The sequence below is a fragment of the Mesorhizobium sp. M0678 genome, from assembly GCF_040320505.1.
Lineage (GTDB): Bacteria > Pseudomonadota > Alphaproteobacteria > Rhizobiales > Rhizobiaceae > Mesorhizobium.
In genome coordinates, this window is record NZ_JAMYPT010000005.1 from 167,792 (window position 1) to 223,698 (window position 55,907).

The 55,907-nt window shown below is 62.5% G+C and carries 56 protein-coding genes and 1 pseudogene (2 of these 57 running past the window's edge); 24 read left to right on the forward strand and 33 right to left on the reverse strand.

Annotated features, from left to right (window positions below):
• The 3 genes from hppD to NKI29_RS11940 form a co-directional block, all read left to right on the forward strand.
• A protein-coding gene (gene hppD, locus NKI29_RS11930) for a 4-hydroxyphenylpyruvate dioxygenase (RefSeq protein WP_352699062.1) crosses the window boundary here: on the forward strand, positions 1-14 show its 3' end. The gene continues 1,102 nt to the left of window position 1, outside the view; the window shows 14 of its 1,116 coding nt (coding positions 1,103-1,116); its start codon lies off the left edge, out of view; its stop codon occupies positions 12-14.
• A 69-nt stretch (positions 15-83) separates the two neighbouring features.
• Entirely contained in the window at positions 84-311 is a 228-nt protein-coding gene (locus NKI29_RS11935) for a type II toxin-antitoxin system Phd/YefM family antitoxin (protein WP_352624210.1), read from the forward strand.
• On the forward strand, positions 308-682 hold the full coding sequence (locus tag NKI29_RS11940) for a type II toxin-antitoxin system VapC family toxin (RefSeq protein WP_023674406.1): 375 nt from the start codon (positions 308-310) through the stop codon (positions 680-682). The genes NKI29_RS11935 and NKI29_RS11940 overlap by 4 nt, the downstream gene beginning before the upstream one ends.
• On the opposite strand, the gene NKI29_RS11945 is transcribed toward NKI29_RS11940, so the two are convergent.
• The 5 genes from NKI29_RS11945 to hmgA are packed head-to-tail and all read right to left on the reverse strand — an operon-like array spanning position 661 to position 4,809.
• Positions 661-1,221 (reverse strand): DinB family protein, encoded by a 561-nt coding sequence (locus NKI29_RS11945; protein ID WP_352796308.1) that lies wholly within the window; start codon positions 1,219-1,221, stop codon positions 661-663. The two genes, NKI29_RS11940 and NKI29_RS11945, sit on opposite strands and share 22 nt — an antisense overlap.
• Before the next feature lie 4 nt (positions 1,222-1,225).
• A complete protein-coding gene (locus tag NKI29_RS11950; protein ID WP_352569810.1) occupies positions 1,226-1,519 on the reverse strand; it encodes a hypothetical protein in 294 nt (97 codons plus the stop codon).
• A 4-nt stretch (positions 1,520-1,523) separates the two neighbouring features.
• Positions 1,524-2,537: a fumarylacetoacetate hydrolase family protein gene (locus tag NKI29_RS11955; protein ID WP_352569809.1), complete on the reverse strand. Its 1,014-nt coding sequence runs from the start codon at positions 2,535-2,537 to the stop codon at positions 1,524-1,526.
• Between the two features lie 48 nt (positions 2,538-2,585).
• Positions 2,586-3,485 (reverse strand): MBL fold metallo-hydrolase, encoded by a 900-nt coding sequence (locus tag NKI29_RS11960; protein WP_352796311.1) that lies wholly within the window; start codon positions 3,483-3,485, stop codon positions 2,586-2,588.
• Between the two features lie 10 nt (positions 3,486-3,495).
• The gene (gene hmgA / locus NKI29_RS11965) at positions 3,496-4,809 is read right to left on the reverse strand and encodes a homogentisate 1,2-dioxygenase (RefSeq protein WP_352473635.1); all 1,314 of its coding nucleotides are present in this window, start codon (positions 4,807-4,809) and stop codon (positions 3,496-3,498) included.
• Positions 4,810-4,963: 154 nt separating this feature from the next.
• Here hmgA and NKI29_RS11970 point away from each other — a divergent pair, with 154 nt between their 5' ends.
• Positions 4,964-5,401, forward strand: coding sequence for a MarR family winged helix-turn-helix transcriptional regulator (locus NKI29_RS11970; protein ID WP_352457154.1), 438 nt, complete (start codon positions 4,964-4,966; stop codon positions 5,399-5,401).
• Positions 5,402-5,610: 209 nt separating this feature from the next.
• Here the strand turns inward: NKI29_RS11970 and tdh are convergent, their stop codons facing one another.
• Positions 5,611-6,645: an L-threonine 3-dehydrogenase gene (tdh, locus tag NKI29_RS11975; protein WP_352457125.1), complete on the reverse strand. Its 1,035-nt coding sequence runs from the start codon at positions 6,643-6,645 to the stop codon at positions 5,611-5,613.
• Between the two features lie 78 nt (positions 6,646-6,723).
• The gene (locus NKI29_RS11980) at positions 6,724-7,911 is read right to left on the reverse strand and encodes a glycine C-acetyltransferase (protein WP_352569808.1); all 1,188 of its coding nucleotides are present in this window, start codon (positions 7,909-7,911) and stop codon (positions 6,724-6,726) included.
• Positions 7,912-8,176: 265 nt separating this feature from the next.
• Here NKI29_RS11980 and NKI29_RS11985 point away from each other — a divergent pair, with 265 nt between their 5' ends.
• Complete coding sequence (locus tag NKI29_RS11985) at positions 8,177-8,416, forward strand: hypothetical protein (protein ID WP_352796315.1); 240 nt, start codon at positions 8,177-8,179, stop codon at positions 8,414-8,416.
• A 36-nt stretch (positions 8,417-8,452) separates the two neighbouring features.
• On the forward strand, positions 8,453-10,249 hold the full coding sequence (locus tag NKI29_RS11990) for a putative bifunctional diguanylate cyclase/phosphodiesterase (protein ID WP_352796317.1): 1,797 nt from the start codon (positions 8,453-8,455) through the stop codon (positions 10,247-10,249).
• 5 nt (positions 10,250-10,254) lie between these two features.
• Here NKI29_RS11990 and NKI29_RS11995 read toward each other — a convergent pair whose 3' ends face one another.
• Together NKI29_RS11995 and NKI29_RS12000 are read right to left on the reverse strand one after the other, a co-directional pair.
• On the reverse strand, positions 10,255-10,497 hold the full coding sequence (locus NKI29_RS11995) for a type II toxin-antitoxin system Phd/YefM family antitoxin (RefSeq protein WP_352593119.1): 243 nt from the start codon (positions 10,495-10,497) through the stop codon (positions 10,255-10,257).
• 20 nt (positions 10,498-10,517) lie between these two features.
• On the reverse strand, positions 10,518-10,946 hold the full coding sequence (locus tag NKI29_RS12000; protein WP_023674397.1) for a MarR family winged helix-turn-helix transcriptional regulator: 429 nt from the start codon (positions 10,944-10,946) through the stop codon (positions 10,518-10,520).
• Between the two features lie 117 nt (positions 10,947-11,063).
• Here NKI29_RS12000 and NKI29_RS12005 point away from each other — a divergent pair, with 117 nt between their 5' ends.
• Complete coding sequence (locus tag NKI29_RS12005) at positions 11,064-11,471, forward strand: hypothetical protein (protein WP_352624197.1); 408 nt, start codon at positions 11,064-11,066, stop codon at positions 11,469-11,471.
• A 132-nt stretch (positions 11,472-11,603) separates the two neighbouring features.
• On the opposite strand, the gene NKI29_RS12010 is transcribed toward NKI29_RS12005, so the two are convergent.
• Entirely contained in the window at positions 11,604-13,649 is a 2,046-nt protein-coding gene (locus NKI29_RS12010) for an oxidoreductase (RefSeq protein WP_352645897.1), read from the reverse strand.
• 113 nt (positions 13,650-13,762) lie between these two features.
• Here NKI29_RS12010 and queF point away from each other — a divergent pair, with 113 nt between their 5' ends.
• The gene (queF, locus tag NKI29_RS12015; protein WP_023674394.1) at positions 13,763-14,224 is read left to right on the forward strand and encodes a preQ(1) synthase; all 462 of its coding nucleotides are present in this window, start codon (positions 13,763-13,765) and stop codon (positions 14,222-14,224) included.
• A 14-nt stretch (positions 14,225-14,238) separates the two neighbouring features.
• On the opposite strand, the gene NKI29_RS12020 is transcribed toward queF, so the two are convergent.
• The 6 genes from NKI29_RS12020 to NKI29_RS12045 form a co-directional block, all read right to left on the reverse strand.
• Positions 14,239-15,135: an alpha/beta hydrolase gene (locus tag NKI29_RS12020; protein ID WP_352645899.1), complete on the reverse strand. Its 897-nt coding sequence runs from the start codon at positions 15,133-15,135 to the stop codon at positions 14,239-14,241.
• A complete protein-coding gene (locus NKI29_RS12025; RefSeq protein WP_023674392.1) occupies positions 15,135-16,319 on the reverse strand; it encodes a mandelate racemase/muconate lactonizing enzyme family protein in 1,185 nt (394 codons plus the stop codon). Before NKI29_RS12025 ends, NKI29_RS12020 begins: the two co-directional genes overlap by 1 nt.
• 11 nt (positions 16,320-16,330) lie before the next feature.
• Positions 16,331-16,888, reverse strand: a complete 558-nt coding sequence (locus NKI29_RS12030; RefSeq protein ID WP_352796320.1) for a hypothetical protein — start codon at positions 16,886-16,888, stop codon at positions 16,331-16,333.
• A 4-nt stretch (positions 16,889-16,892) separates the two neighbouring features.
• Entirely contained in the window at positions 16,893-17,372 is a 480-nt protein-coding gene (locus NKI29_RS12035; protein WP_352796321.1) for a DUF3828 domain-containing protein, read from the reverse strand.
• Between the two features lie 105 nt (positions 17,373-17,477).
• Entirely contained in the window at positions 17,478-19,127 is a 1,650-nt protein-coding gene (locus NKI29_RS12040; protein WP_352796324.1) for an ABC transporter substrate-binding protein, read from the reverse strand.
• Between the two features lie 41 nt (positions 19,128-19,168).
• Positions 19,169-20,719: a trimethylamine methyltransferase family protein gene (locus NKI29_RS12045; RefSeq protein WP_352542341.1), complete on the reverse strand. Its 1,551-nt coding sequence runs from the start codon at positions 20,717-20,719 to the stop codon at positions 19,169-19,171.
• A 91-nt stretch (positions 20,720-20,810) separates the two neighbouring features.
• Here NKI29_RS12045 and NKI29_RS12050 point away from each other — a divergent pair, with 91 nt between their 5' ends.
• Positions 20,811-21,713, forward strand: coding sequence for a LysR substrate-binding domain-containing protein (locus NKI29_RS12050; RefSeq protein WP_352569797.1), 903 nt, complete (start codon positions 20,811-20,813; stop codon positions 21,711-21,713).
• Between the two features lie 17 nt (positions 21,714-21,730).
• Here the strand turns inward: NKI29_RS12050 and NKI29_RS12055 are convergent, their stop codons facing one another.
• Positions 21,731-22,720 (reverse strand): zinc-dependent alcohol dehydrogenase family protein, encoded by a 990-nt coding sequence (locus tag NKI29_RS12055; RefSeq protein ID WP_352542339.1) that lies wholly within the window; start codon positions 22,718-22,720, stop codon positions 21,731-21,733.
• Positions 22,721-22,823: 103 nt separating this feature from the next.
• On the opposite strand from NKI29_RS12055, the gene NKI29_RS12060 reads away from it, so the two are divergent.
• Together NKI29_RS12060 and mutL are read left to right on the forward strand one after the other, a co-directional pair.
• Complete coding sequence (locus tag NKI29_RS12060) at positions 22,824-23,726, forward strand: LysR family transcriptional regulator (protein WP_352569795.1); 903 nt, start codon at positions 22,824-22,826, stop codon at positions 23,724-23,726.
• Between the two features lie 88 nt (positions 23,727-23,814).
• On the forward strand, positions 23,815-25,665 hold the full coding sequence (gene mutL, locus NKI29_RS12065; RefSeq protein ID WP_352569794.1) for a DNA mismatch repair endonuclease MutL: 1,851 nt from the start codon (positions 23,815-23,817) through the stop codon (positions 25,663-25,665).
• 207 nt (positions 25,666-25,872) lie between these two features.
• On the opposite strand, the gene NKI29_RS12070 is transcribed toward mutL, so the two are convergent.
• The gene (locus NKI29_RS12070; RefSeq protein ID WP_352474383.1) at positions 25,873-26,766 is read right to left on the reverse strand and encodes a DMT family transporter; all 894 of its coding nucleotides are present in this window, start codon (positions 26,764-26,766) and stop codon (positions 25,873-25,875) included.
• 90 nt (positions 26,767-26,856) lie between these two features.
• Here NKI29_RS12070 and NKI29_RS12075 point away from each other — a divergent pair, with 90 nt between their 5' ends.
• Positions 26,857-27,783: a LysR substrate-binding domain-containing protein gene (locus NKI29_RS12075; protein ID WP_352796327.1), complete on the forward strand. Its 927-nt coding sequence runs from the start codon at positions 26,857-26,859 to the stop codon at positions 27,781-27,783.
• A gap of 223 nt (positions 27,784-28,006) precedes the next feature.
• A complete protein-coding gene (locus NKI29_RS12080) occupies positions 28,007-28,240 on the forward strand; it encodes a DUF2093 domain-containing protein (RefSeq protein ID WP_031211156.1) in 234 nt (77 codons plus the stop codon).
• Between the two features lie 248 nt (positions 28,241-28,488).
• Here NKI29_RS12080 and lpxK read toward each other — a convergent pair whose 3' ends face one another.
• From lpxK to epmA, 7 genes are all read right to left on the reverse strand, one after another.
• Positions 28,489-29,517, reverse strand: coding sequence for a tetraacyldisaccharide 4'-kinase (gene lpxK, locus NKI29_RS12085; protein ID WP_352474385.1), 1,029 nt, complete (start codon positions 29,515-29,517; stop codon positions 28,489-28,491).
• Between the two features lies 1 nt (position 29,518).
• Positions 29,519-30,835, reverse strand: coding sequence for a lipid IV(A) 3-deoxy-D-manno-octulosonic acid transferase (gene waaA, locus NKI29_RS12090; RefSeq protein ID WP_352474386.1), 1,317 nt, complete (start codon positions 30,833-30,835; stop codon positions 29,519-29,521).
• Positions 30,832-31,611, reverse strand: coding sequence for a lysophospholipid acyltransferase family protein (locus NKI29_RS12095; RefSeq protein WP_023717166.1), 780 nt, complete (start codon positions 31,609-31,611; stop codon positions 30,832-30,834). Before NKI29_RS12095 ends, waaA begins: the two co-directional genes overlap by 4 nt.
• A 5-nt stretch (positions 31,612-31,616) precedes the next feature.
• Entirely contained in the window at positions 31,617-31,862 is a 246-nt protein-coding gene (locus tag NKI29_RS12100) for a DUF4170 domain-containing protein (RefSeq protein WP_023674378.1), read from the reverse strand.
• A 74-nt stretch (positions 31,863-31,936) separates the two neighbouring features.
• The gene (locus tag NKI29_RS12105; protein ID WP_352569792.1) at positions 31,937-32,743 is read right to left on the reverse strand and encodes a 3'(2'),5'-bisphosphate nucleotidase CysQ; all 807 of its coding nucleotides are present in this window, start codon (positions 32,741-32,743) and stop codon (positions 31,937-31,939) included.
• The gene (locus NKI29_RS12110) at positions 32,730-34,073 is read right to left on the reverse strand and encodes a TldD/PmbA family protein (protein WP_352457105.1); all 1,344 of its coding nucleotides are present in this window, start codon (positions 34,071-34,073) and stop codon (positions 32,730-32,732) included. Before NKI29_RS12110 ends, NKI29_RS12105 begins: the two co-directional genes overlap by 14 nt.
• 167 nt (positions 34,074-34,240) lie before the next feature.
• Positions 34,241-35,287, reverse strand: coding sequence for an EF-P lysine aminoacylase EpmA (epmA, locus tag NKI29_RS12115; RefSeq protein ID WP_023674375.1), 1,047 nt, complete (start codon positions 35,285-35,287; stop codon positions 34,241-34,243).
• A 114-nt stretch (positions 35,288-35,401) separates the two neighbouring features.
• Here epmA and efp point away from each other — a divergent pair, with 114 nt between their 5' ends.
• The gene (gene efp, locus NKI29_RS12120) at positions 35,402-35,968 is read left to right on the forward strand and encodes an elongation factor P (protein WP_352569791.1); all 567 of its coding nucleotides are present in this window, start codon (positions 35,402-35,404) and stop codon (positions 35,966-35,968) included.
• A gap of 131 nt (positions 35,969-36,099) precedes the next feature.
• Here the strand turns inward: efp and NKI29_RS12125 are convergent, their stop codons facing one another.
• Complete coding sequence (locus NKI29_RS12125; protein WP_023674373.1) at positions 36,100-37,107, reverse strand: AraC family transcriptional regulator; 1,008 nt, start codon at positions 37,105-37,107, stop codon at positions 36,100-36,102.
• A 224-nt stretch (positions 37,108-37,331) separates the two neighbouring features.
• On the opposite strand from NKI29_RS12125, the gene NKI29_RS12130 reads away from it, so the two are divergent.
• From NKI29_RS12130 to NKI29_RS12150, 5 genes and pseudogenes are all read left to right on the forward strand, one after another.
• Complete coding sequence (locus tag NKI29_RS12130) at positions 37,332-38,714, forward strand: FAD-binding oxidoreductase (RefSeq protein WP_352796330.1); 1,383 nt, start codon at positions 37,332-37,334, stop codon at positions 38,712-38,714.
• A gap of 649 nt (positions 38,715-39,363) precedes the next feature.
• A complete protein-coding gene (locus NKI29_RS12135; RefSeq protein ID WP_352578310.1) occupies positions 39,364-39,516 on the forward strand; it encodes a hypothetical protein in 153 nt (50 codons plus the stop codon).
• 142 nt (positions 39,517-39,658) lie between these two features.
• Complete coding sequence (locus tag NKI29_RS12140) at positions 39,659-40,639, forward strand: hypothetical protein (protein ID WP_023674370.1); 981 nt, start codon at positions 39,659-39,661, stop codon at positions 40,637-40,639.
• Positions 40,639-41,673, forward strand: coding sequence for a hypothetical protein (locus tag NKI29_RS12145; protein WP_352593077.1), 1,035 nt, complete (start codon positions 40,639-40,641; stop codon positions 41,671-41,673). The genes NKI29_RS12140 and NKI29_RS12145 overlap by 1 nt, the downstream gene beginning before the upstream one ends.
• Before the next feature lie 113 nt (positions 41,674-41,786).
• Positions 41,787-42,526 (forward strand): annotated as a pseudogene (locus NKI29_RS12150) (gamma-glutamylcyclotransferase).
• On the opposite strand, the gene NKI29_RS12155 reads toward NKI29_RS12150, so the two are convergent.
• The 5 genes from NKI29_RS12155 to NKI29_RS12175 all read right to left on the reverse strand — a co-directional run bounded on the left by NKI29_RS12155 (position 42,513) and on the right by NKI29_RS12175 (position 48,974).
• Positions 42,513-44,495, reverse strand: coding sequence for a glycoside hydrolase family 127 protein (locus NKI29_RS12155; RefSeq protein ID WP_352755963.1), 1,983 nt, complete (start codon positions 44,493-44,495; stop codon positions 42,513-42,515). The pseudogene NKI29_RS12150 and the gene NKI29_RS12155 sit on opposite strands and share 14 nt — an antisense overlap.
• 27 nt (positions 44,496-44,522) lie before the next feature.
• Positions 44,523-45,380 carry a carbohydrate ABC transporter permease gene (locus NKI29_RS12160; RefSeq protein ID WP_254817449.1) on the reverse strand — a complete coding sequence of 286 codons (858 nt, stop codon included), beginning with the start codon at positions 45,378-45,380 and terminating at the stop codon, positions 44,523-44,525.
• Positions 45,380-46,309, reverse strand: coding sequence for a carbohydrate ABC transporter permease (locus NKI29_RS12165; protein ID WP_352796332.1), 930 nt, complete (start codon positions 46,307-46,309; stop codon positions 45,380-45,382). The genes NKI29_RS12160 and NKI29_RS12165 overlap by 1 nt, the downstream gene beginning before the upstream one ends.
• 285 nt (positions 46,310-46,594) lie before the next feature.
• The gene (locus tag NKI29_RS12170) at positions 46,595-47,848 is read right to left on the reverse strand and encodes an ABC transporter substrate-binding protein (RefSeq protein WP_352796335.1); all 1,254 of its coding nucleotides are present in this window, start codon (positions 47,846-47,848) and stop codon (positions 46,595-46,597) included.
• Positions 47,849-47,918: 70 nt separating this feature from the next.
• Positions 47,919-48,974, reverse strand: coding sequence for a LacI family DNA-binding transcriptional regulator (locus tag NKI29_RS12175; protein ID WP_352796337.1), 1,056 nt, complete (start codon positions 48,972-48,974; stop codon positions 47,919-47,921).
• Positions 48,975-49,459: 485 nt separating this feature from the next.
• Between NKI29_RS12175 and NKI29_RS12180 the strand changes: the two genes are divergently transcribed.
• The 3 genes from NKI29_RS12180 (at position 49,460) to NKI29_RS12190 (ending at position 52,937) form a co-directional block, all read left to right on the forward strand.
• Positions 49,460-51,622, forward strand: a complete 2,163-nt coding sequence (locus NKI29_RS12180) for a GNAT family N-acetyltransferase (protein ID WP_352796340.1) — start codon at positions 49,460-49,462, stop codon at positions 51,620-51,622.
• Positions 51,606-52,040, forward strand: coding sequence for an ASCH domain-containing protein (locus NKI29_RS12185; protein ID WP_352796342.1), 435 nt, complete (start codon positions 51,606-51,608; stop codon positions 52,038-52,040). Before NKI29_RS12180 ends, NKI29_RS12185 begins: the two co-directional genes overlap by 17 nt.
• 126 nt (positions 52,041-52,166) lie before the next feature.
• On the forward strand, positions 52,167-52,937 hold the full coding sequence (locus tag NKI29_RS12190) for a DUF4062 domain-containing protein (protein WP_352796344.1): 771 nt from the start codon (positions 52,167-52,169) through the stop codon (positions 52,935-52,937).
• Between the two features lie 45 nt (positions 52,938-52,982).
• On the opposite strand, the gene NKI29_RS12195 is transcribed toward NKI29_RS12190, so the two are convergent.
• A complete protein-coding gene (locus NKI29_RS12195; protein WP_352796346.1) occupies positions 52,983-53,183 on the reverse strand; it encodes a hypothetical protein in 201 nt (66 codons plus the stop codon).
• A gap of 125 nt (positions 53,184-53,308) precedes the next feature.
• A complete protein-coding gene (locus tag NKI29_RS12200) occupies positions 53,309-53,749 on the reverse strand; it encodes a hypothetical protein (protein WP_352796349.1) in 441 nt (146 codons plus the stop codon).
• Between the two features lie 58 nt (positions 53,750-53,807).
• On the opposite strand from NKI29_RS12200, the gene NKI29_RS12205 reads away from it, so the two are divergent.
• Both NKI29_RS12205 and NKI29_RS12210 read left to right on the forward strand, forming a co-directional pair.
• Complete coding sequence (locus tag NKI29_RS12205) at positions 53,808-55,538, forward strand: adenylate/guanylate cyclase domain-containing protein (protein WP_352796352.1); 1,731 nt, start codon at positions 53,808-53,810, stop codon at positions 55,536-55,538.
• Between the two features lie 224 nt (positions 55,539-55,762).
• A protein-coding gene (locus NKI29_RS12210; protein ID WP_352796354.1) for a dihydrofolate reductase family protein crosses the window boundary here: on the forward strand, positions 55,763-55,907 show its 5' end (the start). The gene runs 392 nt beyond the window's last position; 145 of the gene's 537 nt are visible here — the first part of the coding sequence; the start codon lies at positions 55,763-55,765; its stop codon lies beyond the right edge, outside the window.

Below are 55,907 nucleotides of genomic sequence, written 5' to 3' on the forward strand. Positions count from 1 at the left end.
GCAAGGCAGCGTAGCCAACTCGGCCGAGGTGCCTTGTGGTTTGATCAATTATGACCTAAATTCTGGTCATAAGAGGTCTGACCATGAATGTTCCGATAGCAAAAGCGAAGGCCCAACTCTCTGAGTTGGTGAAACGTGCCCAGGCCGGCGAAGAGATCCATCTGACGCGGCATGGAGAGGTGGTGGCGACCTTAAGCGCGCCCACCCGGGCCGGCGGGAGCAAAGGCCTTTTTGGGGCCCTGAAAGGCCAAATTCGGATACCGGATGATTTTGATGAACTCGGTCCCGAATGGGACGAGTACATTAAATGAGCCGCCAATATCTGGTGGATACTCATATTCTGCTTTGGGTACTCAACGCGGATTCACGCCTTTCGGATCACCATCGCGACATCTTTCTTGCGGGCGAGGATGTGGTCGTCAGCGCCGTCTCGGTAGCAGAGATCGCCATTAAGAAATCGCTCGGCAAAGTCACGCTCACAGGCAACATCGTGGAAATCCTGCGATCGAACGGCATTCCGATCCTCAGTGTGAATGAACTACACGCAGCGAGGCTTGAGCATCTGCCGTTCCATCATCGCGATCCCTTCGACCGTCTGCTCATCGCACAGGCTCAAATTGAAGGTCTGACGGTGGTCACTGCGGATCGACATTTCTCAGCCTACGACGTCGCGTTGGCCTGATCATCCAGCTCCAGCCGCTCGACTTCGGCTTTCCTCAACTTCACATCGTAATCGAGGAAAAACTCGTCGAGTTGCGGCGGTTTCACCGAGGTGCCGGACAGCATCGCGTGCGCCTGGCCGCGATGATGGATGTCGTGGATGAAGAGATGGGCGAGCAGATCGCCGGTCCGTTCCGGTATCATACCGTCCTCGCGCCGGTCGGTGAGGACGCGGCGCCCGAGATCGTCCGCCGACAGGCGGTCGCAAAAGGCGATCAGCCGCCGGTCGGCCTCCGTCCGCTTGCCAAAGAGCGCGTCCGCTTCGTCGAAGAGCAAGAACTCATCGTAGACCGCGGCGCCGACGCCGCCCTCTTCGAGAAAATCGAGATAGAGGTGATCGACCGCCAGGATGTGATTGAGCGTTGCCTTGATCGACGGAAAGAAGCTCGTCCGTTCGGCTTCGAATTCGCCGGGCTCAAGCTGCAGTACGGCGCCGTAGAGCCGGTCGTTCGACCACAGATTGTTGGCTGCCATGCGGTGGAAATGGTTCAGCAGGTCCATGACTTCACGACGCGACCCGGAATAGCGACACACCCGCCCATAGAAGCGCAAACCCAGCCAAAACAATCAGCAGCAGCCCGATCATGCGCCGCCGCATGCCTTGCGTTTCCTCGTCCAGCGCGACATTCGTGTTGGTGACGGTGTGAAACATCATCGCCTTGCGCGGAAAGCCGCTGCGGTTGGTCAGGCCGGGCGAGCGCGCCTCGATGCGGTAGCTCAGCCTGATTGCCTGGATGAAGATCGCCAGCATGGCAAGAGCCCAGGCACCGCACAGCAGATAGAACGTCTCGCCTGTCATTCTCTTACCCCTCGTACTTCTCGACCTTCTGCTCGATGGCGCCGAAGATCGAATGCCCACCCCGGTCCTTCATCTCGATACGCACGCTATCGCCAAAGCGCAGGAACGGCGTTTTCGGTTCGCCGGTTTCGATGGTCTCGATCATACGCAGCTCGGCGATGCAGGAATAGCCGGCGCCGCCCGCCGAGACAGGCTTGCCCGGCCCGCCGTCGAGCTTGTTGGAGACGGTGCCCGAACCGATAATGGTGCCGGCGGCCAGCGGCCGCGTTTTTGCGGCATGGACAATCAGCGCCGGAAAATCGAAGGTCATGTCGATGCCGGCGTTCGCCCGGCCGAACGGTTTGCCGTTGAGATCGACCAGCAGCGGCAGGCTGACCTTGCCGCCGTCCCAGGCATCGCCCAGCTCGTCCGGCGTCACCGCAACCGGCGAAAAGGCCGATGACGGTTTCGACTGGTAGAAGCCGAACCCCTTGGCGAGCTCGGGTCCGGTCAGGCCGCGCAGCGTTACATCGTTGACCAGCATGACCAGCCGGATCGCCGCCCGCGCCTGGTCGAGGCCTGCACCCATCGGCACGTCGTGGACGATGACGGCGACCTCTCCTTCCATGTCGATGCCAAGGGTCTCGTCGGTCATGCGGATTGGGTCGCGCGGTGCGAGGAAAGCGTCCGAGCCGCCCTGGTAGATCAGCGGATCGGTCCAGAAGCTTGCCGGCATCTCGGCGCCGCGCGCCTTCCGCACCAGCTCGACGTGGTTCACATAGGCCGAGCCGTCGGCCCATTGATAGGCGCGCGGCAGCGGCGAATGGGCGTCATGCTCGTGAAAGCGGGCAGACGGCACCGCATTATTCTCAAGCGATTCGGCCATCGCAGCGAGATGCGGCGCGATCCGATGCCAGTCGTCGAGCGCGGCCTGCAGGGTCGGCACCAGGAACGAAGCATCGGTAAACCGCGTCAGGTCGCGCGAGACGACGACGAGCTTTCCGTCGCGCGTCCCGTCCTTCAATGTGGCAAGCTTCATGCGGTTTCCTCTCCTGGCGCAGCTTTGGCGCTGCTTTGATTTTTTGTTCTACGCATGATCTCTTCCGAAAACCGGTTCCCACTTTTCGGGATCATGCTCCAGCCCCACAACAAGGCCGTCGCGGGCGATCGTCAAGTCGCCGGCCCATGTTTTCCTGACGGCGGCGATCCAGTCGGCCTCGCCGATCTCCGGATCGTCGGCCGGAATGAGGTGGTTGACGACTAGCCTTTTGACGCCTGCGTCGCTGGCGATGCGGCCCGCCTCCTCGGCAAAGCTGTGGCTGGCAAGCAGGTGTTCCCTCAGCCTTGCGCCGTTGCCGGTCTTCGCGACCAGCCGCTCGATACCCAGTTCCAGCATGGCCTCGTGGACCAGTATGTCGGCGCCTTGGGCGAAATCCGCCAATGGCGGAAAGAAGGCCGTATCCGACGAAAAGACGACGCCTTGCCCCGCATGATCGAAGCGCAGCGCAAAGCAGTCCGTCACCGGCGGGTGCTCGACACGCAGCGCCGATATTTTGAGACCGCGCTCTTCCGCCACCTGGCCTTCACCAAACTCGACGATCGAAACCAGGTCGCGGAGATCCGGCCGCCCTTCATCGGCGATGCGGATCTCGATGTCGAACTCCATCGCCTGGCAAAAGCGCTGCCAATAGTAGCCGGTGCCGGGCGGGCCGAACACGGCGACCTTTGTTGCCAGGCCGGCCGTCCATGCGGTGTGGATCAACGGTCCAAGTTCCAGCACATGGTCGGAATGCAAATGCGTGATGAAGATCAGGTCGAGCGCCTTCAGGCTGACACGGGCATCGGTCAGCCCGCGCGTCACGCCGAGCCCGCAATCGACGACGAGGGTGCGGCCGCCAATCTCCAGCAGTGACGAACTCGGCCACGGGCCGCCCGGCCGCAGCGCCGGCCCACCCTTCGAACCCAGAAGCACCAGACGATCCGTCATGCGAAGGCGCTCAAGACCAGTCGCCCTCTGGCGTGCCGTTGAAGCGCTTCTTCAGGCCGGCCCAGCAGTCGATGTAATTGTCTTGCCGGGTTTCGAGCTCGGCGCCATAGCGGGTCACCATCTGCGGAAAGCGTGTCTCGAACATGAAGGCCATGGTGTTGTCGAGCTTGACCGGTTTCAGCTCCGCGCGCGAGGCTTTTTCGAAGCCAGACGCATCGGGTCCGTGAGCCAGCATCATGTTGTGCAGGCTGATGCCACCGGGCACGAAGCCCTCTTCCTTGGCATCGTACTGACCATGTATGAGGCCCATGAACTCGCTCATGATGTTGCGGTGATACCAGGGCGGCCGGAAAGTGTTTTCCGCCACAAGCCAGCGCGGCGGGAAGATGACGAAATCGATATTGGCGGTGCCTTCCTCGCCGCTCGGCGCGGTCAGCACGGTGAAGATCGACGGATCGGGGTGGTCGAACAGGATCGCACCGACCGGCGAAAAGGTCGCAAGATCATATTTGTAGGGCGAATAATTGCCGTGCCACGCCACCACATCCAGCGGCGAATGATCGATCTCCGTGACATGGAACTGGCCACACCATTTCGCGATCAGCCGACAGGGCGTGTCCTTATCCTCGAACCAGGCGCAGGGCGTCTTGAAATCGCGCGGATTGGCCAGGCAGTTGGCGCCGATCGGGCCGCGATCCGGCAGCGTCAGCTTGGCGCCGTAATTCTCGCAGACATAGCCGCGCACTTGCGGATCGACCAGTTCGACCTTGAACACCAGACCGCGCGGCAGCACGGCGATCTCGCCCGGCCTGAGTTCGATGACGCCCATCTCGGTGACGAAGCGCAAGGCTCCAACCTGGGGCACGACCAGCAACTCGCCGTCGGCGTTGAAGAAATGATCGTCGGCCATCGAACGGTTGGCGACATAGACATGTGCCGCCATGCCGGTCTGGCCGAGCACGTCGCCGGCGGTGGTGATCGAGCGCATGCCGGCGATGAAATCGGTTGGTTCCTTCGGCATCGGCACGGGGCTCCAGCGATACTGGCCGAGTGCGAGCTGATGGTCGCCGACGTTCGGCGCGCTTTTCCAAAGCGGATAATTCGCCGCTTTGAAGCGGCCGGTGTGCCTGACGCTCGGCCTTATCCGATAAAGCCAGGAGCGCTCATTGGTGCCGCGCGGCGCGGTGAATGGAGAGCCCGAAAGCTGCTCGGCATAGAGGCCGTAAGCCGGCCGCTGTGGCGAGTTTCGCCCTTGCGGCAGCGAGCCCGGCAGAGTCTCGGTCTCGAAGTCGTTGCCGAAACCCGGCATGTAGGAATAGGCCATGGAATCCTCCCGAATTCATGGTCTCGGAGCATCGTTTGCGCATCCGCAAAGATGCTCCGAGTTGACCATACCGGTTTCATTTGTAACCATTGAAAATGTAACCATCAACGGTGATTTCGGCATGAGCCGCCAGCATGCCCAGTCAGGGCCAACCATGGAAATCCTCGAGCTGGAATCCTTCCTGCCTTACCGGCTCTATCGGCTTGCCGATGCCGTCAGCCGCGAATTCTCAAGGATATACAAGGACCGTCACGGACTGACCCGGCCCGAATGGCGCACACTGGCCGGGCTTGGACAGCACGGCACGATGACGGCGACGGCGCTCGGCGAGCAATCGGCCATGCACAAGACCAAGGTGTCGCGAGCGGTGGCCGAGCTTGAGCGGCGGCGCTGGCTGACCCGCACGCCAGACGAGAAAGACCGTCGCGTCGAGCATCTGACGCTGACCAAAGCGGGGCTTGCCGCCTATCGCGAAATGGTGCCGCTGGCGAAGGAGTTCGAGCGGGAGCTGCTGGAGAGATTGAGCGCAGATGAACGTACAGCAGTCGCGGAAGGGGTGGCCGCGCTTGAGACGGCTTTGTACGGGGATTAGGTCCTCAGCAACTTTTGATGCAGGCGGGACAGCACCCCCCTCTGGCCTGCCGGCCATCTCCCCCCTCAAGGGGGGAGATTGGACGTCGCTTCGGCTTTCGCCAATCTCCAAAGAAGAGCGATGTCGGCGAAGCTGCCAATCTCCCCCCTTGAGGGGGAGATGGCCGGCAGGCCAGAGGGGGGTGCTGTCCCGCCGGCGTTTCTAATCGCCTACCAATCCATCACCACCTTGCCGGAATTGCCGCTCTTCATCGCTTCGAAGCCGGAGATGTAGTCGTCGATACCGATGCGGTGGGTGATCAGGCCACTGACATCGAGAGGACCCTGCACCAGCGCGATCATCTTGTACCAGGTCTCGAACATTTCGCGGCCGTAGATGCCCTTCAGGTGCAGCATCTTGAAGATGACCTTGTTCCAGTCGATCTCGAAGCCGGTCGGCGCAATGCCGAGAATGGCGATCTTGCCGCCATTGTTCATAGTGTCGATCATGTCGCGGAAGGCAGGCGCGGCACCCGACATTTCGAGGCCGACGTCAAAACCCTCGGTCATGCCGAGCGCCGGCATCACGTCGCGCAGCTTTTCCTTCGACGCATCGACGACATGCTGGACGCCGAGCTTTTTCGCCAGTGCCAGGCGCACCGGGTTGATGTCGGTGATGACCACTTTTCGCGCGCCCACGCACTGCGCCACCAGTGCGCCCATGATGCCGATCGGCCCGGCGCCGGTGACCAGCACGTCCTCGCCAACCAAGTCAAAGGACAATGCCGTGTGAACGGCATTGCCTAAGGGATCGAAGATTGCCGCGATCTCGTCCGGCACGTCGTCGGGGATCGGCACGACGTTGTGCTGTGGAATCGCAAGGTATTCGCCAAAGGCGCCCGGCCGGTTGACGCCGACACCAAGCGTGTTGCGGCACAGATGCCCCCTGCCCGCCCGGCAGTTGCGGCAATGGCCGCAGACGATATGGCCTTCTCCGGAAACGCGCTGGCCGAGTTTGTACTCGGTCACCGCCGTGCCGAAATCGGCGATGGTTCCGACGAATTCGTGGCCGGTCACCATCGGCACCGGCACGGTCTTTTGCGCCCACTGGTCCCAATTGTAGATGTGCACGTCGGTGCCGCAGATCGCCGTCTTCCTGATCTTGATCAGCACGTCGTTCGGACCGATTTCCGGCACCGGCACTTCTTCCATCCAGATGCCCGGCTCGGCCTTGGCCTTGACCAGCGCCTTCATCATGTTTGACATTCTCTTGTCCCCTGAACCTTAGTCGCCTGAACCTCAGTCGCTTGAATCTCAGTCGCTTGAATCTCTTGATCCGGCCGCTCAGGAAATCACGCCGAGTTCGCGACCGACTGCGGCGAACGCCTCAACCGCGCGGTCGATGTCGGCGCCGGAATGGGCGGCCGACATCTGCGTGCGAATGCGCGCCTGGCCCTTCGGCACCACCGGGAAGGAGAAGCCGATGACGTAGATGCCGCGCTTCAGCATCCGCGCCGCCATCTCCTGCGCCAGCGTCGCGTCGCCCAGCATCACCGGGATGATCGGATGATCGGCGCCGGCCAGTGTAAAGCCGAGCCTGCCCATCTCGGAGCGAAACCGCGCTGCGTTGGCATATAGGCGCTGACGCAACGCATCGCCATTGCGGACCAGTTCGAACACCCGAATCGAGGCGCCGGCGATCGCCGGCATCAGCGTGTTGGAGAACAGATAGGGGCGCGAGCGCTGGCGCAGCCAGTCGACTACCTGCTTCCTGCCCGAAGTGTAGCCGCCCGACGCGCCGCCCAACGCCTTGCCAAGCGTGCCGGTGATGATGTCCACCCTGCCCTCGACGCCGCAATGTTCGGCCGAGCCGCGGCCATTCCTGCCGACGAAACCAACTGCATGGCTGTCGTCGACCATCACCATCGCATCGTATTTGTCGGCGAGGTCGCAGACGCCCTTCAGATTGGCGATGATGCCATCCATCGAGAACACGCCATCGGTGGCGATCAGCCGGAACCGGCAGTCGCTCGCCTCTTTCAACCGCGCCTCCAGATCGGCCATGTCGTTGTTGGCGTAGCGGAAGCGCTTTGCCTTCGACAACCGCACGCCGTCGATGATCGAAGCGTGGTTCAGCGCATCGGAGATGACCGCATCCTCCTCGCCGAGCAGCGTCTCGAACAGGCCGCCATTGGCGTCGAAGCAGGAGCCGTAGAGGATCGTATCCTCCATGCCGAGGAAGCCAGAAATCGTCGCCTCGAGCTGCTTGTGTTCTTCCTGCGTGCCGCAGATGAAGCGCACCGACGCCATGCCATAGCCGTAACGGTCAAGCGCCTGCTTGGCCGCTTCCCCCAGTTCGGCGCTGTCGGCGAGACCGAGATAATTATTGGCGCAGAAATTCAGCACCTTCTCGCCACCGACCTCGATTTCGGCCGATTGGGTCGAGGTTATCACCCGCTCAGATTTGTAAAGGCCGGCCGATTTCAGTCCTTCAAGCTCGCTGTCGATGTGGGAAAGGAACGCTTCGGTCATGATCAGGCCCTGTTGAGATCGACGAGGACTGTCGCGCCGCGCGGACGAAAAATCCATCGCAAAAGCGACCGCTTCGGTGGCGGCAATGGCACGGCAGAGGCCACGATGTTCAAATGCGGAGGCGCCGCGAAAGATTGCAATAACCACTTTGCGGGTTTCCCGCCACGGTCGCCGCCGCCGGCCTGCTGCCGTCCCAAACCTGTTAACACTTTGAAGCCAAAGGTTGTCGCACAAGAATTCGTTGGCGAGAGGGCCGCCTCAGAAAATGTCACAGCAGCCGGTGCACGCCGTTTCGGGCAGGCTCATACTCCTGATCAAATCCGGCTACTGGCTGGCTCTGCTGATCATCGCCGCCATGGTCGTGGCCTCCTTCATCCTGCTGCAACAGGTGATGTCTACCCAACGGCACAATCAGGCGCTGCTCGATATCGTCAGCACACAGAAAGCCCTGTCGCAGCGCATCGTCTTCCTCGCCGGCGCGACAGGCAGCGCCTCACGCGACTAGCAGCCGGCCCTGGTTAGCGCGCTCAAGCAAGCGACGGTGGAGTTCGAGAAGAACTACGATCTGCTGCTCGAACGGACCGCCGCCGATCCGGCGTCGCCGGCAAGGTTCGATCCGAAATCGATCGAGAGCGTGCTTTTCGCCAAGCCGTACCATCTCGACTATTTCTCGGTCGGGCTTATCGCCAACGGCGAACGCCTGATCTCGTCATTCGAATCGCGGCTCAACATGGCCGGCAATGGTGGCTACAAAGGCGGAGAGGAGCGCGTCAACCTGAACGCTTCCGTTGCCAACGCAACTTTGTCGGGCTATGCCGCACTTGGCCAGCGCATCAGCGCCTTTGCAGACCAGCGATCCGAAACACTTCTCGATCTTAACCGCACATTGTTCTACTCGACCATCGGCGTCATCGTGCTGGTGGCGCTTTTCATTTTCAGGCCAATGTCGAATGCCATCCTGCGCCGGACGCGCGAGCTGGTCGATGCGCGCAATTCCATGGCCTTTATCGCCGTGCATGACGGGCTGACCGGCCTGCACAACCGCACCTTCCTGACCGAGCATTTCGATACGCTGATCAATGCCGCGCAGCGACGGCGTGAACGGGTTGCCGTGGTGCAGTTCGATCTCGACCGGTTCAAGCAGATCAACGACACGTTCGGCCACGCCGCCGGCGATTATGTGCTGGTGGCGGCTGCGCAGCGCATGCGTGATTCGTGCCGTACGTCGGATCTCAACGTGCGGCTCGGCGGCGATGAATTCGTCATGATTCTCAACGGCGCCGGCAGCACCGAGAACATCGATACCGTCGCCCGGCGCATCCTGACCAAGCTCAACAAGCCGATCGTCTTTCGAGGCACGACAATTCATCCGGGCGTAAGTGCCGGGATTGCGGTCTACCCTGTCGACGCCGACAATGCGCAGGATCTGCTCGTCCATGCCGATCTGGCGCTGTATTCCGCCAAGAAGCAGGGCGGCGGCAGCTTGTCGTTCTTCTCCGAGGAGCTGAGGCACGAACTCGATTATCGCAAGCAGCTCGAGCTCGACATCAGGACCGCCATCTCGGAGAAGGCGTTCGAAGTCTATTTCCAGCCGCAAGTCTCGCTGTCGGACGGCGGCATCAGCGGCATCGAGGCTCTGGTTCGCTGGAGACATGCCGAGCGCGGCATGATCGCGCCGGGCGAGTTCATTCCGATCGCGGAAAAATGCGGTCTCATGCCCGAGATCGGCCGCATCGTCATTGCCACGGCGATCGACGAAGCAGCCGAATGGAACCGCGCAGGCATCGCCTTCGGCCGGATCGCGGTCAACGTGTCGGGTTCGGAGCTGCGCGAGACAGATTTCGAAGTCTTCCTGTTCGACATGCTGGAGAGGGCTGGCCTGCCAGCGCACAAACTATCGCTGGAGATCGTCGAATCCGTCATCCTCGACGACGAGAAGACCGGTATCGCGGCAAAGCTGCGGCACATTCGCGCCGCCGGCATCCATCTTGAGCTCGATGATTTCGGCACCGGCTACGCATCGCTCAGCCATGTCAATCCAAACGAGATCGATCGGCTGAAGATCGACCGCCGTTTCGTCCAGAACATCAACGAGAACAGCGGCAACACCAAGATCGTGCGTGCCCTCACAGAACTCGCCCGCGGTCTCGGCATCTCGATCGTTGCCGAGGGCGCTGAAACCGAAGCCGAGCTCGACTCGCTGATGGCGATCGGCTGCGACCAGGTGCAGGGCTATTCCATCGCTTTCCCGATGCCGCCGGACAGCGTGCGCGAATGGCTGGTGGCGCGAACGCCCAAGAAGGCCAGGCTGACGGTGCTGCAGGGCTGCCGGGCGTAGATCCGTCATGGTTCGGCCTTGCGAACCGACCTGATCTGCCGAGGCGGAAGGTCATCCTCATCACCGGGAAATCCTGCCAGCAATTGTCCAAAGCTGGGCACACGCGCCAGTCTTTCGTAGTCCTGAAACGACAAAATGACCGCCTGCTTGCGGCCGTGCCGGGTGATGATGGCCGGTTCTCCCGCGACGACCGGATCGAGCAGCGCCGAGAGTGTAGCCCCGGCATCCTTCAGCGAAATTTCGCGCATGGCGTTTCCTATCCTAATTTCTAACCCTCGACATTGGCCCGTAGCGCGGCCAGCACCTGTGCAAACTCTGCCAGCCTGTCGTCGGACAGTCCTTTCCGCAGCCGCTTGTCGAAGGCTAACGCGGCGGTGCGCAATTTCAGGAACAGCGCTTCTCCGGCTTGGGTCAGCTCCACCTGGTGAACCCGGCGGTTCTCGGGATCGCGGCGGCGCATCAGCAGGCCTTGCGTCTCCATGGCGTTGAGGTGGTGGGTCAGCGTTGCGCCCCGGATGCCGATCATGCCGGCGAGCTCGCGTTGGTTGGCCAGCTCCCGCGACTTGACCGACAGCAACGTGACCCAGACCGGCAGCGTGCCGCCTGCCTCGACCAAGGCAGCGTCGAAAGCCTGCGCAACCAGCTTGGCGGTGCGCGCGAGATTCATCCCGATCGGCGGGCGGTCAAAGGGCGTCATGATCCGACACTAGAACAAGGGCAAAGCCTATGGAACCGGCTCGAGCTTATGCGTTGACATCTAATCATTTGATATCTATCAATATGACTAGCGGTGGGCAAGAGAGGAAATGCGGTCATGCAATATGCCTACATCATCGTCCTCGGCCTTCACGTCATGGCGGGCGTGTTCTGGGCCGGCACCACCATCGCGGTCGCCCGCGAACCGGAGATCAGAGCGGAACGTTTCTTCCGGCCGCAAATGGGCGCAGCCGGCGTGGTTTTCCTCACGGGCTTGCTGCTGTGGTATTTCTTCCACAACGGCTCTTTCGGCTCGATGGAGAAGGTCTTGGCGCTGGGCATCTTGACGGCGTTAATCGCCGCCGGGGTTCAGGGCGCGCTGGTGGGTTCCGCCAGCAGGCAGTTGGCCGGCGCTGATGCGGCGAAGCAAACCCAATTGCGCGCCAAGATGACAAAAGGCGAACGCATCGCTGGCGGCCTGCTGGTCATCACCGTGTTCTGCATGGCCACCGCCAGGATGTTTTGAGCGTCCTGCCGCAATCGCAAGATCGTACGGTGCCCGGCGATAGCCGGCGGCGTGCGCGGCGCGCAGATCGGACCGACGTGCCTGGTGGCTCTCCGTACGGAGGTTCGGCTGCGCGCCACCAATCAATATTCCTCAGATCCGCAAGCCGAACCTGATGCCGTCATAGATGGCGGCGTGGATGTTGCGCGAGGCTACTGCATCGCCGATGCGGAAGAGCACGAAACCACTCTGCGGATTGCGCACCGGAAAGATGTCGCCGCCATTGACCAGTTTTTCGTAATCGATCGCGCCGGCGTTCTTCGACAGCGGCTTCAGCGCCAGGTAGAGATCGTCGAGCGGCAGCGTGCCGTGCTCGACCACCACCTGGTCGACCCGCCGCTCGCCGCGCCAGCCATCGGCGAAGTCGGAGGCGAGCTCGGCGATCAGCTGGTTGCCTTCGCGCCGCACCGAGCGCAGCCGTGTGTTGATGGTCACCGTGACCCCCTTTTCCTGGAAGGCGCGCATGTAGGGCACATGGTTCATGCCGCCCATTTCCGGGGCGAAGAAGCGCTCTGGTGAGACCAGCTCCAGCCTGGCGCCGCTATTGGCGATCAGTTCGGCGGCACCCATGCCCTGATGGCCGCCATTGTCGTCATAGAGCAGTACATTCTCGGCCGGCTTGATGCTGCCGGCCATGATATCCCAGCTCGAGGTGACGAGATCGTCGCCCGCCGTCAGAGGCGGGTTCTGCGGCAGCCCGCCGGTGGCGATCACCACCACGTCGGGCGACAGCGCCAGCACATCGTCCTTTTCCGCCCATTTGTCGTAACGGATCTCGACGCCGAGCCGGTCGAGCTCGGCCAGACGCCAATCGATGATGCCGATCAATTCCTTGCGGCGCGGGTTCTGCGTTGCCAGCCGCACCTGGCCGCCGGCCTGGCTCGATGCTTCCAGCACCGTCACCTGGTGCCCGCGCTCGGCGGCGACGCGCGCCGCCTCCAGCCCGCCGGCGCCGGCGCCGACGACGACCACCTTCCGCTTCGGTCCCTCGGTTTTCGGAATAATATGCGGGATATCAGCCTCGCGGCCCGTCGCCGCATTGTGGATGCACAGCGCCTCGCCGCCCTCATAGATGCGGTCGAGGCAATAGGTGGCGCCGACGCAAGGCCGGATCTCGTGCTCGCGGCCTTCCATGACCTTCCTGACGATGTGTGGGTCGGCGATGTGGGCGCGCGTCATGCCGACCATGTCGAGCTTGCCGGTGGCGATGGCGTGACGCGCGGTGGCGACGTCGGAAATCCGCGCCGCATGGAAGGTCGGGAATTTCGTCGCCGCCCTGATCTCGCCGGCAAAGTCGAGATGCGGCGACGAGCGCATGCCGGTCACCGGGATGACTTTTGTCAGCGCCGCATCGGTCTCGATCGAGCCACGGATGATGTTCAGGAAATCGACCTTGCCGGAGCCGGCCAGCCGCCTGGCGATTTCGACGCCCTCCTGTTTCGACAGACCTTTCTCGAAATCCTCGTCGGCGACCATGCGGATGCCGACGACGAACTTTTCGCCGACCGCGGCACGCACTGCGTCGAGCACCATTCCGGTGAAGCGCAGCCGGTTGTCGAGCGAGCCGCCGAAATCGTCGTCGCGCTGGTTGGTGGCCGGCGACCAGAAACCGTCCATCAGATGGCCGTAGGCTTCGAACTCGATGCCGTCGAGGCCGGCAGCCTGGCAGCGCTGCGCCGCCGCCGCATAGTCGGCGACGATGCGCTCGATATCCCAGTCCTCGATAGTCTTGGGAAAGGCACGATGGGCCGGTTCGCGCACCGGCGAAGCCGACAGGACGGGCAGCCAGTCGGCCTTGTTCCAACCGGTGCGGCGGCCGAGATGGGTGATCTGTATCATCACCTTGCAATCGTGCTCGTGGCAGGCATCGGTAAGCTCGGCGAGCCATGGCACGATGCGGTCGTCATAGACATGCAGATTGCCAAAAGCGGCCGGGCTGTCGCGCGAGACGATCGCCGAACCGGCGGTCATGGTCAGCGCCATGCCGCCCTTGGCCTTTTCGGCATGATAGAGCCGGTAGCGCTCTTTCGGCATGCCGTCCTCGGAATAGGCCGGCTCATGGCTGGTCGACATCACCCGGTTCTTCAGCGTCAGATGCTTGAGCTGATAGGGCTGGAGAAGCGGATCGTTGCTGGTCATCGTCTTCCTGCTGTTTCAAATTGTGCTAATGAGCGGCAAATTTTGTTTTTACGCATGTCGCCGTCCCAAATCCGCTGCACAGTTTTGGGCGACATGCAGCAAGGAACCTGCTCATGACCGATACGAAAAACCTCACCCAGCTCGGCACCAACGTCGAGGCGCCACAGAGCCCTGAAGCGGCAGTCCTGGAAACCGTGCCGTTTTCGCGCGGCGACGGCCCGCCGGCCATCGTTCGCTTCACCTGCCCGGAATTCACTTCGCTCTGCCCGGTCACCGGCCAGCCGGACTTCGCCCATATCGTCATCGACTACGCACCCGATGCGCTGCTGGTGGAATCGAAGTCGCTCAAGCTGTTCATGACCTCGTTTCGCAACCATGGCGCCTTCCACGAAGAATGCACGGTGATGATCGGCCGCCGCATCATCGCCGCGACCAAGCCATTGTGGTTGCGCATCGGCGGCTACTGGTATCCGCGCGGCGGCATTCCGATCGACGTGTTCTGGCAGACCGGCGCACCGCCGGAAGGTGTGTGGCTGCCCGACACAGGGGTTGCACCCTATCGCGGACGCGGCTAATCGGACGAAGCGGCTCACCTGATCCCGGTCCGGCACAGGTTAGTCTCCAGGAAAGGCATCACCGCGTCGCGGTACCGCTGTTGGTCATAGCGATAGAGATCAACATGCCGCGCGCCGTCGAACCAGACCAGCTTTGCGTCAGCGCCTGCCGCATCTTTCAACGCCAGTGTCTGGCTGCGAGCGACAAACGGATCCGAATTGCCACCTAGCAGCAATATCGGCCGATCAATCGCGCCGATGCGATCGACCGGCCTGACATCATCTACCCCGAAGTCAAGGCGGAGCTGCATCTGCGCCAAGAGGATGGTCGCCTGTACGTCGCGCAACATAGGCAAGGGCGCTCGCAACGCCGTGGTTTCCAGCAAAGTCGCGTAGAGCTGCTCCAGGACATAGGCATCGGCATGCTCCTGCTGAGCGCCAAATACAAAAGCAGCCGCACCGAGCGACGAGCCGATGGCCGCCACCTTGCGACCGGCGAAGCGTTGCCGCGCAAAGGCGAGGATGCGGCTGGCGTCCTGCCGTTCGATGTAACCAAAGCCTCTGATATCGCCGCCGCTTTCGCCATGTCCCGACAGATCGAACAGCACGATCGAGTAGCCGCTTTCGAAAAGCAGCTTCGCTCTTGGAACCATGGCCAGCTTGTTTGAACCGCGTCCGTGTAACAGCACGATTGTTCCGCAACTGTCCTGCCGATCCGCCACCCAACCGGCAAGATCGGGCGCGCCCTCTTGCTTCAGAACGATGCGCTCCACCTCTAACCCCACAGGCAGCGTGAAGCTTTGCTGAGGCACGCGGGCCACCGCGCGGCTTCCTGCCTCCCAGGTGACAGCGCAGGCCAGGACGCAAACCGCCGCGAATAAAGCAACCACGACAGGACCTCTTCTCATCGATCGGTCACGTGCACTTCGCATCAGTTGAGCGGCAGCCGCCGGTAACGGCCGGGACTGTTCGGATCGCTGAAATGGTGCATCGGCCCGTGTTCGGCGAAGTGTGCTGACCAGCGTTTCATTGCCGCCGGGGCGAGCTCGACACCCAGCCCGTCACCTTCCGGCACGCGCACCGTGTTGGCGATCTGTTTGAACGGGCCGTCCTTGATCACGTCGCCGATCTGCCAGCGAAACAGGGATTGCGACGCCTCGGTGATCCATGGCGTTGCCGCCACGACGTGCAGATAAGCCGATGTCATGATGCCGAGATCGTTCGAATAGCACCAGAACCCCTTGCCCATCGCCTCACAGGCGGCAATGAATTTCAGAGTTTTCGACAATCCGCCGAGTGCTGCGAAATTGCAGACGAAGTAATCCGGCGCACCGAGCGCGACTGCCCGTCTGAGATCCGGGATGTGCGTCGAGAACGGAATGCGCGAATGCTGGCGCAGCGCAGCCATCTCCTCGAAGGTCGCGACCGGATCCTCGTAGTTGCGGATGTTGAACGGCTCGATCTCGCGCAGCACCCAGCGCGCTGTGGTCAGCGACCACTGCATGTTGGAATCGAGTTTGATCTGCGCTTTATCGCCAAGCGCCTCGCGCAGCATGCGCACTGTCCTGATCTCGAGCTCGGGATCGCCCATGATCAGCTTGCCCTCGAAGATCGTCGAGCCGTGCTGTTCTCGCATGCCGAGACAGTAGTCGACGATCGCTTCGGCGGTCATCTCGCCGCCGGCTCCGCCTTGAGCGGGGCGAAAGGCGAAATATTCCGAAAACGGAATGTCCTTGCGCACCGCGCCGCCGAGCAGCTTGTAGAGCGGCATGCCGAAGACCTTGCCTCTTATATCCCACAGCGCCAGTTCGACGGCGCCGAACGCCACCGTGGCTGCATTCTCGCCGGTGTTGGCGGTAATCTGCCAGGGCGGCACGCAGCGCGCCTCGCAGTCGGCGATGTCGAGCGGATCGGCGCCAATCAGCGCCGGCGCGATCTCGGCCTTGATCACCTCGCCGAAATGCCACCATGGCGCCTCGCCCAGTCCGACCACGCCTTCGTCCGTCTCGACCTCGATGATCGATTTCGACGCGCCGCCGTAGAGACCAGCCGTCCACCAGAACGGAGCATCGAGCGGGACGTTGACGTGGGTGACGCGGATGTTGGTGATCTTCATCGATTCCGTTCTCACTCGCACTGGTATTGGCTTAGCGCCCATTCGCCGGTCACCGAGAGCAGGTCCGATATCTTCCAGTCGCCGTCGATTTTTTTGAACTTCCATTCCAGCCGATGCGGGTTGCCGGCGGCGACGAAGGCGACGACGACCTTGGCCTCGTCGCCCTTGACCGCTTCGATGGTCTTCAGGCTCTTGTCGATCTCCGCCTTGTCGTATTCGGAATTGTCGAGCGCCATGTTGGGATCGAGGCACTCGCCCTGCCCCGACTTCCGCAGCGCGTCGCTCTTGTCGAGCACCGACTTTGCCGGGTCGGTGAAATGGCCCCGCTGAGCCGGATCGACCTCGAGCCCGGCATGCTCGTAGAACGGCTTCACCACCGCGGTCGGCGAGCCCGGCTGCACGGCTGCGGCCGGCGCGTCTTCTGCCGGCGGCGAAACTGCCGGCGGAGGTGCCGCACTGTCGGCCGGCGCGTTTGCGGGCGGCGCGCCGAACAGGCCCTGAGCGGCGGCGCTGCTCAATCCGGCCAGCAGGCACGCAGTCGCCAGAACCCAGGGACGGCAGCGGAGCACGGCATCACTCCGGCGACTGCCCGGCAAGGCATTCGAGCGCACTCAGGGTCCAGCCGCTGGTCTTCGAGGTGATGTCGGCGATCTTCCAATGGCCGTCGATCTTCTTCAACGACCAGACCATTTCGCGTTTGGAATCATCGCCTTCCGGAAAAAGGTTGAACGTCGCCGTCACCTCGGCGCTGTCGCCATCCAGCGTTTCGGCCAGCGTCAGCGTCTTGGCCACGGTCTTCTCGTCATAGTCCTGCGCATCGAGACCAGGGGCGAAGTCGATGCAGGGAACTTCATCCGGATGGTTCTTTGCCGCATTGTCGTTCAATTCGAACAGTTTCGTCACAGGCGCGGTGAAGCGGTCGCGATATTGCGTATCGGCCTCGAATTTGACCGACGGGACATAAAAGAACTTCACGGCGTTGGCAGCAGGGCCGGCAAACGCGGCCGCCGGCAAGGCCATCGAAAGCGCGGCAACAAAAAGTGGCAGTTTCATGGGTGTCCCCGATTGTTCACTGACGGAAGCTATCAGTACCACGCATCTTGCCCGTCGGCTTTCTTGCGGTCCATGAAATCCTGCAACGCGTCCTCTGCTGGCAACTCAGGCGTTCAGCCAGACATCCTGGAGATCCATCTCGAAGGTTTGGTGGACACCGTAGTTCTTCACCTTCTCGTTCATGTGGCTGAACAGCTTCTGCCAAAACGGCTGAATGATGACGCCCGAATCCTGCAGGATCTGCTCGATGTCCTTCATGACCTCGCGGCGCTTTTCCACGTCGATGAGCGAAAGAGCCTGCTTGAGCTTGGCGTCGAAATCAGGGTTCGAGTAGCCGGTTTCGTTCCAGGCCTCGCCGGTGCGATAGCCGAGCGCCAACACCTGTACGCCAAGCGGGCGCATGTACCAGATGGTCATCGAATAGGGGTATTTCGTCCAGTCGTTCCAGAACGTCGACCCCGGCAGCACGGTGCGCTTCACTTTGATCCCGGCATCGCGCAACTGGCCGGCAATAGCGTCGCCGGTGTTCTTTTGCCAATCGTCCTCGACGGTGATCAGTTCATGCTCGAAGTCGTCCTGCCCGGCATCGGCCATAAGCTTCTTGGCGCCCGCGGCGTCGCGTGTCTTCTTGGGCAGCGCGTAGTATTCCGGATGAATCGGGCTGACGTGGTGGTTTTCACCAACAGTGCCTCGCCCGGCGTAGCCAAGTTCGAGCACCGCTTTGTTGTCGACGGCCATCTGGAGAGCGTTGCGAACCCGCTTGTCGTCATAGGGCTTGTTCGTGATGTTGGTCCGGGCGACGAGCGTGGTCGCTGTCGCGACCTCCGATTTGACCAGCCCCATCTTGTCGAGGATGTCTATGAAGTCGGCAGGCGTCTCGAAGTTGAGATCGATTTCGCCGGAGTCGAACGCATTTATCGAGGCGTTGAAATCGGTTCCGTAGTCGATGAATTCGACGCCGTCGAGAAGCGCTTCACCGCCCCACCATTGGCCATTCTCACGACGCTTGACGACCGCTTTCTGGCCGACCGCATAAGACACCAGTTCGAACGGCCCGGTGCCAATCGGCTTCTCGATCGGATTGGCGCCGTCGGCGTCGAAGTTGCGATGGACCACCAGCGCCGGATAGTCGGTGAAGTTCGGGATCAGCGAGATGTCCGGTTCGTTCAGCTTCAGCTTCACCGTGTTGTCGTCGACCTTGGTGATCGCCCCTTCCCTGGCCTTGCCGGTCTTTGCATCGATCAGCGCACCGACGCGCGCGGCCATCGAATTGCCGGCGGCAGCCTTCTCGCACCAGCGCGTCAGATTGTAGGCCACGTCATCGGCGTTGAAAGCATCGCCGTTGTTCCAGGCGATGCCCTTGCGCACATGCAGCACGTATTCGGTGGCGTCGTCGTTGACCTCCCAGCTTTCGAGCAGAACCGGCTCGAATGTGAACTGGCGGGTGTAGCGTACGAGCGGCTCGAGCCAGCAGCGTGAAATGTTCGCAAGTTCCACCCAGTCGTAGGTGCGCGTGTCCTTTTGCGCCTTCACCGACATCGAAACGTGCAGCGTTCCGCCTTTCTTCGGCTCTTCAGCCAAAGCCCGCTCCGGCACGGCAAGTCCAATCATGCCGTAGGCAAGGGCCGTCGATGCGCCGAAAGCGCTTGCCAGGGCGAGAAACTCCCGCCGGTCGACGCGACCGGCGCGCGCCTCGCTGGCCATTGCTTCGATGGCGCTCGGTACGCTATCGCCGTTGCTTCTGAAGAGTGTCATTTTTTCCTCCCTTATGGTTCGCATCGGGTCTTCGCCCGTGATCAACTAACGCTGTCCGGCAGTTTCTCCTCGCGCCGCGCAATCAAATCTTTGAGACCCTCGGCGATGCCCTCATCGAGCTTCGGCTCCTCATAATCGGCGAGCATGTTGCGCGCTTTCTCGCGGCCGCGGGTGTCGTGGTCCTTTGCTCCTTCCGCCTTCCACTGTTCGAACGAATTGAAGTCCATGATGCTCGGTATGAAGAAGGCGGACTCGAAATGTTCAAGCGTGTGCTGGGTGCCGAGGAAATGGCCCTGCGGTCCGACCTCGCGGATAGCCGCCATAGCCTCCTTGAAATCGTCGAATGGCAGCCCGCCAGCATATTTGTACCAGCCGACAAGCTGCTCGCAGTCGGTGGCAAATTTCGAATAGCCGCAGGTCAGGCCGGCCTCGAGCCAACCGGCGGAGTGCCAGATGTAGTTGGCGCCGGCAAGGATGGCGGCATGCATCAGCATGTTCGCCTCGTAGCCCGCCTGGGCGTCGTTCAGCTTCGAGCCGACATGGAAACCGGACGTGCGCCACGGCAGACGATACTTCCGCGCCAGGGCGCCCATGAGATACATCATCTGGGCCGCCTCCGGCGTGCCGCCCATGGGAGCGCCGGTCTTCATGTCGACCGTCACCATGAACTGTCCGTAGATCTGCGGCGAACCCGGACGCAGGAGCTGTGTGAACGCGACGCCCGCCAGCGCTTCGGCATTGACCTGCGCGACCGCACCGACGGCAGAGGCCGAAGTCGAGGCGCCGCAAAGGGCGAAGGGGGCGAGGATCAGCGGCTGGTTGTGGCGCGCATAGACTTTCATCGCGTCCAGCATGGTGGCGTCCCACACCAGCGGCGAATTGCAGTTGGTGATCGACACCAGAACCGGGTTGTCGCGGACAAAATCCTCGCCGAACACGATGCCTGCCATCGCCATCGTGTCTTCGGCTCGATCCCTGGAGGTCACGATGCCCATGAACGGCTTGTCGGAGTGCTTCAGCGCCGAATGGATGATGTGGAGGTGACGTTTCGGCACCGCGATTTCCATCGGCTCGCAGATGATCGAGCTCGACGAGTGCAGCGCCGGCGCCATGTAGGCGAGCTTGTGGAAATTGTTGAGGTCGGCGAGTGTGCCGTAGCGCCGGTTGTTGTCGAGGTCGCGCACGTAAGGCGCTCCGTACATCGGCACGAAGATGGAGTTGTTTCCACCCACACGTACGGAACGCTGGGGGTTCCTCGCATTGAGCGTGAACTCCGACGGGACCTTCGAGATGAGCTCCATCAGCAGGGCGCGGTCGATCCGGACCCTTGTCTCCGAGACATCGGCGCCCGCCGCCTTCCACATTGCGATCGCCTCGTCGTCGCGGAACTCGCATCCGACTTCTTCGAGGATGGAGAGCGACTCCTGGTGGATCAGCTCAACCGCCTCGTCCGGAACCATCTGATAGACGGGAATCTGGCGGACCAGGGTTGGAAACGACGCTATGGGTGCGCCCCGCAGCGCCTTGCGCCCCAGGCGGCCACCGCTGCGGCGGTTGGTGTGTTCGCTCACTTCAACGGCCGGTGCGTTCATGGAGACTCCATCTTCCTGTCTCGACCAATCTAGCCAGACAAAATGCGGCTGTGACGCTGGAAAATCCTGATCTCTTGTATAAGCTCAGCTTATGCGAAGCTTGCGCCACCTGCTGCCGTCGGCCGGCAGCCTGATCGTTTTCGAGGCCGCCGGGCGGCTGTCGAGCTTTACCGCCGCCGGGCGGGAGCTCGGCATGACGCAGGCTGCCGTCTCCTATGCGATCCGCGGGCTCGAAGAGCAGCTCGGCGCCAAACTCTTCCAGCGCCGCCACCGGCAAGTCAGCCTGACCGAGGCCGGCGACCGCTTCCATGCCGACGTCTCGCTCGGCCTGTCGCACATTCGCAAGTCGGCGGAGGATCTGCGCCAGATCGCCGTCGGCGCGCATGTGACACTCGCCGCCTCGACCGCCTTTGCCTCGTTCTGGATGATGCCGCGCCTGCAGCAGTTTCGCGACGAATTGCCGGGCATCGACCTGCGCATCCAGACCGCCGACCGCGATCTCGACATCATCGCCGAAGACATCCCGCTCGGCGTCCGTGGCGGCGAGCCCAGGGAATGGCCGGATTATCATTCGCTGCCGCTGGCCGATGAGGTGATATTCCCCGTTGCCGGCGTTAGTTATGTGGCACGGTTCGGGCTGCCGGAGCGTGTCGCGGACCTTCAATCGCACCGCCTTATTCATCTTGAAGAGCCGTTTCGCGAGGCCGCGAGCTGGGACGAATGGTTCGCCTCAGCCGGTGTCGACATCGCCGATGCCGGACGCGGCTTGCGCATCAACGACTATGCGCTGGTGATCCAGGCCGTCATGGAAGGACAAGGCATCGCGCTCGGCTGGGGTCACCTCGCCGAGCGGCTGCTGGCATCAGGGCTGCTGGTGCGCGTCACCGGCCACACGATGACGACCGGCAAGGGCTTTCATGTCATCTGGTCGAAGAACCGCGAACTCAGCGACAACGCCCGCAAGGTGCGGGACTGGCTGGCGGCGCAGGCGTGAGGCCGATAAATGCCCGGTCAAACGGTCACGACGATCTTGCCGAATTGCTCGTTCGATTCGAGATAGCGGTGCGCCTCGACGATCTGGTCGAACGGAAAGGTTCTGGCGATTGCCGGCTTCAGCGAACCCGAGCTCAGTCCGTCGAGGATGAACGCCTTGGCGGCCTGCAGCCGGACCGGATCGCGCACGATCTCATGGACGAGATAACCGCGCAGCGTTAGTGTCTTTGCCAGCACTGCAGGTAGCGGAAAGGGTGTCGGGTCGAGGCTCAAGCCGCCATATTCGATGAGAATGCCGCCCGGTGCCATTGCTGCCGTCAGAGGCTTGAAAATCGGGCCGCCGACGGCATCGAACACCACGCGCACGCCGTCCGGGCCGGCGATTCGCTTCAACCTGGCTTCCAGGTCCTCCTCTGCCGAGGCGATGACGTGGGCCGCGCCGAACTCAAGCAAAGCCCGCTTCTTGGCGGACGTCCGTGTGACCGCGATCGGGGTCGCGCCAATCATGTTGGCGATCTGGATCGCCGCAAGTCCGACGCTGCTCGAGGCCGCGGTAATGACAATAAAGTCCTCGCTTTGGAGGTTGGCAATGTCGATCAGCGCACCGTAGGCCGTGAGATATTGCATCCACGCTGCGGCGGCTTCTTCCCAACTCAGCGATGGTGGATGCTTGACGACGAGCTCGGCGGGATATGTGGCAATCTCACCATAGGCAGGCCAGCGGATCATCGACAATGGCGGCACGATGCTGACGGCATCGCCAGGCGCAAACCCGTCCACGCCTTCGCCGACCATCTCGACGATACCCGCCGCCTCGAGCCCAAGACCGGAAGGCAACGGCGCGGTCTGGATGTAGGTCCCCGAACGCAGCAGCGCCTCGGCGCGGTTTATACCCAACGCCTTGACGCGGATCTGAATCTCACCGCTCGCGGGCGCAGGCGTGTCAACATTCTCGATGCGCAGGACCTCGGGACCACCGAGCTCATGAAAGCGAACGAAACGTGCCATCGGTCACAACTCCAAAATATTTGAACTGAATCGGCTATGCCAGCGCTCATCAGGCGGATAAATAGCCGCTTGAGTAGATCAGCAGAAACTGTGGGTTTTGAATATGGATCGCCTTACGAGCATGGCCGTGTTCGTCAAAGCCGTCGACCTGGGCTCGTTCGCGGCCGCGGCGGCGGCTCTCGATCTGTCCGGGCCGATGGTCGGCAAGCATGTCCGGTTTCTCGAGGAGCGCCTGAGCGTGCGCCTCATCAACAGGACGACGCGCCGCCAAAGCCTGACCGATTTCGGGCGCGCCTATTATGAACGCTGCCGGCTGGTGCTTGCCGAAGCGGAGGCCGCGGATGCACTCGCCGCCGACCAGCTTGCCGAACCGCGCGGAAAGCTGCGCGTCCTCATGCCGGTGCATTTCGGCCGGCGCTGCGTTGCCCCGATCCTGTTCGGGCTTGCGCAGCAATATCCGGCGCTGGAACTTGACCTGTCGTTCAGCGACGCCCTCGCCGACCTCGCCGAGGACGGCTGCGATCTTGCCATTAGAACGGGCGACCTGGAGGACCAGGCCGGGGTAATGGCACGTCGCATCGCGCGCCAGCACATGCTCGTCTGCGCATCGCCGTCCTATCTCGACCGGCACGGCCGGCCGCAGCAAATAGATGACCTCGGCAGCCATCACGCGATCATCTACCGCCGTTCCGGGCGTGCCGTTCAGCCGTGGCTGTTTCCGCGCAACGGCCACCCCGCGATTGAGGTCAGGCCCGTCAGCAGATTGGGGCTCGACGATCTCGATGCCATCGCCGATGCCGCGGCCGCCGGCATGGGGCTCGCCTGGCTGCCATACTGGATGGTTCGCGAGCGCATTCAGGCGGGCGTACTTGTCCCGCTGCTGCCGGAACAGCCACGGTTTCTCTATGACGCCCATGCGCTGTGGTTGCAGACGCCTCACCTGCCGATGAAAGTCCGTCTTGCCGTCGATGCACTGGCGGCAGCGCTGCCCAAGCTCATGACTTGAAGTGCACGAGCGGCCAGTCGCGATCAGCTGCGTGGATTTCCTCAATTCCGCCCTCCCGCATCGACCACGAATCCGCCTATAGTGCCCCATGCCGATCCGCCAGCTTTCCGAAACGATGATCAACCAGATCGCCGCCGGTGAAGTCATCGAGCGTCCGGCAAGCGTGGTCAAGGAACTGGTCGAGAACGCGCTGGATGCAGGCGCTACCAGAGTCGAGATCGTCACCGCCGGCGGCGGGCTGAACCTGATCCGCGTCAGCGACGACGGCTCGGGCATTCCGGAAAAAGAACTGGCGCTGGCGATCGCGCGCCATTGCACCTCCAAGCTCGCCGACAACATTCACGACATCCGTTCGCTCGGCTTTCGCGGCGAGGCCTTGCCGTCAATCGGCTCGGTGGCGCGGCTGTCGATCCGCTCGCGCACCGCGTCCAGTGAAAACGCCGCCGAGATCGGTATCGACGGCGGCCGCGTCTCCGCGGTCAGGCCGGCGGCGGCCAATCGCGGAACCACGGTCGAGGTGCGCGACCTGTTCTTCGCCACGCCCGCAAGGCTCAAATTCATGAAGGGCGAGCGCGCCGAAAGCACGGCCATCGGCGACGTGGTCAAGCGCATCGCCATCGCCTTTCCCGCCGTGCGCTTCACCCTGGCCGGCCCGGACCGCTCGACGCTGGAACTGCCGGCGACCGACGACAGCCCGGAAGGCCGGCTGCGCCGGGTGGCGCAGGTGATGGGCGCCGACTTTCCGGACAATGCGATCGCCATCGACGCGATGCGGGACGGCGTGCATCTCGCCGGCCATGTCTCGGTCCCCTCCTTCACCCGCGCCAACGCGCTGCAGCAATACGCCTATGTCAACGGCCGTCCGGTGCGTGACAAACTGATCGCCGGCGCCATTCGTGGCGCCTTCGCCGACGTGCTGCCGCGCGACCGCCATGCCGTCACCGTGCTGTTCCTGAGGCTCGATCCGGCGATCGTCGACGTCAACGTCCATCCGGCCAAGGCAGACGTGCGCTTCCGCGACCCGGGGCTGGTGCGCGGGCTGATCGTCGGCGCCATCCGCGAAGCGCTGGCCAATGCCGGCATCCGCGCCGCCACCACCGGGGCCGCCGGCATGATGACCGCGTTCCGGCCAGGCGCCGCATCCTATGCGCATGGCGGCCCGGCCAACGGTCACCGCAGCTACGAGGCCGCCTATCGGGCATCGGGCTTTTCCGGGTTCGATCCTGCCCGTTCGCCGCAGCGGCCGCTCAATATGGGCGACGGGTTCGGCGAGGACGAGCAGGCGGCCTTCGACGCCGGGCCGCTGCACAGCGCCGATGCGCGCGCCGGGCAAAACGAAGCGGCGGAAACGCTGCTCGGCACGGCGCTGGGCGCGGCGCGCGCGCAAGTGCACGAGAATTATATCGTCGCCCAGACCAGGGATTCGCTTGTCATCGTCGACCAGCATGCGGCGCATGAGCGGCTGGTCTACGAGGCCTTGAAGAACGCCCTCCACTCACGCGCGGTGCCGTCGCAGATGCTGCTGTTGCCCGAGATTGTCGATCTGTCGGAAGAGGATGCCGAGCGGCTTGCCAGGCATTCCGAGACGCTGGCCCGCTTCGGCCTCGGCATCGAGCGCTTCGGCCCCGGTGCCGTCGCGGTGCGCGAGACGCCGTCGATGCTCGGCGAGACCAACGTCCAGCAACTGGTGCGCGACCTCGCCGACGAGATCGCCGACAACGACACGGTCGACACGCTGAAGGAGCGGCTGGACAGAATAGCCGCGACCATGGCCTGCCACGGCTCGGTGCGTTCCGGCCGCCTGCTCAAACCGGAAGAGATGAACGCGCTGCTGCGCCAGATGGAGGCGACGCCCGGCTCCGGCACCTGCAACCACGGCCGCCCGACCTATATCGAGCTCAAGCTGGCGGATATCGAGCGACTGTTCGGGCGGCGATAAGGAACTCGCAGGGCGCAGCCCCCACCCGGACCTTCGGTCCGACCTCCCCACAAGCGGGAGGTAGGGAGCCCTACCCGCCGACGCCTCGCGAGGAGCTTACCCTCCCCCTTGTGGGGAGAGTCGCTGCGAAGCAGCGGGGTGGGGGGTACGAAAAGAGCCGCTGTACAGCGGCTCTTTTCGAGTCAGGCACAGCCCCAAACCCTTTGCTCACCTCTTCAAATTCACCACGATGACGCCGCCCAGCGCCAGCGCGCCGCCGAAGATGCCAAGCAGCGTCGGCACCTCGCCCAGCCAGAAGAAGCCGATCAGCGTCGCCATCGGCGACACCAGATAGAGGAAGTTCGAGGCACGCGCCGCGGGCAGGCGGGAAAGCGCTGTTGCCCAGGCAGCGTAGGCGATCAGGCTGGGTACGATGCCGAGAAAGATGACGGCGCCGAGCCCGGCGGTGTCGGCGACCGCCGCCTGCGCCAGACCGCTCGGCAGGAACGGCGACAGGCAGAGCGCGCCAAGCACCATGTTCGAGGCCGAGATCGTCAGCGGGTGATGGTGGGCAAACAGCGGCTTCTGGACGATGGTGTTGACGGCCGAGCACAGCGCCGAGCCGAGGACAAGCAGCGCACCATTGTTGAAATGCAGCCCTTGCCCCTCGCCCATGGCGATGATCCCGATACCGGCGAAGGACAGGAATGTGCCGGCCCAGGCGAGGCCCGAGAAGCGTTCGCCGAGCAGCGCCATGGCCATGATGGCGGTGAAGATCGGGCTGACATTGATGATGAAGCCGGCCGCACCGGCCGAAACGGTCAGCTCGCCGAAATTGAGCATCACCGTGTAGAGCGCGACGAAGACGGCACCACCGAAGACAAAGCGCCAGAGTTCATCGAGCCTGGGCAGCGCCGGCCGCTTGACCGCGAGGAAGATCGCCGCCGGAACCGCGGCGATGGCAAAGCGCAGCGCGCCAAGTTCCAGCGGCCCGAAAGCGGCAAGGCCGGCGCGGATCGCCGGAAAGGCGGAGGCCCAGCCGACCACCGTCAGCGCCACCGCGATGGCAGCCGTGGCATCCATGCGCTGTGTCGTATTCAACGTGCCGGTGTAAGCGCTCATCTGGGTGTCCTCGCGATCCAATGCCATGAAGTAGAGAAACGCTATTGCGGGTCGGTTGACAAACGAACAAATCGAGCATCACCTGTGACTATGGATCACAGCTTAGACCCGATGCTGCCGCTCGAAACGCTGCGCGCCTTCGACGCCTCGGCTCGGACCGGCAGCTTTTCGGCGGCGGCCGAGAAGCTCAACATCACTCACGGCGCCGTCAGCCGGCAGATCGCCAAGCTCGAGGGTTGGCTCGGGCTGAAAGTCTTCGATCGCGGCGCGCGCGGCGTCTCGCTGACCATCGAGGGCAACCGGCTGCATCTGCGCACCACCGAAGCCTTTGCCCTGATCGCCAGCAATTCGGATCGCTGGGTCGAGCCGCGCGGCACGGCGGTGGTGCGGCTGACCTCGATCCCTTCGGTCAGCGGGCTGTGGCTGATGCCGCGTATGGCGGCGCTGGAGAACCACCCGTCGAAGCTGCGTATAGTGCTCGACGTCGACATCCGCCAAGGCGATCTTGCCGACGAGGGCATCGACCTGTCGATCCGCTGCGGGCGCGGTCGCATTCCGGGCCGGATCTCGGTGCAGCTTTTCGAAGAATATGTGTTCCCGGTCGCCTCGCCGGAATTGGCCAGGGAGATCGGCCGCGGAGATCCTGCCCGGCTGCTCGAATTTCCGCTGATCAACGATTCCGACGCTTCGGCCTGGCGCGCCTGGTTTGCGGCGCAGGAGATGGACTATCGGCCGCGGCCGCACGACCGCCGTTTCGAGGACTACAATCTGGTGCTCGACGCCGCCGCGCACGGGCTCGGTATTGCGCTGGCACGTCCGCCGTTGACGGTGGACCAATTGAAATCGGGCCGCATCGTCGCCGTCGACGAACGCAGTGCGCTGAGCCCGATATCCTACTGGCTCGACCGGCCGCTGGGGCGCCCGCGCGCCGCCGCCGCCGAACTCGCCCGGCGCATCGCCGTCCAGGCCGGGCTGCCAGCGAAGAAGATCGAGCAGTTTATCACCGCCGAGGAATGAGAAGCGCGTCGCGTTCGACCGGCCTCATGCGACGCGCTTCAGGTTCTTGTGTTTATGCATGTCGCGCAAAACCGCTGCACACTTTTGCGCGACATGCATTGGCATCCGCTTTGCCGGCTTGTTCGAGCAAGTGTCACCAGAAACAGAACCACGCGAGGCCAACCGAGCTTGACCTCGCCGCAATTTGTGGCGATGACATCGTCATGAATTTCGGCACCACCCCATGATGAACCGTTTCGAAGGACCCGGCGGCAAGGAAGCCCGCATCCGCTATCTCGACGGCGACTTCCAGGTGACCAGCCCCGGCGCCTTCGTGCGCTGCGCGGTGACCGGCGAGAGCATCCCGCTCGACGAGCTCAAATACTGGAGTGTCGCCAGGCAGGAACCCTATGTGAATGCCGCCGCCTCGCTGCGCCGCGAGATCGAAGCGCATCCGGAACTGCGCCGCCGACGCTAGTCCAGCGCAATGAAAGCCGCCCCGTTGCGATCCTGCGCCCTCTGCCGCGGTGTCAGGCCGGCAACACCGAAACCTTAGAGGCCATGAAATAAAAAACCCGCCTCAAGTTCGAGGGCGGGCCACCGGCGAATCATCACTATACCCAAATTACTAGCATAGCTGCCGGCACAAAGCAAGAACAAAATACGTTCGACCGGCGGAAAGCCGCAAATTCCAGTCCCGCATTGCCTCGGTGCTCACGCTTCTGGTCAGCCTTTAAGCCGGCGCTGCCGCCAGGCATCCAGCGTCTCGTCGATGATGCGTTGCGGCACATGGTCGAGCTCGAAGACGGTGTCGATCTCCAGCACATCGAGCCCGTCGAGGAATTCCGGCGGTGCCGCGCCGTGACGCAGGCGGGCAGCGTCCTTGGCGGTGGTAATGAGACCAAGCCCGGCTTTACGTGCTGTCGCCGCCAATTCGGCAAGCTCGTCCGCACTGTAGAAATGATGGTCAGGAAACGGTCGGGTCAGCGCAAGCTCGCCGCCGGCCTCGGCTACGGTGTCGAAAAACCTGTCGGGATGGCCAATGCCGGCGAACGCCAGGAACCGCCTGCCGGCCAGCGTCACCTTGCTGCTCGGGGCAGTGTGCGCCTCGAAGATCGGCCTGCCGGCACGCGCTGCCTGGCGCACGACCGTATCGGCCGCGGTGCCCTCGCCCATCTTCAGCAAGGCGCTGGTGAAGACCAGTTGGTCGACGATCTTTGCCCGCAGCGGCCCGCCGGGGATGACGCGGCCATTGCCGATGCCATGGCGCGCATCGACAACGACCAGCGCATAGTCGATGTGGATACGCGCGCTCTGAAAACCGTCATCCATGATCAGGAAATCGCAGCCGAGCTTCTCCAGCAGAAGCCTGGCGCCGGCGGCCCGGTTCGGCGTCACCGCGACCGGGGCGTGTTCGGCCAGAAGCAGCGGCTCGTCGCCGACATGCTTGGCGGCATCGTGGTGCGGATCGACGATATGCGGCTGCGCGAAGGAGCCGCCATGGCCGCGCGACAGGAAACCCGGATTAAGCTGCATGCGCCTGGCCTGCTCGGCCAGCGCGATCGCCACCGGCGTCTTGCCGGTGCCGCCGACGGTGAAGTTGCCGACGCAGAGCACCGGCGCCTCGACCTTTTCACGCGGCGCGTGCCGCATGCGGCGACCGGCGACAAGCGCATAGACGGCGGAGAGCGGCGACAGCGCCGTGACCCGCCAGTCCGGCTCTTCCCACCAGAAGGGTGGCGCTTCCGAGGTCACGTCAGCGCCCGTTCGCGCCCTTCAGGCGCGACTTGACGACCAGCGGCTGGATATAGGGCTCGAGCGACCTGAGCGTATGCGCCAGCGCACCGCGCATCTCGTCGACCGTCGCCGCACCCGCCGCCATCATCTCATGGCGGGCCGCCTCGTTGGTCAAAAGGAAATTAACGGCGCCGGCCAGCATATCGCGGTCGCGCACCAGCTTGGCGCCGCCGCTATCGAGCAGGCGCTGATAGGCCTCGCGAAAATTCTGGACGTTGCGGCCGGCAAGCACCGCGGTCTCCAGCATGGCTGGTTCCAGCGGGTTCTGGCCGCCCTCGGAAGTCAGCGAACGGCCGACAAAGGCAATTTCCGTCAGCCTCAGATAAAGCCCCATCTCGCCGATCGTGTCGCCGAGCAGAATATCGGTGTCGGCGGTGATCCTGTCGCCCTTGCTGCGCTGCGCCAGCTTCAGGCCCATGCCGGAAATCTGGGCGGCCAGCTGCCCGGCGCGATCGGGATGGCGCGGCACGATGATCGTTAAAAGCCCGTGGTGGCGCTTGTGCAGCATGGCGTGAACTTCGGCGGCGACCGCCTCTTCGCCGTCATGGGTCGAGATCGCCGCCCAGGTCGGGCGGCCGCCGATCTGGCGTTTCAGCGCCGCCAGTGCCCGCTCGTCGGCCGGCGGCGGCGCGGTGTCGACCTTGAGATTGCCGGATACAGTGACCGGCCGGGCGCCGAGCGAAAGGAAGCGCTCGCCATCGAGATCCGACTGGGCGACGACATGGGCGAGATTTTCGAACAATGCTTCGGCAATGTTGGCGCGCTTCTTCCAGGACTTGAAAGAGCGGTCGGACAGCCTGCCGTTGACCAGAACCTGCGGCACGCGGCGGGCGCCGAGTTCCAGGATGGTCATCGGCCAGATCTCCGATTCGGCGATGATCGCCAGGTCCGGCTGCCAATGGTCGAGGAAGCGGCTGACCGCCGGCTTGAGGTCGAGCGGCACATATTGGTGGATGATGCGGTCGCCCAGCCGTTCTTCGGCGACCTGCGCCGAGGTGACCGTGCCCGTCGTCAGCACGATGTTGACGCCGTAATCGAGAATGCTCTCGACCAGCGGCACGACGGCGATGGTCTCGCCGACGCTGGCTGCATGGATCCAGATCACCGGGCCTTCGGGGCGCTCGCGTCCGGCGACGCCGTAGCGTTCGCGCCGGCGAATGCGATCCTCCTTGCCTCTGGAAGTGCGCCAGGCGACATAAGGCCCGGCCAACGGGTAGGCGGCCGCCCCCGCGAAACGGTATGCGGTCAGGAAGGCGCGCGCCCAGCGCACACTCATTTCGAACCGTCCACAAGGCGATAGGCCTCGGCGGTCGCGGCATTAAGCGAGGCCGTGACCTCCTGGCGCTTGCGTTCCATTTCGGCGGCGTCGGCGTTGGCCGGCACGAAGACAGGCGTGCCGACGACAATCGAGGAGCGGCCGAAGGGCAAGTTGATCGTCGTCTTGTCCCAGCTGCCCTCGATCACCTTGCGGCGGCTGGTGGCTATCGCGGCAGGCAGGATCGGCCGGCCGGACAGCCGCGCCAGAAGGACGACGCCGAGCCCCGCATCGCGCGGCGTGCCGTGGGGAATATCAGCAATCATGGCGACATTCTTGCCGGTGGCGAGCGACTTTTTGAGGGCGATGAGCGCCTTGGCCCCGCCCTTGTCGAGATGCCTTGCGCTTTCGCGCCCGCCAGAGCCGCGCACCGCCTCGATGCCGAATTTCTCGACCATCAGCGCGTTGAGCTCGGCATCGGCGCTGCGCGATACCATGGCAACCAGCGGCCGTCCCTTGGGATAGTAGGCCGGGGTCAGCAGGTGCTGGCCGTGCCAGAGCGCGATGATGCCAGGCTCGAGCTGCGCATAGGCGCCGCCGGAAAACTTGGCCGATCCGTCGACCATGCGGTTGGTCAAGCGGACAAGGCGGACGAAATACGCAAACAGCGCGGCAAGCGCATTCTTGACGAATCGCGACTGCGCCAGCGGTTCGCGGATCTTGCGCCAGAACGTCTTCGGCTTGCGACGTCTGACCGCCGACCGCGGGGCTGATCGCTTGACCGCTTCATGGTTCATCGATGTCAACCGACAGCCTTGTTTTCGGGGTCGAGCAGGCGGTGCAGGTGAACGACGAAATAGCGCATATGGGCATTGTCGACGCTAGCTTGCGCCTTGGCCTTCCAGACGGCGTGCGCCGATTGATAGTCCGGATAGATGCCGACAATATCGAGCGCGTCGAGATCGCGGAATTCGGTGCCGCCCAGCTTCTTGAGTTCGCCGCCGAACACCAGGTGCAAAAGCTGTTTCTTTCCGTCTTCAGCGGCCATGTCGATCCTTCACATATCGTGAGTTTGGGACAGGTCTAGACCAAAGCCGCCGACTTTGGAACTATTGATAGTGGTCAATTGTCCAGCCCGGCGATGACGCCGGCGAGCACGGCGAGGAGTTCGCCGCTGCCGGCGGCGAGCGGTCCGTGACGGATCACTTCGCCGGCATAGAGCGGCGCGCGGCCATGCCGATCGAGCAAGGCGCCGCCTGCCTCGCGCAGGATGAGATCGGCCGCGGCGATGTCCCAGTCATGCGCGTTGGCCTTGACGAAGGTGGCATCGAGCTGGCCGCCGGCGATCATCGCCAGCCGGTAGGCGAGCGAAGGAATATAGAGCACGCGCTTCAGCCGTTTGTGCCATTTCGCCGGCATCAGGTCGATCATCGCCTTCGGTCCGGCGATTTCGGCCGTTTCCGACGGCGGACGCACGCTGATGCGCCTGCCATTCAGGAACGCGCCCTCGCCCGGCAGCGCCCAATAGATTTCGCCCTTCGCCGGGCAGTCGAGCACGCCGGCAAGCGTTCGGCCGTTCTCGACCACAGCGACGCTGACGCACCATGTGGGCAGCCCTTCGAGGAAGCCGCGCGTGCCGTCGATCGGATCGACGACAAAGGTGCGGCGCGCGACGAGCCTTACCGGGTCGTCGACGGTTTCCTCCGACAGCCAGCCATAATCCGGCCGGGCCGCCAGCAAGGTCTCGCGCAGATATTTGTCGGCGGCGTGATCGGCTTCGCTGACCGGCGAGGTGCCGCCCTTCATCCACACCTGCGGATTGTTGTTGAAGTACTGCATGGCGATGAGTCCCGCCTCGCGGGCGGCATCGCGCAACAGCTGCAGGTCTTCAGTAGCGCCGGCCGAGACGGCCGGGTCAAGCTCCGGCAAGGGTCATTCCTTCGATCAAAAGCGTGGGCGCGGCAGTGCCGAAATTGCGGTCGAGATCGCTCGCCGGAACCATGTTGAGGAACATCGTCTTCAGATTGGAGGCGATGGTCACCTCGGCGACGGGATAGGCCAGCTCGCCATTTTCGATCCAGAAGCCGGAAGCGCCGCGGCTATATTCGCCCGTCACCATGTCGACGCCCTGGCCGAATACTTCGGTGACGTAGAAGCCGGTCTTGAGCGACTTGATCAGCTCTTCCGGCGTATTTTCCCCGGGCTCGATGGCGAGATTGGTCGACGACGGCGAGACCGACGAGCCGCTGCGCGAGCCGCGCCCATTGGTGACGAGGCCGAGTTCCCGAGCCGCCGAAGTCGACAGGAACCAGTGGTTGAGCACGCCCTTGTCGACCATGAACAGTTTTTCGCCCTCGACGCCTTCGCCGTCGAACGGGCGCGAGGCCTGTCCACGGCGCCGGAGCGGCTCGTCGGTGACGGTGATTGCGGCCGAAGCCACCTTCTTGCCCATCATGTCGCGGAGAAAGCTGGTCTTGCGCGCGACCGCGGCGCCATTGATGGCGCCGGCAAGGTGGCCGGCAATGCCGCGCGCCACACGCGGATCGAACACCACGTCGACAGGCCCGGTCGCCGCCTTGCGCGCGCCAATGCGGCGTACGGCGCGCTCACCGGCCTTGCGGCCGATGTCTTCCGGCGCGTCGAGATCGGAAAAATGCTGGCGCGAGGAGAATTCGTAGTCGCGCTCCATGCCGGTGCCCTCGCCGGCGATCACGCTGGTCGAGCGTGAAAAACGCGAGGCGACGTAATGGCCGACGAAGCCGTGAGAGGTGGCGAGCACCAGGCCGCCGAGCCCGGCACTGGCGCCACTGCCGGCCGAATTGGTGACGCCCTTGACGGCAAGCGCCGCCGCTTCGGCGGCAAGCGCTGCTTCCTTCAACTGGTCCGCCGACACCTCGGTGGCGTCGAACAGATCGAGGTCGCGCGGTTTCTTGACCAGCAAGGCCGGGTCGGCGAGGCCCTGATAGGGATCTTCGGGGGACACCTTGGCCATGGCGACGGCGCGCTCGGCCAGCATATTGGGGTCGGATGCCGCCGTTGCCGAAACGCTCGCTACCCGCTTGCCGACGAAGACGCGCAGCGAGACGTCCTCGCTCTCGGACGCCTCTGTGCCTTCGACCTTGCCAAGCCGCACCGACACGCCGGTCGAGCGGCCGCGTACCGCAACGGCATCGGCGGCATCGGCGCCGGCCCGTTTGGCAGCCTCGACCAGGGCCGCGACGCGATCGGTCAGTTTCGCTGCGTCGAGCGTATCGGTCATGCGCATGATCCTGTTATTTCCGGCCGGCTGAAGGGCAGCCGCTGCTGCACCATCTATTGTCCCGATGCGCCTTCTGCAATGGCGAAGCGGGCAAACCGGGTGCATCAAGCGCCGAAACAGGACCGCAGGCCGCAGGCGGATGAACGGCGAGCGAGATCGACAATCCCTCAGGAAGCGGCCACCGGCGTCCAGATCACGTCGTCGATCCTGAGCGCGCCGGTGGCAAGCATCACCAGCCGGTCGAAGCCGAGCGCGGCGCCGCTCGCCTGCGGCATGATGGCGAGCGCGGCGAGGAAGTCCTCGTCGATCGGGTAGCGTTCGCCATAGACGCGCTGCTTCTCATCCATTTCGGCGGCAAAGCGCAGGCGCTGCTCGGCCGGATCGGTCAACTCGCCAAAGGCGTTGGCGAGTTCGACGCCGCAGCAATAGAGCTCGAAGCGCTCGGCGGTGCGCGGATCGTCGGCGCTCGGCCGGGCCAATGCCGCCTCCGAGATCGGATATCCGAAAAGAATGGTGTTGCGCCCCTGCCCAAGCGCCGGCTCGATTTTTTCGACCATCACCCGGCTGAACAGGTCGGCCCAATTGTCGTCGGGCGCGGTCCGCAATCCGGCCTGGACCAGGGCGGCATGCAACCCCGCGCGGTCGGTGCTGCCATCGGCTGCAACCGTCGCCAGCAGATCGATGCCGGCATGGCGCATGAAAGCTTCGGCGACGCTCAACCGTTCCGGCTCGGCGAACGGATCGGCTTCACGGCCGCGGAAGCTAAAACGCTTCGCTCCGGCCCGTTCGGCCGCCAGCGCTACGAGCTCGGCGCAATCGCGCATCAGGCTCTCATAGGTCTCGCCGACGCGGTACCATTCGAGCATGGTGAACTCAGGATGGTGCAAGGGGCCGCGCTCGCGGTTGCGCCAGACAGCCCCGAGGCTGAAGATGCGCTCCTCGCCGGCGGCAAGCAGCTTCTTGCAGGCGAATTCCGGCGACGTGTGGAGGTAGAGCGGCTGGCGCTGCCCGTCCGGCCCGATCGCCTCGGTGGCAAAGGCCGACAGGTGCGCTTCATTGCCGGGCGAGACCTGCAGGGCCGATGTCTCCACCTCGACGAAGTCGCGGCGGCCGAACCAATCGCGCATCCCGGCGGCAATGGCATTGCGCAGGATCAGCCGCGGCCGGCGGTCGGCGTGGACATGCGGCGTCCACCACGGCGAGGCGGCGGTCATCGGCTTCAGGGGAATTGCACAGAGGGCTGGCGATTGCGGCCAAGATGCGCTAGGCCGCACGCAACGGCCTCTCCAGCCGATTTGCGCCAACAAATTTTATCAGGATGGAAACCCGTGAAGGTCATCGCCAGCTCCTTACGCAAAGGCAACGTCGTCGAAAAGGACGGCAAGCTTTATGTGATCCTCTTTGCCGAAAACATTCATCCTGGCAAGGGTACGCCGGTCACCCAGCTCGACATGCGGCGTATCTCCGACGGGGTAAAGGTTTCCGAGCGTTACCGCACCACCGAGCAGGTCGAGCGCGCCTATGTCGAGGAGCGCGAGCACACGTTCCTCTACCGTGACGGCGAAGGCTTTCACTTCATGAATCCGGAGAGCTACGACCAGGTCGCGGTGCCGGAAAGCGTGATCGGCGACATGGCGCCCTATCTGGTGGAAGGCATGCCGGTGCAGATCTCGCAATACAACAACATCGCCATCTCGCTGGTACTGCCGCAGCGCGCCACTTTCGAGGTGGTCGAGACCGAGCCGGTGACCAAGGGCCAGACGGCGTCCTCGTCCTACAAGCCGGCAACGCTGTCCAACGGCGTGCGTACCCTGGTGCCGCCACACATCAGCGCCGGCACCCGCGTGGTGGTGATGACGGCCGATGGCGCCTATGTCGAGCGCGCGAAGGATTGAGGCGCGAAGTCTGACACGCCTCGCCGAAAGCGTCGCGGCGGCCGGTCATCGTCTACCGCTTTGTGCCAGGGGCTTTCGAGCATTGGGACGCTGCACGCAGACCGAAGCGTCAACGCCCTGCCAGTTCTTTCCTATTGTACGACGCCAGCGGGCAATCTCTGAGCCTCGAGCAACGCCGACCGTCCCTTTCGCCAGGTGCCAGGTGGAATGCCGACGAACTTTTTGAAGGCGCGATTGAAGGCGGCTTCCGACTCGTAGCCGACCTCGGCACCCGCTTGCGCGATGCTCATTTCGGGCCGTTCGAGCAAGCGTCCTGCCAGTTGCAGACGCCAGCGAGCAAGATAATGCATGGGGGAGACCTCGACATAGTGGGTAAAGCGGCTCGCAAACGCCGTGCGCGAGAGCCCTACTTCGCGGGCGAGCCGGTCCAATGTCCATTCCTCCCTTGGGCGAGCGTGGATGAGCCGGAGCGCCTCGCCGACGTGTGGATCCCGTAGGCCTGACAGCCAGCCGCGCGAATCGTCGGGGAGGGTCTCGAGATGGCGGCGGATGATCTCGACAAACATCAGCTCGCTCAGCTTGGCGAGTATCGTTTCACAGCCCGCCCGCCCACTGCCGCCTTCGGCCAGCGCCAGCCGAAAAAGGTCGATAACCCAACTGCTTCCATCGGCGGGCTTGCGGGCACACAGGATGGCCGGCAATGCGGCCAGGAGAGGATTGAAGGGACGCGCATCGCAGCCAAGATACCCGCAAATGAATCGGGTCCGCTCGTCTCCGCCGCCACCATGGATCACCGCGAACGGCAGGCTCTCGTCTATCGGCCGATAATACATCGCCATATTGGGTTCGCCCCGCGCCCCCGGCGAGGAGCTCAACACGTTCGGAACACCACCGGGGAAGACAACGACATCACCGGCGTTCACGAGCACCGGCGGCACCGAATCGTCTCCCAGCGCGGCCCAGCACGAGCCCGACATCACGGCATGAAAAGAAATGATGTGCTCTGCCTCCGGCATGACGGCGGCGGCAATGTCGGCCGTGCCCGGCGACTCGCCAACCCAGGGAGAGCTGGCGTCGACGTCGAAATAGATCGCACCGGTGAGGCGAACGGCTCGGAGCACATCGGAAAGGACATCCATGCACTGCACCTCCGGAAACGATCGGCTACTCCCTTTGACAACGAGTTTTTCGGTCAGGCATCGAACTATCCGGCAATATGGCCGCCCGGGCAACCATCCATCTGGTCTAATCCTACTCTGAACGATCGGGCAACAGAAATGGACGATGTGACATTTGCGGGAACAGCGGACGAGACTAGCGTTTCATCGACCGGCCGACAGGTCCAATAATAGGGAGGAATGTCATGAACGATGAAGACATCACCAAATTCGCAGCAAGCCTGCGAGGCGAAGTCATCCACGCCGGCGACGCCCGCTATGACGAGGCCCGCAAGCTCTACAACGGCATGATCGACAAGCGGCCGCTGATCATCGCCCGCTGTGTCGACGTCGCCGACGTAATCACAGCGGTGAATTTCGGCCGCGACAACAATTTGCTGGTTGCGGTACGTGGCGGCGGCCATAACGGACCAGGATTGGGGAGCTGCGACGACGGTCTGGTGATCGACCTGTCGGCGATGAACGGCGTGCGCGTCGATCCGGATGCCCGCACGGCGCGGGTGGGCCCGGGCTGCACTCAGGGCGACCTCGACCATGCCACCCATGCCTTTGGCCTGGCCGTACCGGCGGGCATCATCTCGACCACCGGGGTCGCCGGACTGACGCTGAGCGGCGGCCATGGCTATCTGACGCGCAAATATGGCCTGACCATCGACAATCTGATCGAGGCCGATGTCGTGCTTGCCGATGGAAGCTTCGTCACCGCCAGTAAGGAGCGGAACCCCAACCTGTTCTGGGCGCTTCGCGGCGGCGGCGGCAATTTCGGCATCGTCACCAGCTTTGTGTTCAAGCTCCACCAGGTCAGCATGGTCTTTGCGGGGCCGATCGCATGGGATCAGCGCCACGCCCGCACCATCATGCAGCATTATCGCGAGTTCCTGCCGAACGCGCCCGAAGAACTCGGGATCTTTCTCGGGCTCAAGACCGTCCTCTCGAGCGCACCCTTCCCGGAAGAGTTTTGGGGAAAGCGGATGTGTCTGCTGATGTGCTGCTACAACGGCCCGGAGGAAAAGGGCAGAGAGGCGCTGGCCCCGCTGCTCGATGCGCTGCCCGCGCCCTGGTTCAACTGGATGGGAACGATGCCCTATCCCGCGGTGCAGAGCATGTTCGATGGGCTCTACCCGAAGGGAATGCAGTGGTACTGGCGGGGCGATTTCGTCAAGACGCTGTCCGACGAGGCGATCGACGCCCATCTCGAGCAGGCGGCGAAGACGCCGAGCGAGCTATCGCTCATGCACCTCTACCCGATCGATGGTGCGGTCCATCGCGTCGGCAAAGACGAGACACCCTGGAATTACCGTGATGCGACCTGGTCGATGGTCATCGCCGGGATCGATCCGGACCCACAGAAAGCGGGGCCGGTGACGCGCTGGACCAAGGCCTACTGGGAGGCCGTGCATCCGTTCGATCTGGGTGGCGCCTACCTGAACTTCATGATGGATGACGAGGGCGATGCAAGGCTCAAGGCGGCTTATGGCGACAACTATGAGCGCCTGGCTACGCTGAAGAAGAAATACGACCCGAACAACCTCTTCCGGGTGAACCAAAACATTCGACCGGCTGCTTGACGGCGGCCCTCGTCAGGCCGGCAAGCGTACCGGCCGGCCCAGCTAAGGCTCGGCCGGTACGATAGCTTGCCGGTCAGGACGCTCTGATCCAGACCAGCATCTCGCCGGAATCGTGGTGTCCCAGGCGAAATACGGCACGGTGACTTTTGCTTCCTCGACCGCCGGTGATTTTCAAACGCCTCTTTCCTGTCAATAGCCGACAGCGTGACGACGCCGCCGGGCGCGCTCGAGAGCTGACTACATTTGAAACCAGGCCAGACGACCGCCGAATGGCGTCCAATGAGCCGTGCCGGGCTGCTTTTCAGGCTACCCCGCGCTTCTGATCGTGGTTGGCCGCGTACTGTCCATGCACAAGTCCGGACCTGTTTGGCGACACCATCATGACTGGATCGTTCGCACATGATCGACAAAATGACCCGGAAATGACCGAGATACAAAGCTTTCCTTCAGTTGTGCATCAATAAGCCGCGACAATTTTTTAGCCAATCTTTAGGCAAATTCTCAGGTTTATCGACAGACAGCAGACAATTCGGCAAAACGGTCTTTGCTGGATTTATGTGGATGGGCAATGCATCCCTACTTGACACCGGGACAAGCTGAAGAGCTATGCTGAACATGGGTCGCAAGTTTGCGCGGAGGGAATCTGTTCATGGATTTCATCGAGAGTTGGTTTGGTATTTCACCTGACGGCGGCGACGGATCGACCGAAGCTCTCTACATACTTGCCGTTGTCGCAATATTGGCGCTCGCATTCCACAAGCGCATCGTGCAGTTCGCGCGCGGTTTCTTCGCGCGGAAATAGCCCGCGTACCGTTCGAGCCCAGCTTTATTCGTCTGACCAGAGTACAAACGGCACCAGTCGTCTGACACTCCAATACACTGTTGCCGCGCGAATCCCGTTGTTATCAGAGCGTTGCCCTGCGTTAGCTTCAGAGGGGAAGTCGATGCGAGGAATAGCGGCAATCCTGCGAGCATTGTTCTCCGCCTGGATTCCGGCACTGATCGAGATGGCTCGCCGTTTCTGTCGCCGGTGGCGGCTAGGGGGCGACCGCCGGGTCGACCAGAAAGGGTCCCGGGCGCATTGCGTACCGATCGATCACCCTGCTTTCTGCCGGCCTGACCCGCTGATCTACGATCAGTATTATCTGATCGGCCTTGGTCTCGCGGTCACCTGGGATAATCCCGATATCGAGCTACGCCAGGGTGGTGTGCCCGTTCCCGCCGGCAGGTTGCAGGCGGACACCGACTACGAGGTGCGGGTTCGCGTATGGAACGCCTCCCCGGATGCCGTCGTCGTCAAGATGCCGGTCCATCTGTCCTATCTGTCGTTTGGCATCGGAACCGTGTCGAATCCGATAGCCACCAGGCCGGTCTCGGTCGGGGTGATCGGATCCGCCAGCCAGCCTGGGTTCGTCTCCTTCGACTGGCATACGCCGCGGCAAGCAGGTCACTATTGCCTGCAAGCTTTGCTCGACCCGGCCGATGACGCCAACTTCGCCAACAATCTCGGGCAAGAAAATACCGATGTCGGACTGGCGCAGTCGCCAGCAACATTTCAATTCGAGTTGCGCAACGCTACCCGTCGGCCGCATCGGTACCGGTTCACCGTCGATGCCTACACCATTCCGCCGCTCGGCCCCTGTCGCGACGACCGGCAGCCAACGGAAGAGACCGCCAAGGCGGAGCAAAAGCGCCGGCTGGCGGCACACTTGCCGTCGGCTCATCCCCTGCCGCCGGGCTGGAAGGTCGAGATTTCGCCTGACCTGCCGTCGCTGGCGCCGGGCGAACAGGTGACGATCACGGCGGTCGCCACGCCGCCGGACGGCTGGACCGGCCGGCAAGCCCTCAATCTGAATGCATTTGACGAGGGTGACCGCGCCAGCGGCGGCGTCACCTTGACCGTCCTCAGCAGCTTGGAGCCGTGATGGCCACCGACGACAAATCCTGGACCAAGTGCACGACCGCCGACGAGGTGATTTCGGTCAACCAGTACATCAGCGCGGCGATTACCAGCGGCATATTCGCAGCCGTGATGGTCGTGGTGGTGGTCGCGATGGGCGAGCCGTGGTGCATACCGATCGCGCTGGTGGTGACTGAGATTGTGTGGATTCTTGCTTATTGCGACTGGTGGCTCAACAAACGGCTGGTTTGCCTGGGCGAGCCGGTGAGTATCGTCGGCATGGTCATCAGCATCGAGCCGCCGTCGGAGAAGACCTGGCCAGGAAGCCTGGACTCCGACTACAGCCTCAATTTGCTGCTGCCGAACAACCCGGTGGGCGTCTCCCAGGCCGTTGCCGCCGCCAGTGCCCCGTTCGGCTATCTGATGGCCGAAAACGCAATCACCTCCTCGCACGGCTTTCTGTTCACGGGGAACCCGGCGGAGGACAAGGTGACCGGAGTAAAGTCAGAGGCGCTGCATGTGGAGTTCGAAGGGGCATCGATCCATGACCTGCAGACCGTCAACATCCTCGCCCTGATCGCCGCCCTGGCAGCGCTGGCGCTATGCATGTCGGGCGTCGGCGTGGTCGTCGCCTACGTATTGGCGCTTCTCGCCTTGCTCGCTTCGCTGCTCGGCGCGGCCTTCAGCAGTTCGGACACCGCTAGTCCGAGCGACGCCGGCCTGCCCAGCATCGAGACCAACAAAGGCGATGGAACCGGAGCGACAATCCTGGGGGTGACCGGCCGGTGGGTCTATGATGCCGGACACATCCACGACAGCTTTCATGAAGGCCACAACGAACTGCATCCGGTCCAACAGGCCCAGATTCTGGGACGGCCATGGGACGGCGACTGGCCCGACGATATCGACGAAATCGTTCGGGGCTACCAGGACGGCTACGCGCAGTCCCAGGATCCGCTCACCAAGGCGCAACAGGCCCGGCCCGGCTCCCGGTGGTCGGTCCATCCCTATGTTGACGGCTGCAACGACACCGTCCGGCCAGATCAGCCTCCGCACTAAGCCAGTCAAGCTGTTGGACACGATAGTTCGAATCCCGATACCGCGCTGGTGTACTCGGCCCTTGAGAATCCTTCAGCCTTCGGCAACATGGCGGCAAGGCTGAGAGCATGAGGATGAGCAAGGTCATTTCCGCCGCATCACGGCGTTCGCCGCGCAAGAACCGATGGCGCTGACCGAGGCGCTGGTCGCCCGCACCTTGCGTGCGGTCGAGGATGCCGGGCCGACGCCGGGCATGGTCTACATGACCGATGCCGATTACGCGCGCATTCGCGACGAGGTGCTGGCCGGCGCGCCGGGCGGGCCGGTGAAGCTGTTCGCCTATGGCTCGCTGCTGTGGAAGCCGGCCGGCGAGGTCAGGGGTGGCGAACGGGCCGTGGCGACGGGCTGGCATCGTTCGTTCTGTTTTACGGTGCAGCGCTTCAGGGGCACCATCGAGCAGCCCGGCCTGATGATGGCCCTCGACCGCGGCGGCCAGTGTCAGGGCATGGTATTCGAGATCGCCGAGCCAGTGGGGGCCAATCTCGAAACGTTGCTGCGACGTGAGATGACCATCCTGCCGGCCGTCAACGTGCCGCGCTGGCTGCAGGTCAGGACGGGCGACGGCACGGGCCAAGCGCTTGGTTTCGTTGTCGATCCCGCCAATCCGCGCTATGCCGGCAAGCTCGAAAAGCGAGCGATAGCGGCGACCCTGGCCACGGCCGTCGGCCATTGGGGTTCGGGCGCCGAATATCTGTTCGAGACCATTCGCCATCTCGACGCCTGCGGCATCCGCGACCGCAATCTCTGGCAGTTGCAGGAACTTGTGGCCGAGGAGATCGGTCGGGCGCTGCGATCGGGCTTCATTCGTCCCTGAGCCAGACCAGCATCTCGCCGGGGTCGCGGTTGTCCCAGGCGAAATACGGCACGGCGGTGATTTTCGCGTCCTCGACCGCCGGCGGTTCGGTGCGGTAGAGCCCCTCTTCCCAGTTTTCGAAAGCCTCCTTTTTGGCAATCGCCGAAAGTGTCACGACGCCGCCCAGAAGGTTCGGCTGCTGATGCGCCTCGATGTCGGCCGTGCGCGGCAGAGCGATGCGGTGCAGCTGGCTGGAATTGTCGGTCTCCTCGACGCAATAGATCAGCGGGCCGCGCGCCAGTGCGACACGGCCGATATCCTGCCGCACCTGCGGATTGGCGTAGAGGCGGTCGACGGCCATTTCGAGGTCGAGCTCGACCCGGTCGCCCTTGCGCCATTCGCGGCGGATCGCGGCATAGCCGTCGCTGCTGATGGCAGCCAGATCGACATCGGCGCCGTTGACCTTGAGCGCTGCCTTGCGGCACCAGGCCGGCAAGCGCAGGTGCAAAGTGAACTCGGTCGGAGCTTCCGGTTCGACAGAGATCGAGACCGCGCCGTCCCATGGATAGTTACTGGTCTGGGTGAGCTCTATTTGCCGGTCCGCGATATCGAAACGAGCCGTGCCGTTTCCATAGAGATGGACGGCGAGTGCGTCGTCCGACAGGCCGTAGAAATAGCTGCCGATCGAGGCGACCATGCGCCCGACATTGGGCGGGCAGCACGGGCAGCGGTGCCATTTCCAGCGGTGGTGGGCGCCGCGGCTCTCCAGCGGATTTTCGTAGAAGAACAGCGAGCCGTCGAGCGACAGGCCGGAGATCGAGCCGTTGTAGAGCGCCCGCTCCATGATGTCGGCGTAGCGCGCATTGGGGCCCATGCCGAGCATGCGGCTAGCCCAGAACACGAGGCCGACCGAAGCACAGGTTTCGGCATAGGCGGTGTCGTTGGGCAGGTCGTAATCGGCGGTGAAACCCTCATTGTGCGACGACGGCCCGAGGCCGCCGGTGACGTAGAGGTTCTTGGTCATGAGGTCGTCCCACAGCCGGTCGAGCGCCACCCGCAGCGTGTCGTCGCCATATTCGGTGGCGATGTCGGCCATGCCCGAATAGAGATACATCGCCCTCACAGCGTGGCCGACGACCTTGTCCTGTTCGCGTACCGGTCTGTGCGACTGGTTGTATTCGTAGGTCTTGAAATGATACGCCTTGGGGTCGGCGCCGCGGGCGCGCGCCTCCTCGTCGAAATAATGCGGCTGCTGTCCCCGCTGATCGATGAAATATTTGGCAAGCTCCATGTATTTGCGCTCGCCCGTCACCCGTGCCAGCTTGACCAGCGCCAGCTCGATCTCCTCATGGCCGCAATAGCCCTTCTTCTTGCCGGGCTCGGGACCGAACGTCTCGGCGATGTGATCGACATAGCGGCACATGATGTCGAGCAGCTTGCGTTTTCCCGTGGCCTGGTAATAGGCGACCGCGCCTTCGATCAGGTGGCCGGCGCAATAGAGCTCGTGGCAATCGCGCAGATTGGTCCAGCGCAGGCCGGGCTGGATGCGCTGGTACCAGCTCGACAGATAGCCGTCGGGCTGCTGCAGCTTGCCGTACATGTCGATGACGGCGTCGATCTTCTTCTCCAGCTCGTCGTTGCGGCGACGGTAGAGCGAGTAGGCGGCGGTCTCGATGGTCTTGCCCCAATCCGAGTCCCAGAACATCTGCGTCGTCACCGTCGATCCGGTGAACTCGTTGCCGGCGGTCGCCGCCTCGTCCGGCGAGGGTGAGTGGAACGGAATGACGACGCCGGGCGATGGCCGGTCCGGGTCGATCTGCTCGAGCATGCGCGCCTCGACGCAGCGGTCATAGAGGATGCCGGCGGTCTTCGAGGCGACGGCATCGACGCGGTCGCCCCAGAAGCCGCGCACATCGACCTGCGGCACGGGCAGCGGGCGGAAGGCGAGTTTCGGCTTGACGCCCTGACTGGCGGATTGCGATGCGGTCATCAATTTACTCCGGTTCGGTTCGATTGGTCACTTCACGGCCCCTGCCATCAGGCCGCGGATGTAGAAGCGCTGCAGCAGCAGGAAGAGCACCAGGCACGGCACCATCATCACGGTGACGCCGGCCTGCACGGCGCCCCAGTCGATGGCGCCGAAGCGGCCGGACTGGAGTGCGGTCATCATGATCGGCAGCGTGAATTTGGACTGGTCGGTCATCAGCACGAGGGCCGCCAAAAACTCATTCCAGGCGCCGAGGAAGGCAAACAGCGCGATGGTGACGATGCCCGGCCAGACCAGCGGCAGCATCACCCTCAGCAGCATGGTGACGTTGTTGGCGCCGTCCATGCGCGCGGCCTCCTCGATCTCGCGCGGCACCGCATCGAAGGCGTTGCGCATCATGAAGATCGAGAACGGCAGCTGCAGCGTGACGTAGACGCAGACCAGCCCGGTCAGCGTGTTGTGCAGACCGATCTTGGTCAGCACCAGGAAGATCGGGGTCAGGATCGACTGGAACGGGATCATGATCGTCGACAGGATGACGACGAACAGCAGGTTCTTCAGCGGAAAGCGGAAGCGCGAGAAACCGTAGCCGGCGAGCACGCTGACGATCACCGACAGCACCACCGTCATCACCGAGACGTAGATGCTGTTTTGCGCCGGCAGCCAGAGGCCGTCGCCGAAGGTGTTGAGCGTGGCGTAGTTCTCGAGCGAGATGCCGCTGGTCGGCCACGGCGGCAGCGGCGGCTGGCGCGCCTCTTGCGCCGGCTTGAAGGCCGAAAGCACCGTCCAGGCGATCGGCGCCAGGAACAGAATGGACGCGATGATGCCGGTCGAGTGCTCGGCGATCTGCATGCCGATGCGGCGTTTGCGGCTCCTTGCCTGCGCCATCAGTCGACCCCCTCGGGCTGGCGCAGCAGCCGCAGCTGGATCAGGCTGAGCGCCACCAGGATGACCAGCAGGACCATCGAAAGTGCTGCGCCATAGCCGAGCTTGAACGACACGAAGGACTGGTTGAAGATCCAGTAGACGGCGGTCAGCGTCTGGTTGCGCGGCCCGCCGCGCAGGATGATGTAGAACTGGTCGAAGGCGAGGATCGAGCCGGCAACCGACAGGATCAGCGCCAGCGCCAGCGTGCGGCGCATCAAGGGCAAGGTAATCGCCCGGAACCGCGCGAATGGCCCTGCCCCGTCGATCATCGCCGCCTCCTGCAGATCCGGCGGGATCGACTGCAGGCCGGTCATCAGGATGATCATGGTGAAGCCCGCCACCTTCCACACCACCATGGCGATGATCGACCAGAAGGCCGGCTGGAAGGTCGCCAGCAGGTTGAATTTCTTCTCGGTCAGGCCAAGCTCGAAGGCGGCCGGGCTGAACAGGCCGGAATCGACATTGAGCAGCCATGACCACAAAAGGCTCGCCGAGGCGAAGCCGATGACCGCCGGCATGAAGAAGGACGTGCGGTAGAAGCCGGTCAGCTGCCGCGGCCTTTCGATGAACAGCGCCAGCGGAAAGGCGACGGCGAAGATCGCGATCGTCACCACCACCGTGTAGTAGCCGGTGAACTTCAGCGCGTTCCAGAAACGGGTATCGCGCAGGATCGCCCAGTAATTGTCGAGCCCGATAAAGCTATGCGCGCCCATCAGCGGCCAGTTGTGCAGCGACATCCAGGCGGTCATGCAAAGCGGCACGATGAAGAAGACGACGACAAGCGCGACGGCCGGCGCGACATAGAGCAGGCCGATCCACTGCCGGCGGCCGGCGCCGACCAGTTTGTATGCGCGCGCTGGCGCGGCGGTGGTTGCTGTGATGGTGGTCATGCCGTGGTCTTCCGTTAGCGCTACGTCCCCCTCCCCCTTGAGGGGAGGGTCCGGCCGAAGGCCGGGGGTGGGGTCCTCCGCGAAGCGCGCCGACATCAAAAGAGCGTCGAGCACTGCCGCGATGACCCCACCCGGACCTGCGGTCCGACCTCCCCTCAAGGGGGAGGTTAAGGGGCTGCGGGGGTGGGGTCGCCTGCGAAGTGCGCCGACAGAAACGTCGAGCACTGCCGCAACGACCCCACCCGGACCTGCGGTCCGACCTCCCCTCGAGGGGGAGGTGGCGCCTTACTTCTGCGGCGCCGAATCGATAATCGACTGCATCGTTTCCTGCGCATTGGCGATGGCGCCGTCGACGTCTTCGCCGAAGAAAACCTCGTTCATCATCTGGTTCCACGGACCGTTGGCCGAGTTGATCAGGTCGTTGAACACCACCGAATAGGGCGTGCGGCCCTTGGCCATGGCTTCGGCGGCGACCTTGTAGCGCGGGTCGAGTTCCTTCAGCGCCTCATTGGCGATGTCGCCGCGCACCGGAAGGCTGCCGTATTTCGCCAGGATGGTCTGGCCCTCGAGCGAATAGGCGAAGTCGAGGAACTCCTTCACCACCGCGACTTTGGTGGTGCCCTTGGTGACGACGAAATTATCGCCGCCGGCAAACGACGACCAGCCGCCATCCTTGCCCGGCAGGAAGGCGATGCCGTAGTCGATATCGGGATATTGCGTGTTGAGCGCGCCGATGGCGAAGGCGCCGGACGGCGAGATGCCGATATTGCCGGTGGCGAAGGCGGCAAAGAAGTTGGAGCCGGTGTCGGTCTGCGCGCCTGAAGGCACCAGGTCCTTCTTGACCATCGAACGGTAGAGGTCGATGGCGCCGCGCATCTGCGGCGTGTCCAGCGTCGCCTTGGAGCCGTCCTCGGTGAGGATATCGCCGCCCGAGGCCCAGATCAGCGGCGTGAAGGTGAAAATGTTGCAGCCGCCGCAATTGCCGGAGAAGTAGAAGCCCTTGATGTCGCCGCCGAGCGCATTGACCTTTTCGGCGTCGGCTTCGATCTCGGCCCAGTTGGTCGGACCTTTTTCCGGGTCGAGGCCGGCCTGCTTGAACAGCTTCTTGTTCCAGATCAGCACCGAGGAATCGGCCGAGAACGGCAGCCCGTAGATGCGGCCCTTATAGGTGCCGGTCTTGACATGCGCCGGCGACAGGCTGGCGAAATAAGGCAGCGATTTCGCCCAGTCGGTGATGTCTTCCAGCTGGCCGGCGGCAGCAAAGGACGGCGTATAGATCAGGTCGAGCGACAGCGCGTCGGGCGCGGTGCCGCCAGCGGCGGCAGCGCCGTATTTCGGGATGATTTCGGCATTGGGGATGATGTCGAGCTTGATCTGGTTCTGATGCCCCTTGTTGAAGGCATCGACGACGCGCGGCATGAAGTTCGAGCCGTCGGCGCGAACCCAGATGTTGGCGGTATCGGCGGCGGCCGAGCCGGCTGTTGCCAGCGTGCCCAGGATGCTCGCGGCGATGGCGAGCCCGGTAATGGTGGTTCTCATGCTTCTCCTCCACATGGTTCTAATTTAGCCGCGCCCCCAAGCGGGTGACTATCGACACGGCCCGTTTCGTTCAGCCGTCCGGCGGACGGCCGCATGACTGACGCACCACCAGCCGGCACGGCAGTTTTCTGATGCCCGGCTCGGCGGGTTCGCCGCCGACGAGCGAAAGCAGGGCAAGGCCGGCCTCGCGGCCAAGTGCTGCGAGATTCATGTCGACCGAGGTCAGCGGCGGACGGGTCGCCTCGGCGACGATCTGCCAATTGTCGAAGCCGATGACGCCGACCTCATCCGGCACGCAAATACCGCGCTCGCGCAACGCGTCGATGACGCCGCGCGCGATCTGGTCGTTGCCGCAAAACACCGCATCGGGGTTTTCGCGCGTGCCGTCGTCGCCGTCGAATAGTTTTCTGACCGCCTCATGCCCCCAGGCCTCCGACCACGGGCCGAGCAGCGGCTCCATGACCGGCAGGCCGCTCTCGGCCAGCACCGCGCGATAGGCCTGCGCCCGCGCATGCACCACGGCAAAGCTCGCCGGACCGCTGACATGGGCGATGCGCCGCCGCCCGAGCCGGCAAAAGTGCTCGACCGCCAGCCGCGCCCCGCCGGCATCGTCGGACACGAAAGCGATGGCGCCGGGATCGGGCTCGGTAAAGGCGTAGATCGCCGGAATGCCGAGATTGGCGAGGTCGACCGGCAGATGGCGGTCGATGCGCTTGCCGGTGGCGATGATGCCGTCGACGCGCTTGTCGAGCATGGCATCGACATGCAGCTGGGCAAGGCGCGGGTCGTCCTCGACATTGCACAAAAACACCGAGACGCCGGCATCGACCAGCGCATCGGAAACGCCGGCCATCAGCGGCAGCGAAAAGCGGCCATAGGTGTCGTTGGTCAAAAGCCCGACGGTAAAGGAGCGCCGCCTGAGCAGGCTCTGCGCCAGGCTGTTCGGGCGAAAGCCAAGCCGCTGCGCCGTCTCGCGAATCCGGGTCCGCGTCTCGGCAGTCATCCGCCCCTGCCCGTTGAGCGCCTTCGACGCCGTGGCCACGCTGACGCCGGCGATGGCCGCCACCTCGCGGAGGGTGACCGGCTGCTTGGCGGATACAGGCGTTGGCTGCGCGTCGGACGACATGATTTGGGTATCGATCCTCCCAGGTGGGAAAAGCTTTTCTCTTATGGGCCTGCTGGGTGCTGATTGGTGAAGTCAGCGGATGCGGGGCGATTTGGGAAAAGGTTTTCTCAGAGGGAGATTAGGATGAGAATTCGGGTAAGGCAAGAGGGATGATGCGGTGGGGGGACGGCCACCCTAATCTCTGATCAGGTGCGCAGCGCTGCCTTTTCATGGCACCCGCTTAGCGCCAATGTCGCAGGCGAAACGTTACTTAAATACTAACAATTACATCTTTCGTATTGGTCATCAATGTGATGACTTGAGCGGGGTGCGCGGCTAGGCGCAAGATATGATTCGCGGACAAGGTTCGAGATGCAAAACATTGTCGCCGCTTTCTTCGAATATGGCGCGGGGACGCGGCATCTAAACTCCCAACAGTCTTCCGCTGAAAACACTTTTTACGTCGCGACAGGAGCCCACAAGGCGGCTGAACTCGGAATTGAACGGTGAGCCACTTTCAATTCGTCATCAAACACGATGCGAAAGCGCTGACGCCACTTCTATCGGCGATTCAAGCCTTGGCCGACTCCGAAAAGGACGCGCTTGGCTTCCTTCCAGGGAGGGCTTTCGAAGAGGCTATTGGGCGACAACGATTGATCGCCGCGTTGGTCGAAGACAGCGGTGTCCGAACCTTCGCAGGATATCTCCTTCATGGCGGAGTGTTCCCAAACGCCAAGATTCAACAGATTGCTGCGGTCCCAGCCTTTCGGAAGAATGGCGCGGCGTCCGCTTTGATGAAGGCGTTTGTTTCAGAGCTTGAGCGACTTGGCTTTCTGTCTCTCCGCGCTGATGTGGCCTCGAATCTGCCCGCAGCGCTGGCCTTCTACGCGAAAAACGGGTTCGAACGGGTTCGCGAGCGCTCCGGCGGCTTGGCACGCGGCCGAACTATCATCATTCATTCGCGCCAGCTCGAAACAGACAATCTTTTTACGCTCGCGTCGGCTCAATCCGGAACAGGCATCGATCTTGGCGTTCGACGTCGTGGCCCCGGTGAAGTGCCGGTCTTCGCCTTTGACTTGAATGTGTACTTCGACCTTGTGAGGCAACGCCACCAGTCGGATCATGCTCGCCGACTTTTTGGCGAAGCCCTTGGTCACACGATCCGCCTTGCCGTTGCAGATGAATTCGTTGCTGAACTTCGGAAAACGTCAAACAGCACTTCAGCGGATCCCGTCCTTCAGATGGCGCTTCAACTCCCTCGTTTGCCTAAGCCCGATGCGTCGGAACTAGAGACCCTGGCAGCGCGCATCTACGATACCGTGTTCGAAAAGCCGAAGTCAAAGGGCGTGGGAACCGACCAAGCTAGAAGTGATGCCAATCACGTCGCGCACGCCATGATTTCGCGGGCTTCGGCATTCATCACTCGCGATGGCCCAATCTTGAACGCGCGGAATGAACTACTAGCCACGTTCGGAATCGACATAGCTACGGTTGAGGAGGTCCTGGACCTTCTCCCACCAGAACCTCTCACTTCGAATTCGATGTCGGTTCGTGGCGAAGGGTTTGAGCCCGGCTCCATCAATGCTTCGCAACTGTCGGCCTATCTCTTAGAAGTGAAGGCCCCAAGTACCCTCGCCTCGGAATTCGCCGATCCTCAATCACCATCAGCTTGCGTGCGGCGTTGGGCGATCCGATGCGACGATCGGGTTGTCGGCGCGGGAGTTGTCCTTCTTCCGAGAGGTATTGAACCTATTGCGCGGATGTTCGTGCAAGTTCGACATGAGCACCAAGGCGCTGAACTCTTTGCGGACTACCTTCTAGACACGCTCATTCGTGACTCTTGTGAAAGCGCACCTGTGACCGTCGAATTGGTCCATTTGTCAGGCCAGTCGATTGTCAACAAGCTGGCCACCGCTCGCGGCTTTCAACGAACCGCCAATGCATCGACCTTTTCCAAGATTGCTGTGGGCAGACCACTCACAGCGGATACGTGGTCCACGGTGACTCAACAGGTTCGACGTCGAACAGGTTTAGTCCTTCCCGACACAGCATCGACGTTGTCTAACGGCGAAATCAAAATCCGGGCGCGCACGGGAGCATCCAAGTGGATTAGCGCAGCAGCTTTGGAAGACCTGTTAGGTCCGACGATATTCGTTTGGCCAGGCTGCGGTGGCGTGATTGTTCCGATCACTCGCGCCTATGCTGATGAACTGTTAGGAACCGCCGTTCAGGCTACCCTCGGATTCGTCGCTAACCGTGACGCGGCCTTTCTTTCTACGCGCGGCTACATCAATGCGCCCCGCACTGTGAGGCAGATGCGCGCTGGCATGCCAATCGTCTTTTACGAATCGAAGCGGAAGGGTAATGGGCGTGGTGCTGCCGTGGCTGTCGCGCGAATCGTCAATTCGATTCTTATTGCGAAATCCCAGTTGAATTCCAAATCGGACAAACGATTGGTGATCGATAGCGTCGAGAGCTTTTCAGCAACCGATGACGTGCTCCTGACCACATTCGACAATCTCATGGCGTTTCCAAGCCCTGTGGGCTTCGAGACGTTGAAGAAGCTCGATGCCGTTGGTGGTGCGAACCTTGTATCAGCCGTCTCGCTTTCAAGTGAGCAGATAACTTTCATTCTCACTTGCGGGTGGCCCGGTGGCAAAATCAAATGAAGCAATCATCTCGATTCGCCCCAAATTCGCTGAAGCGATTCTATCCGGCCAGAAGACGATTGAGCTACGTCGACGAATCCCTCTGATAAGCATCGGTACTCGGCTGTGGATTTACGCGACGAGGCCGGTTGGTGCGGTTATTGGATCAGCTACCGTAAAGAGGATTATTCGTGGTCTTCCAGAAGAGGTGTGGACCAAAGGCGGCGATCTGGCCGGCTTAGACCGTGAATCGTTCGACATCTACTTCGACGGCGCTCCGGAGGCTATCGGATTGGTTTTGGCGGATATGCAGCGCGGGCGTCCGATCTCGATCGAAAAGCTTCGACTGATCCGCAGAGGATTTCACCCACCGCAAGTCATTCTTCGAATTAGCGATGGCGAGGCGTCGACGTTGCAGCAACTTCTAAATGCAGCTTGAACTCGACACGCGTCTGCATATTTTGCGTAATAGATGACATACGCATATATACTACTAATATCTTCTAGAGTCCATTATCATCGATAAATTGACGCGGCGAAAAACAGAAATGGGGGAGAATTCAAGATGCCTTTTGAAGCTCAAGTATATAAAATCCTCGTCGCCAGCCCTGGTGATGTTGAAGATGAGCGCCGCGCAATTCCTGAGGTGATCGCCGAATGGAACCACATAAATGCCGACGCGAAGAAGGTGGTCCTTCTCCCTATTAAGTGGGAAACCCACTCAGCTCCAATGATGGGTGGCAGACCTCAGGCGATAATCAACGAACAGGTCGTACGTGGTTGCGACATGCTAATCGGAGTTTTTTGGACTCGTATTGGCTCACCTACAGGCGTCAGTGAGAGCGGGACGGTAGAAGAGATCGAATGGTTTATTAAGAACGGAAAACCGTTAATGCTATACTTTTCTTCAAAGCCGGTTGACGCGAAGAAGTTGGATCTGGATCAGTATCGATCTCTACGCCAATTTGAAGAAAAGATGCAGAAAATGGGACTAACTGGATCCTATGAAAATATAACCGATTTTCGTGAAAAGCTTTTCCGCCAGATTTCAATAAACATTGAGCATCTTATATCAGGAGCGCCGGCTAATAAACCGTCGGTAAAAGCGGTAGCACAAAAGGCGGTCGAGCTAAATAAAATCATTAAGAAAGGCCGCGTCTTCATAGAGGACTATGAGAAGGATGGCGTAATAAAATCCTTTATAGTGAAAGGAGACACAAAATCTATCAAAGAAGAACTGAAGAAAATGGGGGGCAGATGGAATGGAACACTTGGCGGCTGGATATTTCCAAAAGCCAAAGAAATCGAGATAGCTGAATTTCTGAAGACTACTTAAACACACTATCTACAACTATGCGAACCGTCTCACTGGCTAAGATTTCTAGCCGGGTCGCGGAAGGCTGTGGACTTCGGAATTGACCCTATCACGCGAGAGCAAAAATCCCTTGGCTCTAGCTGCAGCCCAAGGGGCCAAACTCTTATCGCCCCTTGCCTCCACCACCTTCTCCACCTCCCGCTTCAACTCGTCCTTGATAGCCGCCGCCTCGCTCATCAGCGCCTCGATCTTCATGAAATCGAGCACGTGGTGTTTCGACCCCGTCCGAGCGCACCAGGATGTGGGGCCGGCTCTGCTGCAGCTTGCTGGCGGTGATTCGACTGCGTCATCAATTGGCGCGAACATCAGGTCGACGCTCGCATCTGATATCTCTAAAAACAACAAAGCACCGCGCCAATTTCACGAAGCGTGTCGCAAAAGACCAGCACAATCCGTCCTCTGACAAAGGAGAACCCCATGAGAAAACTCATCGTCACCGAATTCATCAGCGTCGATGGCATCGCCGAGGTCGAGAAGCTGCCGGGCGTGACCTGGAACGATGAAATGCAAAATTCAAGGACGTCGAGCTTGCCGACAGTGGCGCCATGCTTTTGGGGCACACGACCTATGAGATCTTTGCCGGCTCGTGGCCCAAGGAGACCGGAGATTTCGCCGAGCGGTTCAACGCGCCGCTGAAATATATCGCCTCGACGAGCTTGACGCCGCGCGGATCCCTCCCGCCATTGATGCGATCGAGTTCGCAGCCACCAGGCGGAGGGTTCTGATCCGCCCTTTCTTGCTGCTGCGTAGAAGACGTCTTGATTCAGCCACAAGCCCAAATTGCTGGATTTGGCAACCCAGGAAGGATAGGCTTGGTTTTTGGTTCAAGCGATGGAACAGAGACTAGCCGCAATTCTGGCTGCCGATATGGCGGGCTACAGTCGGCTAATGGAGGCCGACGAATCCGGCACGCTCGCACGTCTTCGGACCCATCGCATAGAACTGGTCGATCCCGCCATCGCTAAGAACAAGGGCCGGATCATCAAGACCACCGGAGACGGCATGCTCGTTGAGTTCCAGAGCGTGACCGATGCCGTGAAATGCGCCGTGGAAATCCAACAGCGCATGAAACGGCGCAATTCGGATGTGCCGCAAGAACGGCGCATCGAATTCAGGATCGGCATAAATCTCGGCGACATCATTTTCGACGATGAGGATATTTTCGGCGACGGCGTCAATATTGCCTCGCGCATCGAGCAACTCGCCGACGTCGGCGGTATCTGCGTGACCGCAGCGGTGGCGACCCAAATTGCCGACCGTCTCGAAATTGCCATGGAGGACCTGGGCGAGAAGACGTTGAAGAACATCAGCCGCCCGGTTCGCCTCTATCGCGTTGGGTTTGATAGTTCTGTCCTGCCAGAAGTCGAGGCAAAGCGATCCATCTCGAAACCGTCGATAGTGGTGCTGCCATTCACCAACATGAGCGGCGACCCCGAGCAGGAATTTTTCGCGGACGGACTGACCGAGGACATCATCACCGAACTGTCCCGCCACCATGAGCTGTTCGTCATCTCGCGCAATTCCAGCTTCGTCTACAAGAACCGCGCCGTGAATGTGCGCGAGGTGGCCGAGAAACTCACCGTCCAATACCTGGTGGAGGGAAGCGTCCGCAAGATCGGCGACAGGGTGCGCGTGACGGTTCAGCTCATCGACACGGCGAATGACGCTCATATTTGGGCAGACAAATATGACCGGAAGCTGGACGACATATTCGCGATTCAGGATGAGGTGACGGCGGCGATCGCAGCCACGCTGCCCGGTCGTGTCGAGGCGGCTCAGCGGGACCAGCTCGCGCGGGCGAAACCTGCAAACATGGCCGCGTATGAATGTGTGCTTGCTGCCAAGGTGCTGCATCACCGAAGCACGATTGCGGATAATGAACGCGCGCAAACCTTGATAGAAAGGGCCGTCACACTCGACCCCGATTATGCCCATGCCCATGCCTGGCGGGCCTGCATTCTTGGCCAGGCCTGGGTCCATAACTGGTGCGAAGACAGGGATGCCGTCTGGAACAACATTATGGCGGCGCTGGACAGGGCGCTGGCGCTGGACAACAACGATGCCGATGTCCACCGCATTCTCGCGGCAGTGAACGTGAACAACAATGAGCTGACCACGGCGCGCTACCATCAAGAGCGGGCGCTGGCCCTCAATCCCAATTACGACCTCGTGGTGGTGCAGCAAGGCGAGTTATTGACGTGGCTGGGGAGGCCGGAAGAGGGAATTGAATGGATCCGCAAGGCAATGCAGTTGAACCCGCACCATCCGGAGAGGTTCTGGAGCCACCTGGGAAAGGCGCATTTCGCTGCGCGCCAGTATGGCGAGGCGATCGAAGCTTTCATGCATCTGTCAACCATGGACTCGGCTCAGCACGCTTTCGCCGCTGCCTGCTACGGCTGGCTCGGCGACGAAATCGCGGCCGCGGCGCATCTAGGCAAGATCAGAACGCTCGATCCCCAATTCGACCTCGATTCATTTATCGCCACCCTGCACTTTGCCCAGGAGTCTGATGTGCAGCACGTCCGCGAAGGACTGCTGAAAGCCGGTATTGCCCACCTGTAGCCAGCCCGTAACTAAACCCAGATCCAATCGGCAAAAAAGACCGGCCCCCGATGCGGACCTTGTGGCATGACCGAACGACGGGCAGGTCGGAGAAGCTTTTCCCACGGTATCGGTCTTTGGAAGCGAACAGGGAAAACCCTCCCCCTGAAAAAGCGCCGCGCTAGTTGACGGCGCATGTCGCATAAGGCCCCGCGCCATTCGGCCCTGCCAGAAAGGAACCCGCCATGAGAAAACTCATCATCACCGAATTCATCAGCGTCGATGGCATTGCCGAGGTCGAGAAGCTGCCGAGCGTGGCCTGGAACGATGAGATGCAAAAGTTCAAGGACGACGAGCTTGCCGACAGCGGCGCCATGCTGTTGGGGCGCA

Coding starts and splice junctions, on each gene's coding strand:
- NKI29_RS11935 (WP_352624210.1), top strand. CDS start 84: ATGAATGTTCCGATAGCAAAAGCGAAGGCCCAACTCTCTGAGTTGGTG.
- NKI29_RS11940 (WP_023674406.1), top strand. CDS start 308: ATGAGCCGCCAATATCTGGTGGATACTCATATTCTGCTTTGGGTACTC.
- NKI29_RS11945 (WP_352796308.1), bottom strand. CDS start 1,221: ATGGACCTGCTGAACCATTTCCACCGCATGGCAGCCAACAATCTGTGG.
- NKI29_RS11950 (WP_352569810.1), bottom strand. CDS start 1,519: ATGACAGGCGAGACGTTCTATCTGCTGTGCGGTGCCTGGGCTCTTGCC.
- NKI29_RS11955 (WP_352569809.1), bottom strand. CDS start 2,537: ATGAAGCTTGCCACATTGAAGGACGGGACGCGCGACGGAAAGCTCGTC.
- NKI29_RS11960 (WP_352796311.1), bottom strand. CDS start 3,485: ATGACGGATCGTCTGGTGCTTCTGGGTTCGAAGGGTGGGCCGGCGCTG.
- hmgA (WP_352473635.1), bottom strand. CDS start 4,809: ATGGCCTATTCCTACATGCCGGGTTTCGGCAACGACTTCGAGACCGAG.
- NKI29_RS11970 (WP_352457154.1), top strand. CDS start 4,964: ATGGAAATCCTCGAGCTGGAATCCTTCCTGCCTTACCGGCTCTATCGG.
- tdh (WP_352457125.1), bottom strand. CDS start 6,645: ATGTCAAACATGATGAAGGCGCTGGTCAAGGCCAAGGCCGAGCCGGGC.
- NKI29_RS11980 (WP_352569808.1), bottom strand. CDS start 7,911: ATGACCGAAGCGTTCCTTTCCCACATCGACAGCGAGCTTGAAGGACTG.
- NKI29_RS11985 (WP_352796315.1), top strand. CDS start 8,177: ATGTCACAGCAGCCGGTGCACGCCGTTTCGGGCAGGCTCATACTCCTG.
- NKI29_RS11995 (WP_352593119.1), bottom strand. CDS start 10,497: ATGCGCGAAATTTCGCTGAAGGATGCCGGGGCTACACTCTCGGCGCTG.
- NKI29_RS12000 (WP_023674397.1), bottom strand. CDS start 10,946: ATGACGCCCTTTGACCGCCCGCCGATCGGGATGAATCTCGCGCGCACC.
- NKI29_RS12005 (WP_352624197.1), top strand. CDS start 11,064: ATGCAATATGCCTACATCATCGTCCTCGGCCTTCACGTCATGGCGGGC.
- NKI29_RS12010 (WP_352645897.1), bottom strand. CDS start 13,649: ATGACCAGCAACGATCCGCTTCTCCAGCCCTATCAGCTCAAGCATCTG.
- queF (WP_023674394.1), top strand. CDS start 13,763: ATGACCGATACGAAAAACCTCACCCAGCTCGGCACCAACGTCGAGGCG.
- NKI29_RS12020 (WP_352645899.1), bottom strand. CDS start 15,135: ATGCGAAGTGCACGTGACCGATCGATGAGAAGAGGTCCTGTCGTGGTT.
- NKI29_RS12025 (WP_023674392.1), bottom strand. CDS start 16,319: ATGAAGATCACCAACATCCGCGTCACCCACGTCAACGTCCCGCTCGAT.
- NKI29_RS12035 (WP_352796321.1), bottom strand. CDS start 17,372: ATGAAACTGCCACTTTTTGTTGCCGCGCTTTCGATGGCCTTGCCGGCG.
- NKI29_RS12040 (WP_352796324.1), bottom strand. CDS start 19,127: ATGACACTCTTCAGAAGCAACGGCGATAGCGTACCGAGCGCCATCGAA.
- NKI29_RS12045 (WP_352542341.1), bottom strand. CDS start 20,719: ATGAACGCACCGGCCGTTGAAGTGAGCGAACACACCAACCGCCGCAGC.
- NKI29_RS12050 (WP_352569797.1), top strand. CDS start 20,811: ATGCGAAGCTTGCGCCACCTGCTGCCGTCGGCCGGCAGCCTGATCGTT.
- NKI29_RS12055 (WP_352542339.1), bottom strand. CDS start 22,720: ATGGCACGTTTCGTTCGCTTTCATGAGCTCGGTGGTCCCGAGGTCCTG.
- NKI29_RS12060 (WP_352569795.1), top strand. CDS start 22,824: ATGGATCGCCTTACGAGCATGGCCGTGTTCGTCAAAGCCGTCGACCTG.
- mutL (WP_352569794.1), top strand. CDS start 23,815: ATGCCGATCCGCCAGCTTTCCGAAACGATGATCAACCAGATCGCCGCC.
- NKI29_RS12070 (WP_352474383.1), bottom strand. CDS start 26,766: ATGAGCGCTTACACCGGCACGTTGAATACGACACAGCGCATGGATGCC.
- NKI29_RS12075 (WP_352796327.1), top strand. CDS start 26,857: ATGGATCACAGCTTAGACCCGATGCTGCCGCTCGAAACGCTGCGCGCC.
- NKI29_RS12080 (WP_031211156.1), top strand. CDS start 28,007: ATGATGAACCGTTTCGAAGGACCCGGCGGCAAGGAAGCCCGCATCCGC.
- waaA (WP_352474386.1), bottom strand. CDS start 30,835: ATGAGTGTGCGCTGGGCGCGCGCCTTCCTGACCGCATACCGTTTCGCG.
- NKI29_RS12095 (WP_023717166.1), bottom strand. CDS start 31,611: ATGAACCATGAAGCGGTCAAGCGATCAGCCCCGCGGTCGGCGGTCAGA.
- NKI29_RS12100 (WP_023674378.1), bottom strand. CDS start 31,862: ATGGCCGCTGAAGACGGAAAGAAACAGCTTTTGCACCTGGTGTTCGGC.
- NKI29_RS12110 (WP_352457105.1), bottom strand. CDS start 34,073: ATGACCGATACGCTCGACGCAGCGAAACTGACCGATCGCGTCGCGGCC.
- epmA (WP_023674375.1), bottom strand. CDS start 35,287: ATGACCGCCGCCTCGCCGTGGTGGACGCCGCATGTCCACGCCGACCGC.
- NKI29_RS12125 (WP_023674373.1), bottom strand. CDS start 37,107: ATGGATGTCCTTTCCGATGTGCTCCGAGCCGTTCGCCTCACCGGTGCG.
- NKI29_RS12130 (WP_352796330.1), top strand. CDS start 37,332: ATGAACGATGAAGACATCACCAAATTCGCAGCAAGCCTGCGAGGCGAA.
- NKI29_RS12135 (WP_352578310.1), top strand. CDS start 39,364: ATGGATTTCATCGAGAGTTGGTTTGGTATTTCACCTGACGGCGGCGAC.
- NKI29_RS12140 (WP_023674370.1), top strand. CDS start 39,659: ATGCGAGGAATAGCGGCAATCCTGCGAGCATTGTTCTCCGCCTGGATT.
- NKI29_RS12145 (WP_352593077.1), top strand. CDS start 40,639: ATGGCCACCGACGACAAATCCTGGACCAAGTGCACGACCGCCGACGAG.
- NKI29_RS12155 (WP_352755963.1), bottom strand. CDS start 44,495: ATGACCGCATCGCAATCCGCCAGTCAGGGCGTCAAGCCGAAACTCGCC.
- NKI29_RS12160 (WP_254817449.1), bottom strand. CDS start 45,380: ATGGCGCAGGCAAGGAGCCGCAAACGCCGCATCGGCATGCAGATCGCC.
- NKI29_RS12165 (WP_352796332.1), bottom strand. CDS start 46,309: ATGACCACCATCACAGCAACCACCGCCGCGCCAGCGCGCGCATACAAA.
- NKI29_RS12170 (WP_352796335.1), bottom strand. CDS start 47,848: ATGAGAACCACCATTACCGGGCTCGCCATCGCCGCGAGCATCCTGGGC.
- NKI29_RS12175 (WP_352796337.1), bottom strand. CDS start 48,974: ATGTCGTCCGACGCGCAGCCAACGCCTGTATCCGCCAAGCAGCCGGTC.
- NKI29_RS12190 (WP_352796344.1), top strand. CDS start 52,167: ATGCCTTTTGAAGCTCAAGTATATAAAATCCTCGTCGCCAGCCCTGGT.
- NKI29_RS12205 (WP_352796352.1), top strand. CDS start 53,808: ATGGAACAGAGACTAGCCGCAATTCTGGCTGCCGATATGGCGGGCTAC.